The 55,888-nt window shown below is 71.9% G+C and carries 58 protein-coding genes and 1 tRNA gene (2 of these 59 cut by a window edge); 38 read left to right on the top strand and 21 right to left on the bottom strand.

What is annotated here, in order from left to right:
* The 4 genes from HUO13_RS01905 to HUO13_RS01890 all read left to right on the top strand — a co-directional run.
* Positions 1-1,201 carry the 3' portion of an exo-beta-N-acetylmuramidase NamZ family protein gene (locus tag HUO13_RS01905; protein WP_211899793.1) on the top strand. Its footprint begins 38 nt before the window's first position, so 1,201 of the gene's 1,239 nt are visible here — the last part of the coding sequence; its start codon lies beyond the left edge, outside the window; the stop codon is at positions 1,199-1,201.
* 8 nt (positions 1,202-1,209) lie between these two features.
* On the top strand, positions 1,210-2,949 hold the full coding sequence (locus tag HUO13_RS01900; RefSeq protein ID WP_211899792.1) for a serine hydrolase domain-containing protein: 1,740 nt from the start codon (positions 1,210-1,212) through the stop codon (positions 2,947-2,949).
* Between the two features lie 56 nt (positions 2,950-3,005).
* Positions 3,006-3,542, top strand: coding sequence for a DinB family protein (locus HUO13_RS01895; RefSeq protein ID WP_211899791.1), 537 nt, complete (start codon positions 3,006-3,008; stop codon positions 3,540-3,542).
* Positions 3,543-3,732: 190 nt separating this feature from the next.
* Positions 3,733-4,125 (top strand): PPOX class F420-dependent oxidoreductase, encoded by a 393-nt coding sequence (locus HUO13_RS01890; RefSeq protein WP_211899790.1) that lies wholly within the window; start codon positions 3,733-3,735, stop codon positions 4,123-4,125.
* A gap of 45 nt (positions 4,126-4,170) precedes the next feature.
* On the opposite strand, the gene HUO13_RS01885 is transcribed toward HUO13_RS01890, so the two are convergent.
* Entirely contained in the window at positions 4,171-4,680 is a 510-nt protein-coding gene (locus HUO13_RS01885) for a pyridoxamine 5'-phosphate oxidase family protein (RefSeq protein ID WP_211899789.1), read from the bottom strand.
* A gap of 69 nt (positions 4,681-4,749) precedes the next feature.
* Between HUO13_RS01885 and HUO13_RS01880 the strand changes: the two genes are divergently transcribed.
* Together HUO13_RS01880 and HUO13_RS01875 are read left to right on the top strand one after the other, a co-directional pair.
* On the top strand, positions 4,750-5,253 hold the full coding sequence (locus HUO13_RS01880) for an SRPBCC family protein (RefSeq protein ID WP_211899788.1): 504 nt from the start codon (positions 4,750-4,752) through the stop codon (positions 5,251-5,253).
* A 44-nt stretch (positions 5,254-5,297) separates the two neighbouring features.
* Positions 5,298-5,717 carry a YybH family protein gene (locus HUO13_RS01875; protein WP_211899787.1) on the top strand — a complete coding sequence of 140 codons (420 nt, stop codon included), beginning with the start codon at positions 5,298-5,300 and terminating at the stop codon, positions 5,715-5,717.
* Positions 5,718-5,812: 95 nt separating this feature from the next.
* On the opposite strand, the gene HUO13_RS01870 is transcribed toward HUO13_RS01875, so the two are convergent.
* On the bottom strand, positions 5,813-7,597 hold the full coding sequence (locus tag HUO13_RS01870) for a hypothetical protein (protein WP_211899786.1): 1,785 nt from the start codon (positions 7,595-7,597) through the stop codon (positions 5,813-5,815).
* Positions 7,594-9,258, bottom strand: a complete 1,665-nt coding sequence (locus tag HUO13_RS01865; RefSeq protein WP_211899785.1) for a hypothetical protein — start codon at positions 9,256-9,258, stop codon at positions 7,594-7,596. Before HUO13_RS01865 ends, HUO13_RS01870 begins: the two co-directional genes overlap by 4 nt.
* A gap of 138 nt (positions 9,259-9,396) precedes the next feature.
* Between HUO13_RS01865 and HUO13_RS01860 the strand changes: the two genes are divergently transcribed.
* From HUO13_RS01860 to HUO13_RS01830, 7 genes are all read left to right on the top strand, one after another.
* Positions 9,397-10,323 carry a MurR/RpiR family transcriptional regulator gene (locus HUO13_RS01860; RefSeq protein ID WP_211899784.1) on the top strand — a complete coding sequence of 309 codons (927 nt, stop codon included), beginning with the start codon at positions 9,397-9,399 and terminating at the stop codon, positions 10,321-10,323.
* Positions 10,320-11,237, top strand: coding sequence for an N-acetylmuramic acid 6-phosphate etherase (murQ, locus tag HUO13_RS01855; RefSeq protein WP_211899783.1), 918 nt, complete (start codon positions 10,320-10,322; stop codon positions 11,235-11,237). The genes HUO13_RS01860 and murQ overlap by 4 nt, the downstream gene beginning before the upstream one ends.
* 43 nt (positions 11,238-11,280) lie before the next feature.
* The gene (locus tag HUO13_RS01850) at positions 11,281-12,126 is read left to right on the top strand and encodes an alpha/beta fold hydrolase (RefSeq protein WP_211899782.1); all 846 of its coding nucleotides are present in this window, start codon (positions 11,281-11,283) and stop codon (positions 12,124-12,126) included.
* 237 nt (positions 12,127-12,363) lie between these two features.
* Positions 12,364-13,152 carry an ESX secretion-associated protein EspG gene (locus HUO13_RS01845; RefSeq protein ID WP_211899781.1) on the top strand — a complete coding sequence of 263 codons (789 nt, stop codon included), beginning with the start codon at positions 12,364-12,366 and terminating at the stop codon, positions 13,150-13,152.
* Between the two features lie 145 nt (positions 13,153-13,297).
* A complete protein-coding gene (locus HUO13_RS01840) occupies positions 13,298-13,624 on the top strand; it encodes a hypothetical protein (protein ID WP_211899780.1) in 327 nt (108 codons plus the stop codon).
* 6 nt (positions 13,625-13,630) lie between these two features.
* Entirely contained in the window at positions 13,631-14,983 is a 1,353-nt protein-coding gene (locus HUO13_RS01835; protein ID WP_211899779.1) for a hypothetical protein, read from the top strand.
* A 32-nt stretch (positions 14,984-15,015) separates the two neighbouring features.
* The gene (locus HUO13_RS01830; protein ID WP_211899778.1) at positions 15,016-15,339 is read left to right on the top strand and encodes a hypothetical protein; all 324 of its coding nucleotides are present in this window, start codon (positions 15,016-15,018) and stop codon (positions 15,337-15,339) included.
* A gap of 20 nt (positions 15,340-15,359) precedes the next feature.
* On the opposite strand, the gene HUO13_RS01825 is transcribed toward HUO13_RS01830, so the two are convergent.
* From HUO13_RS01825 to HUO13_RS01810, 4 genes are all read right to left on the bottom strand, one after another.
* On the bottom strand, positions 15,360-15,893 hold the full coding sequence (locus tag HUO13_RS01825; RefSeq protein WP_211899777.1) for a cysteine dioxygenase family protein: 534 nt from the start codon (positions 15,891-15,893) through the stop codon (positions 15,360-15,362).
* 87 nt (positions 15,894-15,980) lie between these two features.
* Complete coding sequence (locus HUO13_RS01820) at positions 15,981-16,889, bottom strand: LysR family transcriptional regulator (protein ID WP_211899776.1); 909 nt, start codon at positions 16,887-16,889, stop codon at positions 15,981-15,983.
* A 58-nt stretch (positions 16,890-16,947) separates the two neighbouring features.
* On the bottom strand, positions 16,948-17,433 hold the full coding sequence (locus tag HUO13_RS01815; protein WP_211899775.1) for a GNAT family N-acetyltransferase: 486 nt from the start codon (positions 17,431-17,433) through the stop codon (positions 16,948-16,950).
* A gap of 47 nt (positions 17,434-17,480) precedes the next feature.
* Positions 17,481-18,356: a LysR substrate-binding domain-containing protein gene (locus tag HUO13_RS01810; protein ID WP_211899774.1), complete on the bottom strand. Its 876-nt coding sequence runs from the start codon at positions 18,354-18,356 to the stop codon at positions 17,481-17,483.
* 155 nt (positions 18,357-18,511) lie between these two features.
* Here HUO13_RS01810 and HUO13_RS01805 point away from each other — a divergent pair, with 155 nt between their 5' ends.
* The 6 genes from HUO13_RS01805 to HUO13_RS01780 all read left to right on the top strand — a co-directional run bounded on the left by HUO13_RS01805 (position 18,512) and on the right by HUO13_RS01780 (position 24,908).
* Positions 18,512-19,837 (top strand): MFS transporter, encoded by a 1,326-nt coding sequence (locus HUO13_RS01805; protein ID WP_249124390.1) that lies wholly within the window; start codon positions 18,512-18,514, stop codon positions 19,835-19,837.
* A 39-nt stretch (positions 19,838-19,876) separates the two neighbouring features.
* On the top strand, positions 19,877-20,806 hold the full coding sequence (kdgD, locus tag HUO13_RS01800; RefSeq protein ID WP_211899773.1) for a 5-dehydro-4-deoxyglucarate dehydratase: 930 nt from the start codon (positions 19,877-19,879) through the stop codon (positions 20,804-20,806).
* Between the two features lies 1 nt (position 20,807).
* Positions 20,808-22,385, top strand: coding sequence for an aldehyde dehydrogenase (NADP(+)) (locus tag HUO13_RS01795; protein WP_211899772.1), 1,578 nt, complete (start codon positions 20,808-20,810; stop codon positions 22,383-22,385).
* A gap of 22 nt (positions 22,386-22,407) precedes the next feature.
* A complete protein-coding gene (gene gudD, locus HUO13_RS01790) occupies positions 22,408-23,754 on the top strand; it encodes a glucarate dehydratase (RefSeq protein ID WP_211899771.1) in 1,347 nt (448 codons plus the stop codon).
* 206 nt (positions 23,755-23,960) lie between these two features.
* Positions 23,961-24,410 carry a helix-turn-helix transcriptional regulator gene (locus HUO13_RS01785; protein WP_211899770.1) on the top strand — a complete coding sequence of 150 codons (450 nt, stop codon included), beginning with the start codon at positions 23,961-23,963 and terminating at the stop codon, positions 24,408-24,410.
* A gap of 36 nt (positions 24,411-24,446) precedes the next feature.
* Entirely contained in the window at positions 24,447-24,908 is a 462-nt protein-coding gene (locus HUO13_RS01780; protein WP_211899769.1) for a VOC family protein, read from the top strand.
* 7 nt (positions 24,909-24,915) lie between these two features.
* Here HUO13_RS01780 and HUO13_RS01775 read toward each other — a convergent pair whose 3' ends face one another.
* Positions 24,916-25,851, bottom strand: a complete 936-nt coding sequence (locus HUO13_RS01775) for a nucleoside hydrolase (protein WP_211899768.1) — start codon at positions 25,849-25,851, stop codon at positions 24,916-24,918.
* Positions 25,852-25,963: 112 nt separating this feature from the next.
* Positions 25,964-26,761, bottom strand: coding sequence for an oxidoreductase (locus HUO13_RS01770; protein WP_211899767.1), 798 nt, complete (start codon positions 26,759-26,761; stop codon positions 25,964-25,966).
* A gap of 176 nt (positions 26,762-26,937) precedes the next feature.
* Between HUO13_RS01770 and acs the strand changes: the two genes are divergently transcribed.
* The 3 genes from acs to HUO13_RS01755 all read left to right on the top strand — a co-directional run bounded on the left by acs (position 26,938) and on the right by HUO13_RS01755 (position 30,935).
* A complete protein-coding gene (gene acs, locus HUO13_RS01765; protein WP_211899766.1) occupies positions 26,938-28,920 on the top strand; it encodes an acetate--CoA ligase in 1,983 nt (660 codons plus the stop codon).
* A gap of 185 nt (positions 28,921-29,105) precedes the next feature.
* Positions 29,106-30,344 (top strand): Na+/H+ antiporter NhaA, encoded by a 1,239-nt coding sequence (gene nhaA / locus HUO13_RS01760; RefSeq protein ID WP_211899765.1) that lies wholly within the window; start codon positions 29,106-29,108, stop codon positions 30,342-30,344.
* A gap of 78 nt (positions 30,345-30,422) precedes the next feature.
* A complete protein-coding gene (locus HUO13_RS01755; RefSeq protein WP_211899764.1) occupies positions 30,423-30,935 on the top strand; it encodes a phage holin family protein in 513 nt (170 codons plus the stop codon).
* Between the two features lie 24 nt (positions 30,936-30,959).
* Here the strand turns inward: HUO13_RS01755 and HUO13_RS01750 are convergent, their stop codons facing one another.
* From HUO13_RS01750 to nth, 4 genes are all read right to left on the bottom strand, one after another.
* Positions 30,960-32,141: a MarP family serine protease gene (locus tag HUO13_RS01750; RefSeq protein ID WP_211899763.1), complete on the bottom strand. Its 1,182-nt coding sequence runs from the start codon at positions 32,139-32,141 to the stop codon at positions 30,960-30,962.
* A 100-nt stretch (positions 32,142-32,241) separates the two neighbouring features.
* A complete protein-coding gene (locus HUO13_RS01745) occupies positions 32,242-32,952 on the bottom strand; it encodes an NUDIX hydrolase (RefSeq protein WP_211899762.1) in 711 nt (236 codons plus the stop codon).
* Positions 32,949-33,593, bottom strand: a complete 645-nt coding sequence (locus HUO13_RS01740; protein ID WP_211899761.1) for a TlpA family protein disulfide reductase — start codon at positions 33,591-33,593, stop codon at positions 32,949-32,951. Before HUO13_RS01740 ends, HUO13_RS01745 begins: the two co-directional genes overlap by 4 nt.
* A complete protein-coding gene (gene nth / locus HUO13_RS01735) occupies positions 33,590-34,432 on the bottom strand; it encodes an endonuclease III (protein WP_432757817.1) in 843 nt (280 codons plus the stop codon). The genes HUO13_RS01740 and nth overlap by 4 nt, the downstream gene beginning before the upstream one ends.
* A 112-nt stretch (positions 34,433-34,544) precedes the next feature.
* Between nth and HUO13_RS01730 the strand changes: the two genes are divergently transcribed.
* The 5 genes from HUO13_RS01730 (at position 34,545) to HUO13_RS01710 (ending at position 40,059) form a co-directional block, all read left to right on the top strand.
* Positions 34,545-34,799, top strand: a complete 255-nt coding sequence (locus HUO13_RS01730; protein ID WP_029621632.1) for a hypothetical protein — start codon at positions 34,545-34,547, stop codon at positions 34,797-34,799.
* Positions 34,800-34,890: 91 nt separating this feature from the next.
* Positions 34,891-35,565, top strand: coding sequence for a Crp/Fnr family transcriptional regulator (locus HUO13_RS01725; protein WP_009946915.1), 675 nt, complete (start codon positions 34,891-34,893; stop codon positions 35,563-35,565).
* Between the two features lie 782 nt (positions 35,566-36,347).
* Positions 36,348-37,595, top strand: a complete 1,248-nt coding sequence (locus HUO13_RS01720) for an MFS transporter (protein ID WP_249124389.1) — start codon at positions 36,348-36,350, stop codon at positions 37,593-37,595.
* Between the two features lie 291 nt (positions 37,596-37,886).
* Entirely contained in the window at positions 37,887-38,981 is a 1,095-nt protein-coding gene (gene dnaN, locus HUO13_RS01715) for a DNA polymerase III subunit beta (RefSeq protein ID WP_211899759.1), read from the top strand.
* Between the two features lie 253 nt (positions 38,982-39,234).
* Positions 39,235-40,059: an MOSC domain-containing protein gene (locus tag HUO13_RS01710; RefSeq protein WP_211899758.1), complete on the top strand. Its 825-nt coding sequence runs from the start codon at positions 39,235-39,237 to the stop codon at positions 40,057-40,059.
* A 9-nt stretch (positions 40,060-40,068) separates the two neighbouring features.
* On the opposite strand, the gene HUO13_RS01705 is transcribed toward HUO13_RS01710, so the two are convergent.
* Positions 40,069-40,896 carry an MBL fold metallo-hydrolase gene (locus HUO13_RS01705; RefSeq protein ID WP_211899757.1) on the bottom strand — a complete coding sequence of 276 codons (828 nt, stop codon included), beginning with the start codon at positions 40,894-40,896 and terminating at the stop codon, positions 40,069-40,071.
* Positions 40,896-41,729, bottom strand: a complete 834-nt coding sequence (locus tag HUO13_RS01700; RefSeq protein ID WP_249124388.1) for an NUDIX hydrolase — start codon at positions 41,727-41,729, stop codon at positions 40,896-40,898. Before HUO13_RS01700 ends, HUO13_RS01705 begins: the two co-directional genes overlap by 1 nt.
* Positions 41,730-41,849: 120 nt before the next feature.
* Here HUO13_RS01700 and HUO13_RS01695 point away from each other — a divergent pair, with 120 nt between their 5' ends.
* Entirely contained in the window at positions 41,850-42,728 is an 879-nt protein-coding gene (locus HUO13_RS01695) for a Gfo/Idh/MocA family protein (protein ID WP_211899755.1), read from the top strand.
* Positions 42,729-42,775: 47 nt separating this feature from the next.
* Here HUO13_RS01695 and HUO13_RS01690 read toward each other — a convergent pair whose 3' ends face one another.
* The 4 genes from HUO13_RS01690 to HUO13_RS01675 all read right to left on the bottom strand — a co-directional run bounded on the left by HUO13_RS01690 (position 42,776) and on the right by HUO13_RS01675 (position 45,600).
* On the bottom strand, positions 42,776-43,930 hold the full coding sequence (locus HUO13_RS01690; RefSeq protein ID WP_211899754.1) for a hypothetical protein: 1,155 nt from the start codon (positions 43,928-43,930) through the stop codon (positions 42,776-42,778).
* A 74-nt stretch (positions 43,931-44,004) separates the two neighbouring features.
* A complete protein-coding gene (locus HUO13_RS01685; RefSeq protein ID WP_249124387.1) occupies positions 44,005-44,580 on the bottom strand; it encodes a hypothetical protein in 576 nt (191 codons plus the stop codon).
* 395 nt (positions 44,581-44,975) lie between these two features.
* Positions 44,976-45,434, bottom strand: a complete 459-nt coding sequence (locus tag HUO13_RS01680) for a RidA family protein (protein ID WP_211899752.1) — start codon at positions 45,432-45,434, stop codon at positions 44,976-44,978.
* Between the two features lies 1 nt (position 45,435).
* Positions 45,436-45,600, bottom strand: a complete 165-nt coding sequence (locus tag HUO13_RS01675; RefSeq protein WP_085982015.1) for a DUF4177 domain-containing protein — start codon at positions 45,598-45,600, stop codon at positions 45,436-45,438.
* A 93-nt stretch (positions 45,601-45,693) separates the two neighbouring features.
* Here HUO13_RS01675 and HUO13_RS01670 point away from each other — a divergent pair, with 93 nt between their 5' ends.
* The 3 genes from HUO13_RS01670 to HUO13_RS01660 are packed head-to-tail and all read left to right on the top strand — an operon-like array spanning position 45,694 to position 48,139.
* The gene (locus HUO13_RS01670) at positions 45,694-45,945 is read left to right on the top strand and encodes a hypothetical protein (RefSeq protein WP_211899751.1); all 252 of its coding nucleotides are present in this window, start codon (positions 45,694-45,696) and stop codon (positions 45,943-45,945) included.
* A gap of 56 nt (positions 45,946-46,001) precedes the next feature.
* Positions 46,002-47,003, top strand: a complete 1,002-nt coding sequence (locus HUO13_RS01665; RefSeq protein WP_211899750.1) for an ArsA-related P-loop ATPase — start codon at positions 46,002-46,004, stop codon at positions 47,001-47,003.
* Positions 47,000-48,139, top strand: a complete 1,140-nt coding sequence (locus HUO13_RS01660) for an ArsA family ATPase (protein WP_211899749.1) — start codon at positions 47,000-47,002, stop codon at positions 48,137-48,139. The genes HUO13_RS01665 and HUO13_RS01660 overlap by 4 nt, the downstream gene beginning before the upstream one ends.
* A 118-nt stretch (positions 48,140-48,257) precedes the next feature.
* Here the strand turns inward: HUO13_RS01660 and HUO13_RS01655 are convergent, their stop codons facing one another.
* Complete coding sequence (locus tag HUO13_RS01655) at positions 48,258-48,557, bottom strand: WhiB family transcriptional regulator (protein ID WP_211899748.1); 300 nt, start codon at positions 48,555-48,557, stop codon at positions 48,258-48,260.
* 322 nt (positions 48,558-48,879) lie between these two features.
* Here HUO13_RS01655 and HUO13_RS01650 point away from each other — a divergent pair, with 322 nt between their 5' ends.
* A complete protein-coding gene (locus tag HUO13_RS01650) occupies positions 48,880-51,276 on the top strand; it encodes a transglycosylase domain-containing protein (RefSeq protein ID WP_249125022.1) in 2,397 nt (798 codons plus the stop codon).
* 118 nt (positions 51,277-51,394) lie between these two features.
* Positions 51,395-52,174: a siderophore-interacting protein gene (locus tag HUO13_RS01645; protein ID WP_211902590.1), complete on the top strand. Its 780-nt coding sequence runs from the start codon at positions 51,395-51,397 to the stop codon at positions 52,172-52,174.
* 66 nt (positions 52,175-52,240) lie between these two features.
* Here HUO13_RS01645 and HUO13_RS01640 read toward each other — a convergent pair whose 3' ends face one another.
* Positions 52,241-52,711, bottom strand: a complete 471-nt coding sequence (locus HUO13_RS01640; protein ID WP_211899747.1) for a GatB/YqeY domain-containing protein — start codon at positions 52,709-52,711, stop codon at positions 52,241-52,243.
* Between the two features lie 85 nt (positions 52,712-52,796).
* Between HUO13_RS01640 and HUO13_RS01635 the strand changes: the two genes are divergently transcribed.
* The 5 genes from HUO13_RS01635 to HUO13_RS01615 all read left to right on the top strand — a co-directional run.
* Positions 52,797-53,759 (top strand): metallophosphoesterase, encoded by a 963-nt coding sequence (locus HUO13_RS01635; RefSeq protein WP_211899746.1) that lies wholly within the window; start codon positions 52,797-52,799, stop codon positions 53,757-53,759.
* Positions 53,760-53,809: 50 nt separating this feature from the next.
* Positions 53,810-53,883 (top strand) — tRNA-Pro (locus HUO13_RS01630).
* 148 nt (positions 53,884-54,031) lie between these two features.
* Positions 54,032-54,205 (top strand): DUF1737 domain-containing protein, encoded by a 174-nt coding sequence (locus HUO13_RS01625; protein ID WP_211899745.1) that lies wholly within the window; start codon positions 54,032-54,034, stop codon positions 54,203-54,205.
* A 119-nt stretch (positions 54,206-54,324) separates the two neighbouring features.
* Positions 54,325-55,140 (top strand): class I SAM-dependent methyltransferase, encoded by an 816-nt coding sequence (locus HUO13_RS01620; RefSeq protein WP_211899744.1) that lies wholly within the window; start codon positions 54,325-54,327, stop codon positions 55,138-55,140.
* 69 nt (positions 55,141-55,209) lie between these two features.
* Positions 55,210-55,888: the 5' end (the start) of a S9 family peptidase gene (locus HUO13_RS01615; RefSeq protein WP_211899743.1), read on the top strand. Its footprint extends 1,151 nt past the window's final position; 679 of the gene's 1,830 nt are visible here — the first part of the coding sequence; the start codon lies at positions 55,210-55,212; its stop codon lies off the right edge, out of view.

The raw sequence follows: 55,888 nt of genomic DNA, 5'->3' as shown, positions 1-55,888 counted from the left end.
GGCGTCGATGCTCGGGCTCACCACCGGCGCCGCCTGCGCCGCGCCGCCGACCCCGGCCCCGAACCGCTCCGGGGTGCTGACCGGTGCCGACGTGCTGGCAGCCGACGGCTGGCGGCCGATCACCGGCCGCCGCATCGGCGTGGTGACCAACCCGACCGGCGTGCTGGGCTCGATGCAGCACGTCGTCGACGCCATGCACACCGGCGGTGACGTCGAAATCGTCGCGGTGTTCGGGCCCGAGCACGGATTCCGCGGCACGTCGCAGGCGGGCGGGTCCGAGGGCGACTACGCCGACCCCCGCACCGGCCTGCCGGTGTACGACGCCTACGGCGCCGACGCCGACAAGCTGGCCGGGATGTTCCGCAAGGCCGGGGTCGAGCAGGTGGTGTTCGACATCGCAGACGTCGGGGCGCGCTTCTACACCTACATCTGGACGATGTACGTCGCGATGGAGGCGGCCGCGAAGGTCGGGGCGTCGTTCCTGGTCCTCGACCGGCCGAACCCGATCGGCGGGACGCAGGTCGCCGGTCCGCAGCTGGACCCGCGCTTCGCGTCGGGGGTCGGTCTGCTGCCGATCGTGCTCCAGCACGGCATGACCGTCGGCGAGCTGGCCAGGATGTTCGCCAGGGAGCACCTGCCCGGAACGCCGGAGCCCGAGGTCGTGAAGGTGCAGCGCTGGCACGGCCGCGGTCCGGATACGGGTCTGCCGTGGATTCCGCCGAGCCCGAACATGCCGACTCCCGACACGGCCGCGGTCTACCCGGGTACCGGTCTGTTCGAGGGCACGACGTGGTCCGAGGGGCGCGGGACGACGCGGCCGTTCGAGATCATCGGCGCCCCCGGGGTGGACTGGCGGTGGGCCGACGAGCTCAACGCCGCGCGCATCCCGGGCGTGGGGTTCCGCGAGACCTACTTCGTGCCGACGTTCTCCAAGCACACCGGGGTGACGTGCGGAGGCGTGCAGGTCTACCGATACGGCGAGATCGACTCGATCCTCGTCGCGGTCACCATGATCGTCACCGCCAGGAAGCTGTACCCGTTCGCCTGGCGCGAGGACGGGATGATCGACAAGTTGTTCGGATCCGACCGGTTGCGCACGATGGTGGACGCGGGTGCGGACGTCGGCGAGATCGTCGGGTCGTGGCAGGACGAGCTGGCGGACTTCCGCCGCCGGCGCGAGGCTTATCTGCTCTACAGCTGAGGTGGCGGATGGGGAAGACGGTACTGGCGATCGCGGTGTTGTCGGTCGCCGCGCTGACCGCGGGGTCGGCCTCGGCTTCCCCGGTTGGTGGTGGGCGCTTCGACCGGCCGTGGGACGGGTTCGCCCCGGCGAGCACCGAGCTGCGTGACGGCGACCCCTCGGACGCGGGACTGCGCTCCAAGCCCATCGACCAGGCGGTCCGCCAGATCGAGGCGTGGACCGAGACCGTGCCCGGGCGGGAGCACCCGATGTACGCGGGCGCGGTCGGCCTGGTGGTGCACAACGGTGTCGTGGTGAGCCGGTCGCAGGCCGGGTACGAGGTGCGCTACGCCGACGGGCAGGGCACCGAGCTGCCGGCCGACCAGTGGGAGCCGGTGGACCGCGACACGATCTTCGACGTCGCCTCGATCTCGAAGCTGTTCACCTCCATCGCGGTGTTGCAGCAGGTGGAGGCGGGTGCGGTCGACCTGGACTCGCCGGTGGCCGGCTACCTGCCGGAGTTCGGCGCCAACGGCAAGCAGACCATCACCGTCCGCCAGCTGCTCACCCACACCTCGGGACTGCCCGCCGAGGTCAAGCTGTGGACGCTGCCGCCCCAGGACCGCGTTCCGACGGTCATGGCGCTCGAGCCCAAGAGCCCGCCCGGGACCGCCTACACCTACTCCGACCCGAACATGATCACGCTCGGCGTGCTGGTCGAGCGGGTCACCGGTGAGCGGCTGGACGAGGTGGTGGACGAGAGGATCACCGAACCACTCGGCATGCGCGACACCGGCTACAACCCGGACCAAGGCGAGCTGCGCCGGATCGCCGCGACCGAGTTCCAGGCCGATCCGCCGCGCGGGATGGTGCGCGGCCAGGCTCACGACGAGAACGCGTGGTCGCTCGGCGGCGTGGCCGGCCAGGCCGGGGTGTTCTCCACCGCCGGCGACCTGGCGATCCTCGGTCAGACCCTGCTCAACGGGGGTGCCTACGCCGGTGAGCGCATCCTCGGCGAGCACAGCGTCGAGCAGATGCTCACCAACTTCAACAGCGCGTTCCCGGGCAACTCGCACGGCCTCGGCTTCGAGCTGGACCAGCGCTGGTACATGGCAGGGCTCAGCGGCCCGCACACCGCGGGGCACACCGGCTACACCGGGACGTCGCTGGTGATCGACCCCGCTTCGCGCTCGATCGTCGTCCTGCTGACCAACCGGGTGCACCCGTCGCGGTCCTGGGGCTCCAACAACCCCGCGCGCCAGGCGCTCGCGCAGGGCCTCGCCGAGGCCATGTCGGTCCGCCCGGTGCGAGGGTCGAAGTCGTGGTTCGCCCCGCCGCAGGGCCCGGCGACGCTGACGACCGACTCGCTGGGCCCGGTGACCGGGGCCGCCCAGGTGACCTTCGACGCGTTCGTCGACACCCAGCTGGACGGCGACGGCGTGGACGCGCTGTCGGTGGAGGCCAGCGGCGACGAGGGCGCGACGTGGCAGCCGGTGCCGCTCAGTGCCACCGGTCCGGGAGCGCCCGAAGGCCCTCAGCAGTCGCTGGCGGGGGCGGGCCATCGGTCGTGGTGGCGAGTGCAGGGCTCGGTGCCGGAGTCGTCCAAGCCGCTGCGGCTGCGCTGGCGCTACGCGCCGGACGACCAGTACGTGGGGCGCGGGGTCAACATCGACGGCATCTCGGTGGCAGACCGCGCCGGCGTGCTGCTCGACGGCGAGCGCGACGACGAGCGGCTGACGCCCGAGGGCTGGCTCCAGACACCGCGCTAGACCGTCGGTGGGCCGGGAGATGATGGCGGCACCACCACGACCGAAAGAGGTTTCCGATGCCGACCCTGGTCCGCGCCGCGGCCGACGACCGCGACGCGTTGGTCGTTTTCCTGGAAGAACAACGCGCGTCGCTGCGCCGTGCCGTGCACGGCCTCGACGACGAGCAGGCCGCCGCTCGTCCGGTGCCGAGCAGCGACCTGTGCCTGGGCGGCCTGGTCAAGCACGTCGCCAACGCCGAGCGCAACTGGGTGGACATCGTCGCCGGCCGCCCGTCCCCCGCGCGGGACTGGAGCACCGAGTTCGGCATGGCCCCGGAGGAGACGCTGGCCGACCTGCTGACCAGGTACCGGAAGATCTCCGACGAGACCGCGGCCGTGTTCGCCGGCATCTCCGACCTGGACCGTGCGCTGGACATCGGCCCGCTCAGCGCCCTGATCCCCGACGGCACCGAGCGGACGCCGCGATGGGTGCTCTCGCACCTGATCCAGGAGACCGCGCGGCACGCCGGGCACGCCGACATCCTGCGCGAAGCGCTGGACGGCTCCACGGCGGCGGACCTGGTGGAGGCCACCGGCACGCCGTTCTTCACCTGACCCCGCGCAGGCCGGGCACCTGAACTGCAGCGGGCTGTGCAGCGCGTCGCCCAGCACGACCGTGTCGTCGGGCACGGGTGCGATTGGCGAGTCGGTCAAGCATCCAGGGACCCTCGACTCCATCCTGCGCAAAGCGCTGCGAGCCCGTTGAATCGGTGACGACGTGCCGCACCGACGGAGAGGAAGCAACATGGCGGTGATTCCGCGAGACCGCGAGGACATCCTCAACAAGCGGGCGTTCGCCCACGTGGCCACGATCGGACCGAGCGGCGAACCGCAGTCCAGTCCGGTGTGGGTCGGCTGGGACGGCACCCACATCAAGTTCAGCCAGACCAGGACGCGGCAGAAGTACCGCAACCTGCAGCGGGACGCCAGGATCTCGATGTCCTTGCACGACCCCGACCAGCCCTACCGCTACCTGGAGGTGCGCGGCGAGGTCGTCCGGGTCGAGGACGACCCGGACAACGCGTTCATCAACAGCATGGCCAAGAAGTACCTCGACGAGGACACCTACCCCTGGGCCCAGCCCGGCGAGGAGCGCATCGTCCTCTACGTCGAGCCGCGGCACTGCACCAAGCAGTGAGGTGACGCGCCGCCCCGGCCGCGGGTCCGGGGCGGCGGTGACCTGTCAGAAGGTCCAGCGGGTCTGGCTGTACTCGCCCTTGCGGAACCCGAACGCCGTCGCCGGCGCCACCTCGAACACCAGCGCCTCGCCGCCGGCCGTGTGCTGAAAAGCGCCGTCGCGCACGTCGAAGTGCCATTCGGCGCCGTACTTCGACTCGTACGCGTCGGCGAGACGGCACAGCCGGGCGTCGTCGACGACCCGCACCGCGTCGCCTTCGACCACCACGTCGAGCCCCTCCCACAGGGAGTTGCGCCCCGTCGTGAGCACGCAGTGGGCGTTGCGCTCCAGGTTGCGCGCCTTGCGCTCCTCCGGACCGGTGCAGAAGTGCAGCGCGGCCTCCAGCCACACCGCCAGCAGCGGCGTGACGTGCGGACGGCCGTCGGGCCGCACCGTCGACAACCAGTACAGCTCCGCGTCCTCCAGGATCTCCCGTGCCCGCGCCCAACTCGTCGGCGTCGCCCCCTCGGCGCTGTAGCGGGCGTCGAGCAGGGTCGTGGGTTCCTCTACCGCCATCGCTGCCTCCCTGGCATGCTTGTTAAAAGCAAGCTTGCTCTTCTTAATTGCAACCAACAAGGGGGAGCAGTGGATCCCGCACCCTTCCGCACCGACGTGAGCCTGCACCGCAACGGCACCGGTCACCCGACGCTGCGCTTCGAACGCCGCTACCGCCACTCGAAGGAGCAGGTGTGGCGGGCGCTCACCGAGGAAGCCGAGCTCGCCGCCTGGTTCCCCTGCGCCGCGCGCATCGAGGCGACGCCGGGCGGCACCGCGACGTTCACGTTCCCGGGCGCCCCACCCCAGACCGGCGAGGTGCTGGTGGCGGAGCCGCCGCGCGCGCTGGTGTTCACCTGGCACGGCGAAACGCTGCGGTGGCGGCTGGCCGACGTGCCGGGCGGATGCCTGCTGCGGCTGGACATCGAGAACCAGGACCCCGCCCACGCCGCCCAGTCGGCCGCCGGATACGACCTGTGCCTCGGCCAGCTCGCCACGCTCCTCGCCGCGGGGTCGGTCCGGCGCGTCGAGATGCCCCCGCCGCAGGAGGTCGTCCAGCACTACGCGGAGGCGTTCTCAGCGCCCGATGCCTGATTCGTCTGCGCCGCAACGGTTTCGGTCGATAAGCTGACGGAGTCATGACGACTGATCATGACGACCGCACCGTCCCTTCGCGCACCGTCCCTTCACGCACCGGCGATCCCGCCCAGCACGCGGCGGCTTACGTCGCGGCTTTCAACAGCGGCGACCGCGAGGCGCTCGACCAGGTCTACGAAGACGCGGCCGTGCTCGTCCCGGTGCCTGGCCATCCCGTGACCGGCGCGCAACGGGCCGCCGCCGGCGCACACCTGCTCGGACTCGGGCTCCCCATCCAGGCCACGACCCGGCACGTCTACGTGGCCGGCGACGTCGCGCTGCTCATCGTCGACTGGTCGATCCGCGGCACCGCGGCGGACGGCACCGAGGTCGACATGGCGGGCACCGCAACCGACGTCGCCCGCAGGGGCGCGGACGGCCGGTGGCGCTACGTCATCGACAACCCGCACGGGACCGCGTAGCGGTCACCCGTCCGGCGGGGGGCCTCCCGCGCTCCGGCGCAGGAGGCCCTCGGGCCACGCTGACCAGGCCACAGCGTGCGGACAACCTGCTCGGGCTAGTTGCTCTCGGGGCTGGGGAGGTGGGGGCCGAGGTAGCCGATGTGGATGTCGCCGGTCGGGCCGCGGGTGTCGTCGAAGTAGTGCAGCCGCGGGGCGACCCCACCGCCCCGGTCGATCTTGACGTGGGCGCCGAAGAACTCCCAGCCCGAGCGGTGCACCTCCGGCGGCACCGCGAAGGTGCGGGCGTTGCGGAAGCGCGGCGTGTTGGCCACCATCTCGCTCTCGCCCGAGGCCACCAGGCTCGGGCTGATTCCGCGCGAGCCGCCGAACTCCCGCACGTAGTAGGAGAACCCGCGCAGCCAGGCTTCGCCTCCGTCGCCCGCGCGGCGGCGCAGGGCGTAGGCGGAGAGCAGTTCGAGCACGTCCCAGGTACGGCGCCGCCACAGCGCCGACCGCAGGTGGCCGTCCAGCTCGACCGCCACCGCGGTCTGCGGCCCGAACCGCAGCCCGGCGAGCTCCCGCTCCGCCGCCGCCAGCAGCTCGCCGAAGCCGGTGAAGCTCGGCGCGCTCCGCGCCGCCTGCGCTCCACCGCCGCCTGCCGGCTCCGCCGGCTCGGCGCCGCGCGCCGCCCCGCCTCCGGCGGCGGGCCGCGCCCTGGACCGCTGCGCGACGACTTCGTCGTCGACGCGGTCCAGCTCCTCGGCGTAGAGCTCCGCTTCGAGTTCGGCCTCGCGCGCTTCGCGCCACCCCGCCGCGACCGAACCCGCCCGCAGCGCGGCCTCCGCGCTGTCGCGCTCCTGCCGCAGCCGCAGCGCGAGTTCGGCCAGCCGCCGTCTCGACCGCCGGGCGAGGGCGGCCTGGGCGGTCAGGGCGTCCAGGGTGCCGCGGCGGTGGGCCACCGACTCGGCGGCGCTGTCGGCCTCGTCCCGGGCGGCCCTGGCCTCCTCGGTGACGGCGTCGAGGCGCCTGCGCAGGACGCGCTTGCCGCTGTCGTCGGGGGCCGGGAGCCAGCGGACGCTGCCGCCGCGCGTGGCGGGCACGATCCGCACGTCGTTCATGGGGTCGTCCAGCAGCGCCGACCACTCCCGCGCGGTGGCCCGGATCTTGCCGCCACCGCGCCACGAGCTCACCCGGATCACGGTGTCGGCGATGCGCCGCCACGCGCCTGGGCGGTCGAGCCGGGACACCTCGACGGTGATGTCCTCCTCGTGGCCGACCCACCACGGCGGCACGTAGAGGCGGACAGCGCGGTGCGGGATGCGCCGGTCGGCGGGCAGCAGGTCGTTGACGCGCTCGCGGACCGCGTCGTCCACCGGCAGCAGCCCGCACATGCCCTTGGTCGCGTTGCGGAACCGCCGCATCTCCTGGCTCGGCCGGGTGCCCGGTTCGCCGTGGTAGACCAGCACGGGCGAGTCGCGCATGTCGCGGCTGAAGGTGTGTTCGAGGAACCCGACCTCCCGCAGGCCGAACAGCGGGTTCTGCTCGGTGAGCGAGTAGGCCGAGCTCGGGTCCTTCAGGCCGTGGTCGAGCAGGCCCATGCGTTCGACCGGGTTGCGCTGGTCGCGGATCGACCACGGTCGCCTGGCTTCGGCGTGGACCCAGAAGGTGACCTCGCCGTCGTCGGTGGCGCTCTCGCGCACGCCGAGCATCGCCCGCACGGCCGACGAGCCGTGGCCCCACGACATCCGCCAGCGGCGGCCGGAGCCCTCGCGGCCGCCGTCGATGAGCCTGAGCGCACCGGACTCGTGCAGCGCGACGAGCGTCCGCTCGTGTTCGAGCAGCGACGGCGAGGCGTGGCCCGCGGCGCAGAAGGACGTCGGCGGGAGCGGTTCGGGAGTCACAGAGCGGGCCCCACGTATCCGACGTGCACGACGTCGCCGTCCACGCGGTAGTGCAGCACGTGGTGTCCACTGTGGTCGAGCAGGACGTGGTGGGCGAAGGGCCGCCAGTCGCCGTCGGCGGTCCGGAAGGTCAGCGCGGCGCTGGGGTCGGCCGTGCTGCCCAGCAGCAGCGGGGACACACCCGCATCGCGCAGGTGCCGCGCGACGTCGCCCTCGGCGGAGCCGAGCAGGCGCAGCACCCGGCGGCACCGACGGCGGCGCACGTCGTCGAGGCGCTCGATCTCGTCCTCGACACCGTGTGCGAGCAGCACGGTCGAGGCAGGCCGCGCGGGAGAGACCGGGCGGGCAGTGTGCTCGTCGAGGTCACCCCGGACAACGTCCCCGATGTCGTGACCAGGGCTTTCCGCGTAGTCGTCAAGAGCCGCGGCCGGGGCATCGGCCGGGCGGCGCAGGTCCGCGAGCGTTTCCTCGCGCCGGTGCAGTTCCGCCGACCGGGCTCGTACGAGGCGCTGCGCGGCCTTCGTGCGGCGCAGGGCGGCACCGAGCGACGTCCGGTCGAGTTCCGCTCGCGCCGCCTCGCGCTCCGCGCGCAGCCGCAGCACACCGCGCGCCAGAGTCGTGCGCGACCGCGTTAGCGCGCGTAGCTCTTCCCGATGGCGTTCGATGCCGCTCTCCAGTTCGGCGAGATCGCTTTCGCGGCGAGTCCGCGCGCTGCGCAGCTCCGCGACGCTGTCGCCGACGCCCTGGATGCGCTGGCGCAGCTGCGCCTTGTCGCCCCCATCCCGGCCCGCGTACCAACGCGCGCCGCCGCTGCCGGAGGGGTCGGCCACCCGTTCGTCGTTCCACGCGCCGTCGAACAACGCGCGCCACCACTCGTCGTCCACGGGCATCGGCCCCTCCGGGCGCCAGCGGGCCGCGCGCAACGCCGCGTCGGCAAGCTCCCGCCACGCCGCGTCGCCGTCGAGCTCGCCTGCGGACACGCAGATGTCCGGCTGGTGCGGCTCCCACCAGCTCGGGAGGACCAGACGGGCGCCGCGTTCGGGAATCCGGCGTTCCGCGGGCAGTTCGGCCGCGAGCCTGCCGGCGGCGTCGTCGTCCAGGCCGACCATTCCGACCGCGCCGAGCGTCGCGCCGCGGAAGGTGCGCGCCCGATGCGCGTCTGCCGCGCGGCCGTGGCGGAACAGCACCGGCATCCGGGTGACGCGGTCGCGGATGACCGCCAGCGGCTGCTGCAGCGCGTCGTCCCCGCTGAACAGCGAAGATCCGGTGGCGGCCAGCGCGTTCGCGGGGTCGACGAGCACCTGCTGCCCGAGTCCGGGGCGGATCAACGGCGACGGCGCGTCCCATCCCCAGCCGAGTTCGCAGTGCGCGCCGAACCAGACCTTCGCCGCGTCGTCGTGGCCGGGGATGTCGATGGTGGCGAGCACGGCGTGGACCGTCGCACCGTTGCGCGACCAGCTCATCCGCCAGCGCCGCAGCGGCGGCCCGGCGTCGCCAAGCTCACCGCGGTCGTGCAGGCGCAGCGCACCCGCTTCGTGCTGCTGGAGCAGGAACTCCTCGTGCTCCAGCACCTGCTTCGGGGACCAGCCCGCGGCGCAGAACAACTCCGGCGGCACCGGTGCGGGCTCGCGCTCGGTGCTCGCCTCCCCCGTCGGACTCATCATTTCGAGCGTAGCCGCAGAAGTGTGCAACCCTGGTATGGCTGCGCTCCGTCTTTGACGAGGGTTGAGACGCAGCCGTTACCATCGCCCGATGGAAGCGCATTGACCTGCACATATACCGGTTAGTAAGTTTCCCACATGGTCACCGACGACACCCTTCCCGAATCCGGCGAAGCCAGCCCGCTGATCCGGATCCGCTCGCTGCTCCCGGGCCTGGCCCGCGCCGAGCAGCGAGTGGCCAACATCGTGCTGGCCGACCCGGCGTCGGTCGCCCGCCGCAGCATCACCGAGGTGGCCGAGGCCGCGGGCACGAGCGAGACCACGGTCACCCGCTTCTGCAAGGCGATCGGGGTGGGCGGCTACCCCGACCTGCGCATCGCGCTGGCCGCCGACACCGCCCGCACCTCCAGCCGGGACCGCGACCTCGGCAGCGACATCGGGCCGGAGGACGACGTCCGCAAGATCATCGAGAAGGTGTCCTACGCCGACGCCAAGGCCGTCGAGGAGACCGCCGACCAGCTCGACGCCGAGACGCTGCGCAGCCTCGTCGACGCCGTCGCCCGGGCGCGGCGCATCGACGTCTACGGCGTGGGCGCCAGCGCGTTCGTCGCGCTCGACCTCCAGCAGAAGCTGCACCGCATCGGGCTGACCTGCTTCGCGTGGTCGGACACCCACAACGCGCTCACCTCGGCGGCCGTGCTGCGCGAGGGCGACGTAGCGATCGGGATCTCGCACACCGGTGCGACCACCGAGACCGTCGAGGCGCTGCAGGAAGCGGGCAAGCGCGGGGCCACCACCGCCGCGCTGACCAACTTCGCCCGCTCGCCCATCACCGAGGTGGCCGACCACGTGCTGACCACCGCCGTGCGGGAGACGACCTACCGCTCCGGCGCGATGGCCAGCCGGATCGGACAGCTCACCGTGATCGACTGCCTGTTCATCGGGGTCGCCCAGCGCCACCTCGACCAGACCAGGGCAGCGCTGGAAGCCACCTACGAAGCGGTCGGCGCACATCGCCTCGGCGCCCGCCCTGACCGTCGCCGGCAGAAGGAGGATGGTCGATGAGGGACACCGAGCACGCGGTGCGAGTCGAATCCCCGACCGAGCGGTCCAACCCCAGGACCAAGGACATCGACCTGCTGCCCACGCTCGACATCCTGCACCTGCTGAACTCCGAGGACCGCACGGTCCCGGCGGCCGTGGGCCGGGCGCTGCCGGAGCTGGCGCGCGCGGTCGACATGGCCGTCAGCGCGCTGCGCGGCGGCGGGCGCGTGCACTACGTCGGCGCGGGCACCTCCGGGCGGCTGGCGGTCCTCGACGCAGCCGAGCTCATCCCCACGTTCAACGTGCCGCCGAACTGGTTCGTCGCGCACCAGGCGGGCGGCACGGGCGCTTTCCAGCGGGCCGTCGAGAACGCCGAGGACAACGCCGACGCGGGCGCCGCGACGATCGAGGCCGAGGCCACCGGCGCCGACTTCGTGCTCGGCCTGGCGGCCTCGGGCCGCACCCCGTTCGTCATGGGCGCGCTCGACGCGGCGCGGCGGATGGGCGCGGGCACCGGCCTGGTCTCGGCCAACCCCGAGTCCGCCGCGAACTCCCCGGCCGAGGTGGTGATCGCCGTCGACACCGGCCCGGAGCCGATCACCGGCTCGACCAGGATGAAGGCGGGAACCGCGCAGAAGCTGGTGCTCACGTCGTTCTCGACGTCGGTGATGATCCGGCTCGGCCGCACCTACTCCAACCTGATGGTGAGCATGCTCGCCACGAACGCGAAGCTGCGCGGGCGCACGATCACCATCCTGCGGGAGGCAACCAACGCCCCGGAAGCCGACTGCGAGGCGGCGCTGACCGCCGCCGACGGCGACCTCAAGACGGCGCTGGTGCACCTGCTGACCGACGTCGACGTCGAGCGGGCCTCGGCGGCGCTCGCGGTCTCCGACGGTCACGTGCGCGAGGCGATCAGGTCGCTCAACGCGTGAAAAACCCGGCTCGCGGGCCGGTCCGGCGGTGGATGATGTCCCGGTGAGTCACACCTTCGTGCTTGTGCACGGTTCCAACTGCAACTCGTTCAGCTGGGCCCCGATGCAGCGGGAGCTGGCGCTGCTCGGACATCGCAGCCTCGCCGTCGACCTGCCCGGCCACGGCTTCGCGGCGGGCTGGCACCCGTCCTACCAGGCACCGCAGGATCCGGCCGCGCTGGCGAGCGCGGCGTCGGGACAGGCAGGCCGGACGGTGGCCGAGTGCGTCGAGCACGTCGTCGAGGTCGTGCGCCGGGCGGCGGCGCACGGGCCGGTGACGCTGGTCGGGCACAGCCGCGGCGGACTGACGCTCACCGGTGTCGGCAACGCCGTCCCGGAGCTCCTCGACCGGCTGGTCTACGTCTCGGCCTGGTGCTGCGTGGACAGCACGGTGGCGGGGTACGTGGCGTCGCCGGAGAACGCCGACAGCGTGCTCGGCGAAGCCGCGGGCGTGATGGTCGGCGACATCGCCGCGCTCGGCGCCATCCGGATGAACTGGCGCACCGCGGACGCGGGGCTCCTGGCGACGCTGAAGACGGCGATGCTCGCCGAGGGCACCGACGAGGAGTTCCTGGCGTTCCTCAACACCATGGAACCCGATGAATCACTCGACGCGGGCGGCACCGGCGTCCAGGCCGACGCCGCGACCTGGGGCCGGGTCCCGCGCAGCTACATCAGGCTCACGCGGGACCGGTCGCTCCCCGTCGCGCTCCAGGACCGCTTCATCGCCGAAGCCGACGCGCTGACCCCCGCCAACCCGTTCGACGTGCACTCGGTCGAGGGCAGCCACGTCGGTTTCCTCGTGCACCCGCGGGAGGTGGCGGGCATCCTCGCCAAGCTCGCGGCGTAGTCGTGGGACCGGGTCTCGCTCGGCGGGACCCCGGAACCCTGCCTGTGGGCCTTCCGGGTGATTTGCGTGAAGGATTCACAAAAGCGCTCCCGCGCGGCGCGGGCACGCTTGTAACCTCGCCGGGCGGTGATCAACAGGGGGTCGATCACCGCTGGTCGCGGCGGCCGGAACGGCCACTGTGGACATCGGTTCGCCGTCGCGCCGACAGGGGGTTTTCGTTCACACCTGGGGGGAAGTGTGTCCGAGCGATGGCGCCTGCCACCGCTGTGGTTCGAACTGTGCTGGGAGATCGGCGGATTCGGCGACTGCCCGGTCCCGATCGGCGGCCGGACCGGCGAGTGGACGCCGCAGGAGCGGGTGGTGCTCCGGCAGCGCGCGCTGACCGGGATGCGGGCCGCCGGTCTGCTCTCGGGGGAGGCGCTGGCGCCCGCCCTGGCGCAGGCACTCACGCAGATCGCCAGGCCGTGCCTGTGGATCGACGGCGCGTGGATGGCCGTGGCGGGCCGCCCACCCGCCAGGCTGCTGTCGGTCGCCGCGGGAAGCGGATCGGTCCTGATGGTGAGCGGCGGGGCCGATGCGGAGGAGGTCGACATCTCCGTGCATCCGCGCACCTCGATCTCGGCTGCCGCGACAATGGGCATCCCGCCGGTGCCACCCGGGCTGCGGGAGTTCGTGTCCGTCCCGGCGAGCGCTTTCGGGCCGTGGGAGGAGGAGGCCGAGGGCGCGGGCGGGGTGGGCGGCGGGCCAGGCGACGGCGGTCTCGGCTCGGAGCCGACGTTGGCGGAGATGATCGACGCGCCGCACTTCCGCGACGGCCAGTTCACCGCCAACCTGCGCGCCCGGAGCGGCCGAAAGCACCGCTCGCAACCGCTGAACTGGTTCGACGCCTTCCAGCCCGACGGCCGCTACCGCCTGCGGCACGGACCCGGCGGCCGCAACGAGCTCGGGCTAACACCGCTGAGCCCCGCCGACATCACCCACGCCCTCGACCGCCGCATCGCCGCCGTCGTCCGGGTGGGGGGTTAGGCCCCCATGCCAGCGGCTGGATTGGCCTGGTTCCAACGGAGCTTCCACGAGGACCTGTTTCGCCGCCCGTTCGCCGCCGAGCAAGTGCTGCTTCACGTGGATCGCGCGTAAATCCCACCACCCCGAAGAGGAAGGACATTGACTTATGACCGGATTCAGCGTGGATCCTGAGTCGATCAACGGAAACAGTCATGTGCTGGTAGAAATTGCAGGACTGCTGGATGCAGGCCGCCTCGACCCCGACGCGGGAACCGAGGCAAGGGCTCCGCGGGCACATCGCGAAGTCGGCGACATGGTAATAGAATTCGGCCGGTTCGCCGACGATCAATACCGGGATCTTACTGCCCTTCTCGGCGCGCTTGCCACTCGCCTGCAGGCAGTTGGCGAGGAACACGTCAGTATCGATTCGTCGATTTCGGACGACTTGGCCAATTTCCTCCAAAACTCCTTCCTGCCCCCGAACGACAGGTGAACCGAAATGACCTACCACAAGGACATCCAGTTTATCGAAGACGGCCAACCTGAGCTCATCGAGGCAAATGCTCATGAATTCGGAAGAATTGCCGACCTGCTCGACTCCGTTCAACCCACCTACTCCAGAGTCAAGGAGGAAACCAAGTGGCAGGGGGCCGGCCGAGACCAGTACGATGCCAGGCTCGATGAAGCAAAACGATTGGGTGAATCTCTCGCAATCGGCTTCAACGAAGCAGCAAATGCGCTCAACGAGTACTGGTCCGAGCTGAAGAGGGCCGCAGAACTCGTCAAGGAGGGGAAAACCACCGAGGAGAAACTGGACGAACTGGTCAGCTCCGTCGCAAGCGCCTACACAGAGGAAGCGAAGGCCGCAGAACCCCTTCGAAAGCGGGAGGATCTCCGAGAAACAACCGGACTCATGGACTGGCTGGCTGAACTGTTCGTTGACGCAGAATCGATCCGAGCAGACGCCGAACGGTACTACACCGAAACCAGAAAGAAGTTCGACGACGCCAAGAACGCAGAAGAAAACGCCCGACGCTCCTGCACAGCAGGTCTACGTTCGGCGCTCGAGGAGATGCCCGACATGCGCGCCGACTCCGCGGCAGCAGCCGAAATAATCAGGGGCGTCGATGGAATCGCCAGAGAGCGCAACGAGGCGTCAGACGACCCGAATGCCAGACTTCCAGGGTCCGGAGAAAAGATGGAAAGCCAACCAGGCGATGCAATGGGCGCACTCGAATCCATCCGACAGGAAGCAGCAGCACTTCCGGGCGGCAATGTGACCATCTCGCCCATCGGAAGCACGTCCGACAGCTACAGAAACGAGTGGATACAGGACAACAGGGAAGTGATCAAGGCCGCAGCCGAACGCGCGGGGCTGCCAGTTGACGTGGTTGCGGGTATGGCCTGGCAGGAGGTCGCCGGAGATCCGTACTGGATCGACCGGGAAGCTTTCGGGTACCGAAACGCAGAAGAGAAGGACAACCCGCAACTGGACCCCAACGACGACGGGCGCTCCAATTCGACCTCCATGGGTCCGATCTCAATCCAGGTCCGCCGGGCGGCGGAAACCCTCGGGTTCAACCCGGATACAATGAGCGATACCGAAAGAATGGCTGTCGTCGAGTCACTGCAGGATCCGAAACAAAATGTGTTCATCGCAGCCCAGCACATAGCAGACCTGAAAGCACAGACCGAATTCGCAGACGTCCCCGCCGATCAGATGAGCCAGGAACAAATGCAGGAGCTCGCAGCACGTTACAACGGCGGACCGTACTGGAGGAGCGAAGACGCACAGGGGTACGGTCGGGCTTTCACGGCGCGACTCCCGCAGGCACGGGAAGCAATGGGTTGATCACACCCGTCATCACATTGGAGTAGTTGGCGATGAGCAACACCGATCAAGACAGAGCTGTCTCTTCAGGTTCCTGGACCGGGGTGGCAACTTCGATAGTCACGAATCTTATACCGCTTCCTTTCCTGTACTTCGCCTACGCGTTGCCACCTGATGGCCCCTGGGACCACGATGCGATCGACGTCGATCGCATGGCTTCATGGGCGGCCATCTGGGCGTCGTTGATCATCGCGGTGCCGCAGGTCGTACTGGTGATGGTCCGCCAGCTTCGATGGCCCTGGCTGCTGGTACCGCTCCTGCTCCTCGTGCTCGCGGCCGGGCGCTACGCCTGGGTGCGGGCGGCATTCGGACACTGAGGGGTTAGGCCCCCGAGGTGTCAGGCCCCGGCCACCGCCGCCCGGACGGGCAGGTCGTAGGTGCGGCGGACGCTGGTGCCGAGGGTGCCGATGTCGGCGCCGTAGACGTGCAGGGAGATGGCCTTGGTGGCGCAGGCATTGCGCACCAGGTGGATGTCGCCGGGCGGGGCGAAGCCGCAGACGTCGCCCGCGGGGTTGGTCACCTGCTGGGTCGGCACCAGCGAGCTGCCCTCGTGCACGGCGAAGCGCTGCTCGTGCTCGACGCCCTCGTAGACGCCGGTGACGCACCAGGCGACGTGGTCGTGCACAGGGGTGCGCTGGCCGGGCAGCCAGACCAGCGCGACGACGGAGAACGAGCCGTCGGGTTCGACGTGCAGGACGTGCTGCGTGTAGCTGCCGGGATCGCCGGTGCGCTGGTCCTCGCGCAGGAGGTCCGGCACCGCCAGGAACGGCCGCAGTGCCTCGGCGACCAGTTCCGCCGTCCGCTCCGCGGACTCCTCGCGCCGGACGACGTCGCGGATGGCTTGCACCAGGTGGGTCTGCTGCGGGCTCATGGCCACTACCGTGCCCAGCACCGTCACGGGGGTCGACCACCGGAATGTTGGCCACCCCCAACGCCCCGGTTATGGCTCACGCCCCGGTCACGGCTCGCGGCGCATCTGCTCGCCCACACGGCGGAAGGTGTCCAGCATGAGCGCCGTCGCCGGGATGCGGCGGTGGTCGCGCAGCATGTAGGCCGAGATGCTGCGGTGGTGCACGCGCCGCACCCGCCGCCCGACGATCCGCGGGTGCTTCAGGAACGACAGCACGAGCCGCGGCATCAGCGCGATCCCGGTCCCCGCCGCGACCAGGCTCTGCACCGCCAGGTTGTCGTCGGTGGTGAAGGCGATGTCGGGTTCGAAACCCGCCGCCGCGCACGCCCGCACGAAGTGGTCGCGGCAGCGCGGGCATCCCGCGATCCAGCGCTCCCCGCGCAGCTCGGCCAGGTCCAGCGACCGGCGCCGCGACAGCCGGTGCCCAGTGGGCAGCACCGCGACCACCGGGTCCTCCAGCACCTCGATGCCGATGACGTCGTCGCAGGGCCGTTCGTCGAAACCCGGGTAGGTGAAGGCCAGCGCGATGTCGCACTCGCCGCGCCGCAGGGTCTCCAGCGAACCCGGCGGCTCGTCCTCGACCAGCCGGATCCGCAGCCCGGGGTGCGCGCGGGTGGCCGACGCGGTCGCGGCGGGCACGATCGTCGCGCTGGCGCTGGGGAACGCGCAGATCCGGATCGTCCCGGCACGCAGGTCGGCGATGGCCGAGATCTGGTTCTGCGCCGCCGCCAGGTCGGCCATCACGGACTCGGCGTGGCGCGCCAGGACCTCGCCCGCCTCGGTCAGCCGCATCGCGCGGCCGACGCGGACGAACAGCGGCGTGCCGACACCGCGCTCCAGCGCCCGCATCTGCCTGCTCACCGCGGGCTGGCTGTAGCCGAGACTGCGGGCCGCGCCGGAGTAGGAACCGGTCGCCACGACCTCGTGGAACATCCTGATGTAGCGCGGATCGACCATCCCGGAAATCTCCCACAGAAACGCGTTCACACGTCCCTGTGAAGATTCCCAGCGGTCGCTACACCAGGGTGAGCAGAAGGTGCGGGCGGGACCACGTGATGCTGCCGCGCGGCGGCACCTCGCCCACGCGGCGGGCGCCACGGGCACGGTAGAACTCCTCCGCCGGCGGGTGCGAGACGATGTGGACCGCGCGGAGCCCGCGCCGGGCCGCCTGCGCGCGCATGTCGTCGAACAGCAGCCTGCCCAGGCCGCGCCCCTGCTGGCCGTCGCCGACGAAGAGGTAGTCGAGCTCGCCCTCACCGGGCTCTCCGCGACCGGGCGTGAGCATCGCGTAGAAGCCGCGCACCGCGCCGTCGCCGCCCCTGGCCACCCGCACCAGGTTGGCCTCGAGGTAGCCGGTCGTGATCGTGTCACCGGCGACCATCGCCTGGTACTCGCCCGCGTAGGCGGCGCTGGAGCGCACCAGGGCGGTGAGCTGGTCGGCGTCGTCGTGGCGGGCGTCGTCCACGACGACCGGTGCTTCCTCGCTAGGCAGTTCGGTCATGCCCGACAGTCAACCTCACCGGTCCGCCGCCACGCGTGGGAGCGCGGTCAGAGCAGGGCGAGCAGGGCGTGCAAAGCCGGGTTGTCGTTGGCCCGCCGCCACATCAGGTGCAGCTCGACTGGTTCCGGGTCGGGCAGGTCGACCTCCCGGAACTCCACGCCCTCCACCCGCAGGCGTGCGGCGGTCGAGGGCACCAGCGCGATCCCCAGCCCGACCTGCACCAGGGCGAGGACCGTGTGGACCTGGCTGACGTGCTGGACGTAGTGCGGGCGCACCCCGGCCGCGCGGAAGACGCTGATGAGCAGGTCGTAGAAGTAGGTCGCGTCGGTCGGCGAGTAGGTCACCACGTCCGCGCCGTCGAGCCGGGCGAGCTCCAGCGGTCCATCGCCGCGGGCCAGCGGGTGCTCCTGCGGCACGGCGGCCAGCAGGGGCTCGGAACGGATCCGCCGCGACTGGAGTCCCGGTCCCGCGGCCGTCGGCCGGGCCAGCCCGAGGTCCAGGGCTCCCGAGGACAGCTGCTCCACCTGGTCGCGGGTGACCAGTTCCCGCAGCACGACGTCGACGTGCGGCAGCCGGTCGCGGGCCGTGCCGAGCAGGCCGCCGAGCACACCGTAGGCCGAGGTGGCGGTGAAGCCGATCCGCACGATGCCCGCCTGGCCGCTGTTGGTGCGCCGCACCGAGAGGGTCGCGTTCTCGGCCTCGTGCAACAGCCGCCGGGCGTCGGCCAGGAACGCCCGCCCGGCCGGGGTGAGGCGGACCGCGCGGCCCGCGCGGTCGAACAGCCGCACCTTGAGCTCCTTCTCCAGTTGCTGGATCTGGCGGCTCAGCGGCGGCTGGGTCATCCGGAGGCGCTGCGCGGCGCGGCCGAAGTGCAGTTCCTCGGCCACCGCGACGAATCCGGCGAGCTGGTTCAGCGTGAACATCGATGCCGTTCGGGTATCAGTGCATGCCTTATCGGAGTTGGACGCGCATTGAAGACCAACCCTAGTGTCGTTCGCAACCGGCGCCAGTGACCAGCACCACGTGGCCGCGATCCGGCCACCTCGCCCCGGCCCTCACAGCTTCGAAAGAGTGACCGATGACGTTCACCTCCGAGAGACCGGACGCGCTGGCGGGCGCGATCGGCAAGATCTTCCGGCGGGTCGTCCCGCTGTTCGTCGTCATGCTGGTCTGCAACCAGCTCAACCGCTCCAACATCGGCTACGCCGAGACCTACCTGGAGGCCGACGTCGGCATCGGCGCCACGGCCTACGGCTTCGGCGCCGGCCTGTTCTTCGTCGCCTACGCGCTGTTCGAGCTGCCCAGCAACGTGATGATGGAGAAGTTCGGCGCCCGCGTCTGGCTCACCAGGATCATGGTGAGCTGGGGGCTGGTGTCGGCCGCGATGGCCTTCGTCAACAGCCCCGAGATGTTCTACGTGCTGCGCTTCCTGCTCGGCGCCGCCGAAGCCGGGTTCTTCCCGGCGGTGATCTTCTACTTCACCCGCTGGCTGCCCGACTCCCACCGCGGCCGGGCGACCGCGCTGTTCGTCGCCGGTTCGTCCATCGCCGCGGCGATCTCCGGGCCGCTGTCGGGACCGCTGCTGTCGATGCACGGGTTCCTCGGCGTGCGGGGCTGGCAGTGGCTGTTCGGCCTGGAAGGCGCGCTCTCGGTGGTGGTGGGCGTCGTCGCCTACTTCTTCCTGGACTCCAGGATCCGCGACGCGAAGTGGCTGACCGACGACGAGAAGACCGCGCTGATCTCGCGGATCGACGAGGAGGACGCCTCCAAGACCACCGAGGCCCCGGGCGGGTCGCGCTGGCGGCTGCTGCTCGACGGCAAGCTGCTGCTGTTCTGCTGGATCTACTTCGCCATCCAGCTCTCCATCTACGCCAACACCTTCTGGCTGCCCTCGATCGTGCGCCGCATCGAGGGCACCGACGACATCACCGTGGGCCTGCTGTCGTCGCTGCCGTGGATCTGCGCGGTGGTCGCGATGTATGTGTCCGGGCGAGCCGGGGACCGCGCGGGCGACCGCCGTCCGCTGCTGGTGATCGCGCTCGTCACCGCCGCCGTGGGGACGTGGCTGGCCGCGGTCGCCTCGCCGTTGCCCGCGCTGGCCTTCCTGTGCGTGGCCGCGATGGGCTTCAAGAGCGCCAGCCCGCTGTTCTGGTCGATCCCGCAGCGCAGCCTGAGCCCGCTGGTCGTCGCCCCGGCCATCGCCGTGATCAACTCGCTGGGGAACCTGGGCGGGTTCGTCGCCCCGTTCGGGTTCGGCTTCATCAAGGAGCAGACCGGCGAGGTCACCTACGGCCTGTACGCCCTGGCGCTGGCCTCCCTGCTGGCCGCCGCCTCGGTGCTGCTGATCCGGCAGCGGCGGGCCGGCACCCCTGTCGTCGGCGAAACCGCCGATCAAGCGCGATGACCCCCGAACAAGCGCGATGAACGAGGAGAAACCACTCTGATGTCCAGCTATCCGCCCCACGAGGTCGCCCAGCGGCTGGCGTCCGGGTTGCTGTCCTTCCCGGCCACCCACTTCCGGGACGACCTGACCTTCGACGAACCCGCCTACCGCGAGCACATCGGGTGGCTCGGCCAGTTCGGCGCGACCGGGCTGTTCGCGGCCGGGGGCACCGGCGAGTTCTTCTCGCTCACCCCGGCCGAGGTCGAGTCCGTCGTGTCCGCCGCCGTGCGGGAGGTGCCCGACGGGCTCCCGGTGATCGCGCCCGCCGGGTACGGCACCGCGATGGCCGTCGAGCTGGCGCGGGCCGCCGAGCGCGCCGGAGCGCACGGCATCCTGCTGCTGCCGCCGTACCTGACCGAAGCCGACCAGGAGGGGCTGGCCGCGCACGTCCGCGCGGTGTGCGCGGCGACCGGGCTCGGCGTGATCCTCTACAGCCGCGCCAACGCGGTCTACACCGAGACCACCGTCGCGCGGCTGGCCGAGGACTGCCCGAACCTCGTCGGGTTCAAGGACGGCGTGGGCGACATCGAGCGGATGACGCGGCTGTACGCGAAGCTGGGCGACCGGCTCACCTACGTCGGCGGCCTGCCCACCGCGGAGACCTTCGCCCTGCCCTACCTGGAGCTGGGCGTGACCACCTACTCCTCGGCGATGTTCAACTTCGTCCCGCAGTTCGCGCTCGACTTCTACGCCGCGGTACGCCGCCGCGACCACGCCGAGGTCCACCGGCGGCTGAACGACTTCGTGCTGCCCTACTGCGACATCCGCAACCGGCGCGCCGGGTACGCGGTGAGCATCGTCAAGGCCGGGCTGAAGGTCGTGGGCCGCCCCGCCGGGCCGGTCCGCAGCCCGCTGGTCGACCTTGACGAGGCCGAGATCGCCATGCTCGCCGACATCGTCAAGTCGATGCCGACCACCGGGGAGGTCTGAGATGCCCACCAGGAACATGCTGATCGCGGGTACGCCGGTCTTCGGCGGCGGCAAGCGGGTGCGTGCCGTGGACCCGAGCACCGGCGCGGAGCTGGAGCCGGAGTTCGGGCACGGCGGCGCAGCGGAGGTCGAACGGGCCTGCGCGGCGGCGCACGAGGCGTTCGCCGTCTACCGCGAGACCAGCGGCGAGCAGCGGGCGCGGCTGCTGGAGGCCATCGCCGACGGGATCGAGGCGATCGGCTCCGCGCTGGTCGACCGGGCGCACGCCGAGACCGGGCTGCCGACGGCCCGGCTGACCGGCGAGCGGGCGCGCACGACCGGGCAGTTGCGGCTGTTCGCCGAGGTCGCGCGGGAAGGAAGCTGGGCGGGCGCGCGCATCGACCCGGCGCGGCCGGACCGCACTCCCCTGCCACGCGCCGACATCCGGCAGCGCAAGATCGCGCTCGGACCGGTCGCGGTGTTCGGGGCGAGCAACTTCCCGCTGGCGTTCTCGGTCGCCGGCGGGGACACCGCCTCCGCCCTGGCCGCCGGATGCCCGGTGGTGGTCAAGGCGCACGACGCGCATCCGGGCACGTCGGAGCTGGTCGGCCGGGCCGTCGCCGAGGCCGTCGCCGCCTGCGGTCTTCCCGCCGGGACCTTCTCGCTGCTCTTCGGCTCCGGACCCGAGCTGGGCACGGCACTGGTGACCGACCCCCACGTCCAGGCGGTCGGCTTCACCGGCTCGCGCTCCGGCGGGCTCGCGCTGGCCGCCGCCGCGGCGGCCAGGCCGCGGCCGATCCCGGTGTACGCGGAGATGAGCAGCGTCAACCCGGTGTTCGTGCTCCCGGGGGCGCTGGCCGAACGCGCGGGGCAGCTCGGCTCGGACTTCGCCGGCTCGCTGACGCTGGGCTCGGGGCAGTTCTGCACCAACCCGGGCCTGGTCATCGCCGTCGACTCTCCCGATCTCGACGCCTTCGTGGAATCCGCCGCCGAAGCCGTGGCGCAGACCGAACCGACGACGATGCTCACGCCGGACATCGCGAGCGCCTATGACGAGGGCGTGTCCGCGCTGGCGGCGCAGGACCCGGTGTCCGTGCTGGCCCGCGGTCGCGAGTCCGCCAAGCCCAACGCTTGCCGCGCGGCCCTGCTGTCGACCAGCGCCGAGAGCTTCCTCGGCAGCGGTGCTCTCCAGCAGGAGGTCTTCGGCTCGTGCTCGCTGGTGGTCCGGTGCGCCGGCGCCGCGCAGGTGCTCGCCGTGGCCGAAGCGCTGGAGGGCCAGCTCACGGCCACCGTGCACGCGACCGCGCAGGACCACGAGCAGGCCGCCGACCTGCTGCCCGTCCTGGAGCAGCGCGCGGGACGCATCCTGTTCAACGGCTGGCCGACCGGCGTCGAGGTCGGCCACGCGATGGTCCACGGCGGCCCCTTTCCGTCCACTTCGGACTCCCGGACCACGTCGGTGGGCACGCTGGCCATCGAGCGGTTCCTGCGCCCGGTCGCCTACCAGGACGTTCCCGCGGCGCTGCTGCCGCGCGCGGTCGCCGACGGCAACCCGGACGGCATCTGGCGCCGCGTCGACGGCGAGCTCGGCAAGCACTGACCCCACCCGGAGGAACGCCAGCATGAACACCACGACCACCCGGCAGAGCCCGGTTGTGACCGGCATGCGCGTGGTGCCCGTCGCCGGACGGGACAGCATGTTGCTCAACCTCAGCGGAGCGCACGCCCCGCACTTCACCCGCAACCTGCTGATCCTCACCGACTCGGCGGGCAACACCGGCGTCGGCGAGGTACCCGGTGGCGAGGGCATCCGCGCAACCCTCACCGACGCCACCGACCTGGTGGTGGGCGCACCGATCGGCCGGTACCACTCGGTGCTGAACCGCGTGCACCGGCGCTTCGCCGACCGCGACTCCGGCGGCCGGGGCGCGCAGACCTTCGACCTGCGCGTCGCGATCCACGCCGTCACCGCCGTCGAGGCCGCCTTGCTCGACCTGCTCGGCAAGCACCTCGGCGTGCCGGTGGCCGAGCTGCTCGGCGACGGGCAGCAGCGCGAGTCGGTGCCGGTGCTCGGATACCTCTTCTTCGTCGGCGACCGGAACCGGACCGACCTCGGCTACCGCTCGGGGACCGGCGAGTCCGACGACTGGCTGCGGCTGCGCGACGAGGAGGCGCTCACGCCCGAGGCCGTCGTGCGGCTGGCCGAGGCCGCGCAGGCGCGCTACGGCTTCCACGACTTCAAGCTCAAGGGCGGGGTGCTGCCGGGCCGGGAGGAGGCCGAGGTCGTCACCGCGCTCGCCGAGCGGTTCCCGGAGGCGCGGATCACCCTCGACCCCAACGGCGGCTGGCTGCTGGTCGACGCGATCGAGCTGGGCCGCGACCTGCGCGGGGTGCTCGCCTACGCCGAGGACCCGTGCGGACCGGAGGGCGGCTACTCCGGGCGCGAGACGATGGCGGAGTTCAGGCGGGCGACCGGGCTGCCCACGGCGACGAACATGATCGCGACCGACTGGCGCCAGCTCGGGCACGCCGTGCGCACCGACGCCGTCGACATCCCGCTCGCCGACCCGCACTTCTGGACGATGGGCGGCTCGGTGCGGGTGGCCCAGCTCTGCGACGCGTGGGGGCTGACCTGGGGCTCGCACTCCAACAACCACTTCGACGTGTCGCTGGCGATGTTCACCCACGTCGCCGCCGCGGCGCCGGGCGACATCACCGCGATCGACACGCACTGGATCTGGCAGGACGGGCAGCGGCTGACCCGCGAGCCGTTCCGGATCGGCGACGGGCGCATCGAGGTGCCGACGGCTCCCGGGCTCGGGGTGGAGCTGGACATGGAGCAGGTCGAGGCCGCGCACGCGCTCTACCTCAGCGAGGGGCTCGGCGCGCGGGACGACGCCGTGGCGATGCGCTACCTCGTGCCGGGCTGGACCTTCGACAGCAAGCGCCCGGCCCTCGACCGGCCCTGAGGTAGGTCGAGCGCCGGGCGCGGTCCGGGGTGCGGGCGGGCCGTGCCGACAGCGGCGCGGGTCGGCGGAACCCCGTGGCACGAGCCGTCCGGTCCTCGGTCGCGGGGAACCCCGTGGCGCGAGCCGCCTGGTACTCGATCGCGGGGTCGCCGGAACCCGTGGCGCGATCCGTTCCGGTCGTCGGGGGCGCGTGCGAGCATCCGGGCATGACCCGCACCGCCCCCGACCTCGACCACCTGCGAAGCCTCCGCCAGGCCAAGGACCTCATGGACCGGGAGTGGGCGCAGCCGCTGGACGTGGACGCGGTGGCGGCCCGCGCCGGGTACTCCCGCAACCACTTCGTGCGGTCCTTCCGCGCCGCCTACGGGCAGACGCCGGGCCGCTACCTCAGCGGTCGCCGGATCGAACGCGCCCAGGACCTGCTGCGCAACGCGAACCTGACGGTCACCGAGATCTGCTTCCTCGTCGGGTTCAGCAGCCTCGGCAGCTTCTGCACCCGCTTCAAGGAGCAGGTCGGCGTCACCCCCGCCGAGTTCCGCAGGGCCAGCCCGCCCGCGGTGGTCCCGGGCTGCTTCGCGCTGATGCACGCCGGCGGGTTCAACCCGCGGCGCAAGTCGGTGTTTTCGGAGAAGCCCGGCGGCGGTGCGCGCTCCTAGCGTTGCGGGTGCCAACCACCGAACAAGGAGCAGCGCATGATCACCGGACTGTCGATCGCCACGGTGTGGGTCCTCGACCAGGAGTCGGCCAAGCGGTTCTACACCGAGAAGCTCGGCTTCGAGCTGCGCACCGACAGCGCGATGGGCGACTTCCGCTGGGTCACGGTCGGGGCCAAGGACCAGCCCGGCCTCGAGATCACCCTCATGGAACCGGCGGCGCCGTCGCTGGACCCCGAGTCCGCCGAGCAGGTCAGGTCGCTGCTGGCCAAGGGGGTGCTCGGCGCCGGGGTGCTGTCCACCGACGACTGCCACGCGACCTACCGCGAGCTGTCCGCCCGGGGAGTGGAGTTCGTGCAGGAACCGACCAACCGCCCGTACGGGATCGAGGCGCTGCTGCGCGACGACTCGGGCAACTGGTTCAGCCTGACCCAGCGCCACGAGCAGATGGACCCCACCGCCGAGTGGGACCCGTGCGTCGAAGGCGGTTCGCGCGGCTGAGCCCCGCTCAGCCCGCCGGGTGCAGGAGCTGTTCGGCGACGCGGCGGTAGGCGTCGTCGAACAGGTCCCAGAACGCCGGGACGTCGAGCTCGGTGGCCACGTCGGCGTTGGGCGTTCCGCCGAAGTCGGTCACCGTCATGCCCGCGGTGAACGTGCCGTGCACCTCGACGTCCACCCGCGCGGGCGTTGTGCGGAGCAGCGCCGGGTTCGCCACGTAGGCGACCGCGCAGGCGTCGTGGATGGCCGGGCCGCGGCCGTGCGAACCGTCGTGCTCGCCGTAGAAGTCCAGGCAAGGCGTGAGCAGCTCCGCCTCCAGCCTGCCCAGCCCGGCGAAGCGGCTGCGCACCTCGGCGGTCGCCCGAGCCTGGTGGGTGAGGTCGAGGCCGATCATCACGGTCCGCCACGCTCCGCCGAAGGCCACCGCGGCGGCTTCCGGGTCGGCGTGGACGTTGAACTCGGCGGCGGGCGTGGTGTTGCCGCGGGTGTAGGAACCGCCCATGATCACGAACTCGGCGGCCCAGTCGGCGATCCGCGGCTCCTTGCGCAGGGCCAGCGCGATGTTGGTCAGCGGCCCGACCGCGGCCAGGCTGATCTCGCCCGGCGCGGCGGCCAGGGTGTCGATGATGAAGTCCGCCGCGTGCGCGTCGACCAGCGCCGAACGCGCCTCCGGCAGCACGGCGCCGCCGAGCCCGGTCGCGCCGTGCACGTCGGCGGCGGTCTTCGGCTCGCGCACCAGCGGCCGGCCCGCGCCGCGGGCCACCGGCACGTCCATGCCGTAGAAGTCCACCAGCCGCAGGGCGTTGTCCGTGGTGTGCTCCAGCTCCACGTTGCCGCCGACGGTGGTCAGCCCGACCAGCTCCAGGTCCGGGATGCCGTGCGCGAGGCCGATGGCCAGCGCGTCGTCGATACCGGGGTCGCAGTCGAGCAGGAGCTTCTTGGTCACGTCATTCCTCGTTCGTACGCCTGCGGCGGGCAGCCGGCGGGTGTTGCTTCACGTTCCTGCGGTGGTTGAGCGCTGGAACCCTTCATCCGACCTTCGGTCGTTCAAGACGCCATCACCCGTCTCGAACAGCATCGGCGATGGACTTGGCCTCCCGCGCGCCCGCCTCGAGGGCGCGGCAGCAGTAGCGGAGCCATTCACCGACGCCTTCGGGGTCGCCGTTCCCGAAGGCGTCCGCCGCCGCCGAGTACTCGCCCTGCCTGCGGAAGTACGCGACCTCCGGCACCACGAGGCCCTTCGGGTCCAGGCCGCTGCCGATCACGGTGAGCCGTGCCGCGGCCCGCGCGATCACGCCGTCGGCGACGCCGAAGGGCGACAGCGCGAGCAGCTCGCCGTGCACGACGGCGGCCAGCACCGGCCCGGGGACCAGGCCCTGGGACTTGCCGCTGGAGTCGGCGACGATCCGGGCGAGCAGGTCCAGCCGCTCGGACACCTCGCGATCGGCGCGGGGACGGCCCAGCGACTCCTTGTCCTCGACCAGATCGGCCGCGGCGAGCACGTGCAGCCGGGCAAGCGCCTGCAGCGGGGCCCGCTGCCATGTCGGCAGCAGAGGCCCCATGCCCTCGGCGATGCGCAGGGCACCAGCCAGCAGGGGGTCGCTCACCTCACCCGTTTCGGGAATTTCGGTCGCTCCGCCTGCGACGGCCGCGCTTGCCCGCGCGGCTCGCACCGACGCCTCGGCGGCCGTCGTGGGCCAGCCGCGCCGGTTCGCCGGGTGCCGGTGGACCTCGTCGATCGCCGCGCGAGCAGAGGTCACCGCCTCGGCGACGCCGTCAAGCTCCAGCAACGGGAGCAACGATTCCTGGGCGTTCACGCTTAGAAACGCTACCGGCCGGGTATCAACCCACCGCATGGGCCGACCAGGACATGTGCCAAAGTGACCGAGCAGGCGCGCAGCGTAGTGCGTCGAATCCGCACAGTGAACAACAATTGGTCTAAACCAAGCGGGCCTCCCCCTGTTGGAGCGCCCAGGATCGCATTACGGTTCACACAGCACATGCGCCCCATCAGCCAGGGAGGTTCCCCGCAATGAGCGAGCCCGACGGGCAGAGCAACACCTTGGACAACCTGCTCACCGAGAGCAGGACATTCCCGCCGTCCGAGGAGTTCGCCGCCCAAGCCAATGCGACGTCGGAGCTCTACGCCCAGGCCGACGCCGACCGCGAGGCGTTCTGGGCCGACCAGGCCCGCCACCTGCACTGGGACACCGAGTGGGAGCAGGTGCTGGACTGGTCCGGCGCCCCGTTCGCCAAGTGGTTCGTCGGCGGCAAGCTCAACGTCGCCTACAACTGTGTGGACCGCCACGTCGAGGCCGGCAACGGCGACCGGGTCGCCATCCACTGGGAGGGCGAACCGGGCGACTCCCGCGCCATCACCTACGCCGAACTGGCACGCGAGGTGGCCCGCACGGCCAACGCGCTGGCCTCGCTCGGTGTCGGCGCGGGCGACCGGGTCGCGATCTACCTGCCGATGCTGCCCGAAGCGGTCTACTCGATGCTGGCCTGCGCCCGGCTGGGCGCCCTGCACAGCGTCGTGTTCGGCGGGTTCTCCTCCGAAGCGCTGCGCACCCGCATCAACGACGCCGAGGCCAAGGTCGTCATCACCGCCGACGGCCAGTACCGCCGCGGCAAGGCCATGCCCCTCAAGACCAACGTCGACGAGGCCGTGGCCGCCACCCCCAGCGTCGAACACGTCCTCGTGGTCCAGCGCACCAAGACCGACGTCGAGTGGAACACCGACCGCGACAAGTGGTGGCACGAGACCGTCGAAGGCCAGCCCGAGGCCCACACCCCGGAGTTCTTCGACGCCGAGCACCCGCTGTTCATCCTCTACACCTCCGGCACCACCGGACGCCCCAAGGGCATCCTGCACACCTCCGGCGGCTACCTCACCCAGGCCGCCTACACCCACCGCACCGTCTTCGACCTCAAACCCGACACCGACGTCTACTGGTGCACCGCCGACATCGGCTGGGTCACCGGCCACACCTACATCGTCTACGGGCCACTGGCCAACGGCGCCTCCCAGGTCATCTACGAAGGCACCCCCAACACCCCGCACGAAGGCCGCCACTGGGAAATCGTGGCCAAGTACGGCGTCACGCTCTACTACACCGCGCCCACCACCATCCGCACCTTCATGAAATGGGGCGCCGAGATCCCCGCCCGCTACGACCTGTCCTCACTGCGGGTCCTCGGCAGCGTCGGTGAACCGATCAACCCCGAGGCCTGGATGTGGTACCGCGAACACATCGGCGGCAACCACGCCCCCATCGTCGACACCTGGTGGCAAACCGAAACCGGCGCGATCATGATCTCGCCGCTGCCCGGCGTCACCGCCACCAAACCCGGCTCCGCCCAGGTCCCACTGCCCGGCATCTCCGCCAAGGTCGTCAACGAGCAGGGCGAGCAGGTCGGCCCCGGCGGCGGCGGACTGCTCGTGCTCGACCAACCCTGGCCCGCGATGCTGCGCGGCATCTGGGGCGACGACGACCGCTACCGCGAAACCTACTGGTCCAAATTCGCCGACAAGGGCTACTACTTCGCCGGCGACGGCGCCAAATACGACGACGACGGCGACCTCTGGCTACTCGGCCGCGTCGACGACGTCATGAACGTCTCCGGCCACCGGATCTCGACCACCGAGGTCGAATCCGCCCTGGTCTCCCACCCCACCGTGGCCGAGGCCGCCGTGGTCGGCGCCAGCGACCCCACCACCGGCCAGGGCATCGTGGCCTTCGTCATCCTGCGCGGCGGCGCCGACGACGAAGCCTCCGGCGAAGCCGCCATCAAGGCCCTGCGCGACCACGTCGCCCACGAAATCGGCCCCATCGCCAAACCCCGCCAGATCATGGTCGTGCCCGAACTCCCCAAAACCCGCTCCGGCAAGATCATGCGACGGCTCCTGCGCGACGTCGCCGAAAACCGCGAAATCGGCGACGTCTCCACCCTCGCCGACTCCTCCGTGATGGATCTCATCTCGGCCGGACTGGGCAAGTCCACCGAGGACTGAGTCCTCTCGGCAAGGGCGCCCTCCCAGCATCCGGGAGGGCGCCCTTGTCATTCACACAGGCCCGCTACCTGCGAAAACGAGCTTGAAGATCGTTTGCGGCGTGAAGAATCTGTTAGGGTCGTTGCGGGTGTGCCGGGAAGTCTGGTCGGCGAACAGTTCGTGCTGTCCGCACCCAGGAGGCCCCGGTGTCCAAGTCCGCCCGCAACCGCACTCGCAGGAACGACGACGGGCAAGACGGGTCGGCCCGGACCTTCGACTTCGCCGCGTACCTGCGCACCGAGACCGTCGGCGGCATGGTGCTGCTCGCCGCCACCGCCCTGGCCCTGGTGCTGGCCAACTCACCGGCCGAGCCCTTCTACAGCGGCGTCCGCGACTTCGCCATCGGTCCGCACTTCCTGCACCTGGACCTCACCATCGGCGAGTGGGCCAAGGACGGCCTGCTCGCGATCTTCTTCTTCGTCGCCGGGCTGGAGCTCAAGCGCGAGCTGGTCGTCGGCGAGCTCGCCGACCGCAAGACCGCGACCCTGCCGGTGGTCGCCGCGCTGGGCGGCATGATCGTGCCCGCCGGGCTGGCGTTCGCCATCGGCTACGGCGCTCCGGGCGCGCACGCGGCGTGGGCGATCCCGGTCGCCACCGACATCGCCTTCGCCCTCGGCGTGCTGTCGCTGACGGGGTCGTGGATGCCCACCGCCGCGCGGGTGTTCCTGCTCAGCCTCGCCGTGGTCGACGACCTCGGCGCCATCGTCGTGATCGCGGTGCTGTTCACCTCCGGCCTCAGCGTGCTGGCACTGCTCGCAGCGGCCGCGCTCTGCGCGGTCTACTGGTACGCGCAGAAGCGCCGGATCACCACGCCGTTCCTGTACGTCCCGCTGGCCGTCGCGACGTGGATCGCCGTGCACAGCAGCGGCATCCACGCCACCATCGCCGGGGTCGCGCTGGGCCTGCTGACCCGGGTGCACCGCGACCCGCACGAGACGGCCTCTCCCGCGATGCGTCTGGAGCACCGCCTCCAGCCCTGGTCGGCAGGGCTGATCGTTCCCGTGTTCGCGCTGTTCGCCGCGGGTGTCCCGGTCGACGGGGAGGCGCTGGCCGCGATGACCCACGACCGGGTCGCCATCGCCGTGGTCGTCGGGCTCGTGGTCGGCAAGCTCGTCGGCATCTTCGGCAGCTCCTACCTGGCGGTGAAGATCGGCATCGGTGCCAAGCCCGCCGGGGTGAGCTGGCGGGACCTCAGCGCACTGGCCATGCTCGGCGGCGTCGGCTTCACCGTGAGCCTGCTCATCGCCGAGCTGTCGCTGGAGGGAGCCGCGGCCGAGCGGGCCAAGGCCGCGGTGCTGATCGCCTCCGCTGTCGCATCGCTGCTCGCGGCGGTGATGATGCTGCGCAGGGGCCGCAAGGTGCGCAACGGCGACGCCTCGGCCTGACGGGGCCGCCTGCGGCGATGTCACTCGCGGGTAACACACCGCGAGTCGATCGGTACCCGCCTGATCGAGCGTGGCACGATGAGGTACGTGAACAGCGCCGCGAAGAACCCCAATGGCAGCCGTGACGGTGCGGGCTGGTCGGCCGTCACCTCCATCCCGCTGTCCGAGGAGGGCACCGGTCCCGACAACGGCCAGTCCGTCGGTGCGCTGGTCCGCGACGCCACGACGCATCTGTCCACGCTGGTCCGCTCCGAGATGGAGCTGGCCAAGGCCGAGCTCGCCGGCGAGGTGAAGAAGGGCGTCAAGGGCAGCGTCTACTTCATCCTGGCGCTCAGCGTCCTCGGCTTCAGCATGTTCTTCCTGTTCTTCACCCTCGCGGAGGGCCTCGCCCAGCTCGGCCTGTGGCGGTGGGCGTCCTTCGGCATCGTGTTCCTGTTCATGCTGCTGGTGGCGGGCCTTTTCGCACTGCTCGGCTACCGGCGGGTGCGCAAGATCCGGGCACCGAAGCGGACCATAGAGAGCCTGAAGGACACCGCGCAGCTCACCCGCCGCAACGGCGAGGACAAGGCAGTGGAGAAGACCTCCGCCTGACCGCGGTGGTCGCGGGGCTCGCGCTCAGCCCGTGCAGTCCCCTGTGGAGACCGGCGTGTGCAGGCTCGGGGCGGCCGCCACCTCGTCGGCGACCTCGTCGGCGGTGAGCACGAACCCGGTCTCCGGGTCGTCAACGGCGGCGCCGAACACGACACCCGCCACGTCGCCCCGCGTGTCGATCAGCGGACCGCCCGAGTTGCCGCTCTGCACCTTGCCCCGCACCGTGTACACCTCGCGGACCACGGTCGTCGAGTCGTAGATGTCCGGTCCGCGCAGCCGGATGCGCTCGCGGATGCGGCCCGGTGACGCCGTGTACGGGCCGTCCAGCGGGTAGCCGAGCGCGATCACGCTGTCGCCCGGGTGGGCGCCCTGCTTGAACGTCATCGCGTCGGCGTCGAGGTCCGGCACCGACAGCACGGCCAGGTCGGTGTTCGGGTCGAACAGCACGACCTCGGCGTCGAACTCGCCGCGGCCGATCTCGATCGCGACCTTGTCGGTGCCCGCGACGACGTGCGCGTTGGTCATCACCCGGTGCGGGGCGATGACGAACCCGGTGCCCTCCAGCGCCCGCGCGCACGAAACCGCACGCCCACGCACCTTCACCACGCTCGTCCGGGCGTCGCGCACGGCCTCGCTGGAGGCCAGGGCGGGGTCCGGTGGGTCGATCGCGGCGACCGGCGTCTCCGAGAACGGCTCCAGCGCCTCCGGGAAACCGCTCATGCCGAGCATCTCGCGCAGCTCCGACGGCAGCTGCTTGGCCGCGTCGGGCATCACCGAGTCCACCGTGCGCAGAACCGTCGATCTGGTGACCGCCGATGCCAGGCCGGGCAGCGCCGAAGCCGACGTGAACGGCAGGGCCACCAGCCAGGCGACCACGAACACCGCCACGCACTGCAGCACCGCGCCGAGCACGTTGTCGACGCCGGTGAGCTTGCTCGAGGTGATCCGGTCGCGCAGCTCGCGGCCCGCCCACATGCCGAAGGTCTCGCCGAAGGCGACCAGCAGCACCACGATGCCCACGCCGAAGGCGATCCGGGCCGACGGGCTGTCCAGCCGCTCCAGCAGCAGCGGCGCGAGCTTGAGCCCGACGACCGCACCGGCGATGACACCGAGAAACGAGAACAGGGCGGTGATCAGCCCGCTGCGCGCACCCGACGCCGCGGCCAGCAGCGCCAGCAGCACGACGAGCAGATCGACCCAGTTCACCCGTTCACCTCATTCCCGCAGGCGATGCTGTCCGATCATGGCAGCCCGCACCACCCCCGCAAGCCTCGCATCCGCCCGGGCGGCGAGTGCCGCCACCGGTTCAGTGCGTGCCGAAGCCCACGTCGTCGGCCTCCTCCGCGGCCCTCCAGGCAGCCCCCAGTTCACGCACGTCGTCGCGGTTCCAGCCGCGCGCCCAGCCGGCCAGGTCGAGCACCCCGGCCAGCAGCCCGCCGGTGAAGCCCCACACCAGCATCCCCGGGACCAGGAACGCCGGCCCGAGCTGCCGCTCGGCGTAGCGGACCCGGATGCGGTTGGCCGAGTCGGTCAGCCACGAGACGGGCACCCGCGCCACCGCGGCGGTCTCGGCCGGGTCCACCGGTGCGACCGGCGACGGCGTCCGCCAGTGCGCCAGGACCGGGGTCACCCGGAAGCCGCTGTGCGCGACGTGCAGCTCCGGCAGCACCGCGACCGGCCGCACGCCGCCGGACAGGACCCCGACCTCCTCGGCGGCCTCCCGCAGCGCCGCGCCGACCGGACCGTCGTCGCCCGGGTCGAGGGCGCCGCCCGGGAACGCGACCTGGCCGGGGTGGGAGTTCAGGCTGTCGGCGCGGCGCAGCAAGAGCACGTCCGGTCCGGACACGCCCTCGCCGAAGAGCACCAGCACGGCCGCCGGGCGGGCGTCGGCGGGCGGGTCGGTGCGCGGCCAGCCGAGGCGCCCGCCGTCGAGGTCGGCGGTGCGCTTGACCAGCGCCCGCAGCCACTCGGGCACGTCGTCGGGGTCCACCAGGGGCCCGACTCCCGGTCCGGTCATCCGGCACCTCCCGCGGTGCGCTGGACCGCGGCGCGCACCTCGTCGGCCGACTCGAACGCGACCGGCGGGTCCACCCGGCGGACCTCGCCGGACGCGGTCACGACGTAGCTCATGGGAAGCACGGCGGGCACGTTGAGCGCCGCCCGGACGCGGTTGTCGGGATCGTGCACGTTCGGATAGCGCACACCGAGCTCTCGCAGCAGGGCGAGGCCGTCGTCCTCGTCGCTCTGCACCTGCACTCCCACGACCGGCACGGCGCCGGGCTGGCGCGAGTACTCCTGGAGCGCGGGCAGCTCGGTCCGGCACGGCTGGCACCACGTCGCCCAGACGTTCACCAGCGTCGTGCGCCCTCCGACCATGGCGGCGAGGTCGGCGGGCGTGCCGTCGGCGAGGCAGGTGCCGGTCGCGCCGGAGGGACCCGTCGGCGGGCCCGACGGGCAGGGCTCCAGGGCCGCTGACGCCCGCAGCGCGGGGTCGGCGCCGCGCTGCGCCGCGACCTGCGCCGGCGCGGGCGCTCCGCCTGGCTCGGCGGGCTGCTCCGCGCCGCGCGGCCACAGCGCGACGATGCCGAGCACCGCGAGCACCACGACCACGACGGTCCAGCGGATCTCGTTCCGGTACTCCCGCAGCCGACCGCTCACGCGTGCGGCTCCGTCTCGGCCACCTTCTCGACGGTCCTGTCCGGGATCTCGTCGACGATCCCGGCCAGCGCGAGCAGGTGGGGGGCCTCGTGCCCGCGGACCAGCTTCGCGGCCTCGAGGTGGTCGGTCGGGCCGTCGCCGTAGGAGGGGCAGTCGGCGGCCAGCAGGCAGGCCCCGCAGGCGGGCTTGCGGGCGTGGCAGACGCGGCGCCCGTGGAAGATCACGTAGTGCGACAGCATGGTCCATTCCTTGCGCGGAATGAGCTCGCCGATCGCGTGTTCGACCTTGACCGGGTCCTCCTCGGCCGTCCACCGCCAGCGCCGGACCAGCCTGCCGAAGTGGGTGTCGACCGTGATGCCGGGCACGTCGAAGGCGTTGCCGAGGATGACGTTGGCCGTCTTGCGGCCGATGCCGGGCAGCTTGACCAGCTCGTCGAGGCGGGCCGGAACCTCGCCGCCGTGGCGCTCCACGAGCTGGGCGCCCAGCCCCATCAGCGAGGCGGCCTTGTTCCGGTAGAAGCCGGTCGAGCGGATCATCTCCTCCAGCTCGGCGCGGTCCGCGCCGGCGTAGGACTCGGCCGCCGGATAGCGCTTGAACAGGGCCGGAGTGACCTCGTTGACCCGCTTGTCGGTGCACTGGGCGGACAGGATCGTGGCCACCGCCAGCTCCAGCGGGGTGTTGAAGTCCAGCTCGCAGTGGGCGTCGGGATAGGCTTCGGCCAACGCGCGGAGCATCCGGCGGGCACGCCGGACGAGTCCCAGCCGGGTCTCCCCCGACCGGGCCTTGGCAGCCTTCTTGACAGCGGCGTCACGGGGCTTGTTCCGAGCTTGGTCCGGCACTCCACCAGAGTACGGATGCCACCCAGGAGGACGGTGCTCGCATGGCCTCGCGCGCGCAGAACATACCCCCGGTTACATCGGCCCCGAAGGCATGAGCGAGGATTTCACCATCATGACTGCCTGGTTCGTGATCGTAGTACCGCTTGTGATCATGTTCTTCACGCTCTTCATGGAGCGCGTGGAGGCACGGCTCCGCCACGTCGCGGTACAGGAGAACGAGGTGGAGGAGCTGCTGGAGAACGCCCGGCCCGACGAGGTCAGGGCGCTGTTCCGGCAGGGAATTGGACGTGCGCTGGAGCTGTTCCAGCTACGCAGGGTGGGACGCGCCGGTAAGCTGCGGACTCGCCGTTCCCGCGACCAGTCTTAGACTTACTGGTAGTGATCGGCGGCACACCGGACCGGTCGCGTGCGGGTCCGGTTCGCAAGACAGCCGCCGCGTCTCAACATGGAGGGACGAGGTGGACGAGACTCTGGCCCGGGCCGGTATCTTCCAAGGCGTTGAGCCGGCCGCGGCGGAAGCACTGACCCAATCGTTGGAACCTTCGGAGTTCCCGCGAGGACACGTGATCTTCGCCGAGGGCGAGCCGGGCGACCGGCTTTACATCATCCAATCCGGCAAGGTCAAGCTCGGACGCAAGTCCCCGGACGGCAGGGAGAACCTGCTGGCGATCATGGGGCCGTCGGACATGTTCGGCGAGCTGTCCATCTTCGACCCGGGGCCGAGGACGTCGACCGCGACAACCGTGACCGAGGTCCGGGCGCTGACCATGGACCGCACGGCGCTGCGGCAGTGGATCGGCACCCGCCCCGAGATCGCGGAGCAGTTGCTTCGGGTCGTGGCCCGCAGGCTGCGCCGGACCAACGGCATGCTGGCCGACCTGATCTTCACCGACGTGCCTGGCCGCGTCGCCAAGGCGCTGCTGCAGCTCGCGCAGCGCTTCGGCAGCCAGGAGGCGGGCCTGCTGCGGGTCACCCACGACCTGACGCAGGAGGAGATCGCCCAGTACGTCGGCGCCTCGCGGGAGACCGTGAACAAGGCGCTGGCCGACTTCGCCCACCGCGGCTGGTTGCGGCTGGAGGGCAAGAGCGTGCTGATCCTCGATCCGGAGCGGCTGGCCCGACGCGCCCGCTGACGACCGGCGAGGCCGCCGGTCGCGACGCGCGCCGATAGACGGGCCCGGGGCGGACCCCGGGCTCTTCAGTCGGCGCGCGTTTTTGCGCGCGCGGGAAACCGGCCCGCGGAAGGCCCGGGAAGATCACCGAGCAGGTGGCACCCACGCGTGTGCTGGGCGGCAAGAGGGCAGGGTGGCCGCCTGAGCGCCTGGCACACGGACGTCCGGCCCGAGCCACCGACCAGGCGTCCGAGAGCCACCAACCAGGTGTCCGGCCCGAGCCGCCGACCGGTCGGCCGATACCCGAAGGCACCGGGGTCAAGCGCCTGATGGCGCTGCGGGCTGGCGCGACCTAGGGCTGGATGCGTGCCCGCCTGTGGGACTCGCGCGAAGGGTGCACTCGGGGAACAGGCCGCCACATGCGTCCCGGGCCGAGACGTGCGAGAGGGCTGGGCGCCACCCCCGACGTGACGTTCCAGCCCTCTCGCTGCGCGTGGCTAATCCCCCGACGACCAACCACGCTCCCCCGTCCTCCGATGCGTCGGCCCCGAACCTGGCACCGAAGGAAGTCTGTTGTGGGCGGTTCCCGCCGCCCTCGCTCAAAGGACGTCGCGGCAGGCCCGCAGGTTGCTCGGCTCACCCGGACCGCTTGCTCGCGGGTCGAGTAATCCGTTGCCCTGGTACGAGTGTGCATGCATCCGGCCGTTCGCGCCTCGGGTAGAAAGTCCCGTCCTGCTGTCCGGTGAGCCGGATTACCCCATAAAGAGTTGGTACGTCAGTACCATTCTTCGGATACTGGTGTGGTGTCCAACTCCGTCTCCCCGCGTGACTACCGCGCCGCGCTCACCGCCCCCGGGGCCGTCGCCCCGGTGCTGACGTCCCTGCTCGCCCGTCTGCCGATCGCCATGGTCGGTCTCTCGCTGATGCTCTACGTCCAGCGCGAGACCGGCAGCTTCGCCGCCGCGGGGCTGGTGTCGGCCGGGGCGCTGGTCGGCGTGGCCTGCGGTTCGGTGGTCCAGGGCCGAGTGATGGACCGGATCGGGCCGACGCTGCCCCTCTACGTCATGTCCGTCGTGTTCGCCGCCGTGGTCGCCGCCGAGATCGCCGTCATCGAGGCGCACGCCCCGATCGGCGTCCTGGTGCCGCTGGCCTTCGCCGTCGGCCTCTGCGAGCCGATGACCGGCCCCGCCTCGCGTGCGCTGTGGAACGTGCTGCTGCCGCCCGGGCCCGCCCGGGACGCCGCGTTCTCCTACGAGGCCATCAGCATGGAGGTCTTTTTCATCCTCGGCCCCGGCCTGGCCGGGCTGATGGTCGCGATGCCGTGGCCGGGCACCGGCGTGGTGGCCGGAGCGGCGTGCATGATCGCGGGCAGCGTCGGGTTCGCGTCGACGCGGGCGGCACGCTCGCAGCGGCCGGAACGGCGGGAACGGGCCGGGCACGGCGGCGGCAACATGCTCGGCGCGCTGGCGAGCCCGGGCATGCGCACCGTCGCGCTGGCCGCCCTCGGCTTCGGCGCCCTGATCGGTTTCATCGAGGTCGGCGTGCCCGCCGCCGCGGAGCTGGCAGGGCACCCGACGGCGGGCGGGCTGCTGCTGAGCCTGCTCTCGGTCAGCTCGGTGCTGGTCGGCGTGCTGTACGGGATGCGGCCATGGCCGCGGCCGATGCACCTGCGGCTGCCCGCACTGCTGTTCGGCTTCGCCGCGTTGATCACGCTGCTTGCCGTGCCGACCACGCTGTGGGGCCTGGCGCTGGCGCTGCTGCTGGCGGGCAGCCTGATCACCCCGCAGTCCACGGCGCACTCGGTGTCGCTGGAGATCGCCGCACCGGCGGGAACCGCGACCGAGGCGTTCGGCTGGGTGGTCACCTCGGTGACCCTGGGCGCGGCCTTCGGCCAGTCGGTGAGCGGGCAGATCGTCGAGACCGCCGGGCCGCCCGCCGCCTTCCTGGCGGCCAGCGCCGTCGGCGTGCTGGCCGCGCTCGCGCTCTGGCTGCGCCGCGGCACCCTGCAGCCGGAGCCCGCGACCGCATCGCCGCAGCTCGCCGGCGTCTGAGCGCAGGGGCGGCGGCTCGGACCGAGCCGCCGCCCAACCGCGCGGCTAGAGCGCGACCACCCCGTCCCGTGCAGGCGTCGACTTCAGCCTCCGGTGGTCCCCGCCATTCCGTCCAGGTCTGCCTTGACGGCGTCGATCACGATCCGGCTCGCGGTCCGCACGTAGCCGGGAATCTCGTGTGCGCTCATCTCGGTAACCCTCGATGGGCCGCAAGCGCCCTGTCCACCTCTGCCGCCGGGCGGCCGTTTCGCGGGCGGATGGGTGTCGGTGCGGGCCGCTAGCTTGCGCGCCATGGATCTCGACGTCACCGCGCCCACGCGGGCGCTGGCCGCGGCTGCGGCCGACCTGGTGCGGCTGCTGCCCGGCAGGCTGCTCGACCCGGTGCTCGCCGGGATGGTCCTCACCGCCACCCCCGAGGGCCTGGAGCTGGCCGGCACCGACCGCGAGCGCGGCATCCGGCTGAGCCGCCGGGCCCGGACCCACACCGAGGGCCGGGTACTGGTCCCGGCCCGGCCGCTCGCCGAGACGCTGCGCAACCTCGACTCCGTCGAGGTCCGCCTCGTCGTCGAGGGCGCGAAGCTGGCGCTTCGCACGCCGAACGCGCGCTTCGCGCTGCCGCTGCTCGACCTCGCCGCGCACCCCGGCGTCCGCGCGGCTCCGCCGCGCGCCGGGGCGCTGGACGCCGCGCTGCTGCCCGCGGTCGCGGTCGTCGCTGCCGCGACCTCCCGCGACGACGCGCTTCCGGTGTTCACCGGCGTGCACGTCAAGCAGCGCGGTGACCGCCTGGTCCTGGTCGGGACGGACCGGTTCCGGATGGCGGTGGCGACGCTGCCGTGGCGTCCCGGCACCGGCGACCTGGACGTGCTGGTGCCGTCCGGTCTGCTCACCGAGGTCGCCAAGCAGGCGTCGGGCGACGAGGTGGTGCTGCGCGCCGACGCCGACCGGGTCGGGTTGAGCTGGGCGGACGCCGAGGTGTCGACGACGCTGCTCGACGCGCCGTTCCCGGACGAGTCGCGCCACCTGCTCCCGGAGGTCGACTGCGCGGTCGAGGTCCGGGCCGACGAGGTGGCAGGTGCCGTGCGCCGGGTGTCGCCGTACGCGGGCGCGCACGGAGCCGTGCTGCTCGACGTCGGGGACGCCGAGGTCCGGGTGCGGGCCGCGGACCCGCAGTTCGGGGACGCGCAGGAGGCGGTGAAGGCGACGGTCACCGGCGACCGCTTCAGCCCCGCCTTCCAACCCCGCTACCTCGCCGACGCGTTGCAGGCGTTCGCGGGCCGGACGGTCCGGCTGGGGCTGCGGTCCGGGCTACGCAGGTCGACGGTGATCAGCGACGTGGACGCTCCCGAAGCGGATCTGCGCTACGTGCTGATGCCCAAGCGGAGCTAGCTTCTGTTTCACAAGCGGCGGAGCCGCTTGCGGTGTGGGGCTCAGCCCGACCACCCGCGGGTTCTCAGCCGTCTTCTCGCGAGGACAGCTTCGACGCCGCGCGGACATACGTCAGTCGGAGATCCCGCAGCGAGAAGGCGGCTGAGGTTCCGCCCGGCGACCCACTGCGCGAGCCACATCTGGAACACGTCCGAGCGGCGATCGGGGGTTAATCCTTCGCTTGGCCTGCGATGCGGCCCCTAGGCTCGGAACCGTGGCCAGAATCGCAGAGCTGATCTGCTACCCGATCAAGGGCTGTGCCGGGACGTCGCTGCTCGACACGTTCATGACGCCGGCGGGCCTGGCGCACGACCGCAGTTTCATGGTGGTCGACGAGCGAGGCGTGTTCCGGACCCAACGACGCGATCCGCGGCTGGCGTTGATCCGGCCGGACATCAGCGCCGACGGGAAGCGGCTCACCCTGCGCGGGCCGGGTGTGGAAGCGGTGTCCATCGAGGTCGACTCGTCCGGTCCCCGGCGCGACGTGGACCTGTTCGGTGCCACCTACAAGGGCATTGACCAGGGCGACGTGGTCGCCGAGTGGCTTTCCGAGGTGTTCGCGGCGCCCCGCAGGCTGGTGCGCGTGCCACCCGAGCACGACCGGGTCACCGACGGCGACGTGCCCGGCACGTCCGGGTACGCCGACAGCTCGGCGGTGCACGTCCTCTCGCTGGCGTCGCTCGACGAGCTCAACCAGCGGCTTGCCGAGCGCGGCGCCCCGCCGCACCCCATGAACCGCTTCCGGCCGAACGTAGTGGTCTCGGGCTGGGAAGAGCCGCACACCGAGGATCGCCTCCGGCGGGTCGTCCTCGGCGGGGCCGAACTCGGCTTCACCAAGCTCGCAATCCGCTGCGCGGTGACCACGGTCGACCAGGAGACGGGCCTTCGCACCGGGCCGGAGCCGCTGCGCACGCTCGCCGAGTACCGGCGCACCGAAGGCGGTATCGCGTTCGGTGCGAAGTTCGCGGTCCTGGAGACGGGCAAGCTCTCGGTCGGGGACGAGGTCGTGGTGACGGCTTGGGCTGAACGCATCAGGTGAATCGGCGTTTCACGCCGATGGCCCTTGCGGGCCACTCGAAGCCCCATCGGGGGCTTCAAGCTCACGCAGGTACGTGAGCTGGGCCTGGACGCTCCACTCCGCCGCGGGCCACACCGCCGGGTCGACGTCGGCGTAGACGATCTCCACGACCCGCCGGGCCGTGATGCCGGGTCCGTGCTCGCGCAGGACGGTGCGGATCTGGCCGAGCCGCTGGCTGCGGTGCGCCAGGTAGGCCCGGCTGATCGCCCTGATGTCGGGCAGCTCGGGGCCGTGGCCGGGCAGCACCCTGGTGCCCTCCGGCAGGTCGCCGAGCAGGCGCAGCGACTCCAGGTACGAGCCGAGGTGCCCGTCGGGGTGCGCGACGACCGTCGTGCCCTTGCCCAGCACGGTGTCGCCGGTGAACACCGCCGGCTCGGCGGGGTCGTCGACGGTGAGGCACACCGAGTCGGCCGTGTGCCCCGGCGTGGCCAGGACGCGCAGCCGCACGCCGGAGGCTTCGACCGTCTCCCCGTCGGTGAGCGGCTCGGCACCGGCGCACAGCGCCGGGTCCAGAGCCCTGACCGGCGCGCCGGTCAGCTCCGCGAAGTCCCGGGCGCCCGCGGTGTGGTCGGGGTGGTGGTGGGTCAGCAGGACCACAGACACCGGGCGCTCGGCGGCCAGCTCGAGGTGGTCGCGGTCGGCGGGGCCGGGGTCGATGACGATGCGGTCCGCCGCGTCCGGCGACCCGACCAGCCAGGTGTTGGTGCCGTCGAGGGTCATCACGTCCGGGTTGCGCGCCAGCAGCACGGACGCGTACGCGGTCACCGGCCGGACGGAACCGTATGCGGGATGCTCCATCACTGCCCTTCCCCGTCGTGGCCGGGATCGCCCGGCATCAGCACGTGCCACCTGCCGTCGCGGCGGGCCAGCTTCGGCACCACCTTCGTCAGGACGCGCTCGGTCGACAGCGCCTCGGCCACGCTGCCGCACTCGGCGATCTCGGTCAACGTGACCCACGTCGGCGGCAGCAGTCCGCACCGGCCCTGCCGCCAGTCGTCGAGGGCGGCCCGCGGGGTCCGCCAGTACGCCTCGGACGCCTCCGGGGTCGCGGCGTCGGCGCGCTGGCCGTCCGGCAGCGCCGCGACGAAGAACCTGGTGTCGTAGCGGCGCGGCTCGGCCTCCGGCGTGACCCAGTTCGACCACGGCCGCAGCAGGTCCGAGCGCAGCACCAGGCCCGCGCCCGCGAGGAACCCGGCCAGCGAGAGCTCCCGCGACACCAGCGCCGCGCGCACGTCGGCGTAGGCGGCGGTGTCGCTGACGACCGTTCCCGGGTCGGCGCCCGCGAGGAGCACGCCGGACTCCTCGAACGTCTCGCGCACGGCCGCGCACACCAACGCGCGGGCCAGTTCCTCGGTGCACCCGAGCTGCTTGGCCCACCACTGCGGGGAGGGGCCGTTCCACGCCACCGAGGTGTCGGCGTCGCGGGGGTCGACACCGCCGCCCGGGAACACCGTCATGCCTCCCGCGAACGGCATGCCCTTCACCCGGCGCTGGAGGAAGACCTCCGGTCCGGCGGACCCGTCGCGCAACAGCAGGACGGTCGCGGCGTCCTTCGGCGTGACGGGCGGGTCGGGCGGGGCCTCCGGCACGAAACCCTCGGGCAGCGCCAGCTCGTCGGGAAGTTGCACCATGCCGCTCACCCTAAGCCGGGACGACACCGAAACGCCGCGATCCGAGCCCCGAGATCACCGGCATCGTCGCCGGTACCCCCGTCCGCAGGGGCCCCGTTGCGGCGAAGGCACGATGTCGGCATGAGCGAAACGCTGCGGGTCGGAGTAGTCGGAGCAGGCCCCTGGGCCGGCCGGGTGCACGCGCCAGGGCTGGAAGCGCACCCGGGCACGCGGTTGGCGGCGGTTTGGGCGAGACGCCGGGAGGCGGCCGAGGAACTGGCCGGTCCGCACGACGCCATCGTCGCGACCGGGTACGACGAGCTGCTCGCGTCGGTCGACGCGGTCGCGTTCGCCGTGCCGCCCGACGTGCAGGCCGAGCTGGCCCCGGTGGCGGCCCGCGCGGGCAAGCACCTGATCCTGGAGAAGCCGCTGGCGACCGACCTGGCGGGCGCGCAGGCGGTGGCCGACGCGGCGGAGGAGAGCGGGGTCGCCGCGGTGATGATGCTGACGCGCCGGTTCGCGCCGGAGGTGCGGTCGTGGCTGGCGGGGCTCGACGGCGTCCGGGGCGGCGCGGGGCGCTGGTTGGCCGGGGCGCTGCTCTCTGGCGACTACGCCACATCGCGGTGGCGGCAGGAGGAAGGCGCGCTGGTCGACGCGGGACCGCACGCGATCGACCTGCTCGACGCCGCGCTCGGGCGCATCGAGCAGGTGCACTACGCCAGCCGCGACGCCGCCAACGACCTGTGGCACGTGGTCTTCGGCCACGAGGGCGGTGCCACCAGCACGCTCACGCTGTCGCTGCGCGTCCCGGTCCAGCCCGCGCTGGTGGACATCAGCGTCTACGGCGAGAACGGGCACACGCAGCTCTCCGGTCGGCGGACCGCCGCCCAGGAGTGCTACGCGGTGCTGCTGGACGAGTTCCTGGAGCTGGTCCGCGACGGGCGGACCGAGCACGTCTGCGACGTGCGGCGCGGCCTGCACCTCCAGCGCGTGCTGGCCGACGTGCAGGCGGCCGTGTAGCGCGACGGCTGCCCCGCGCGCGGTGCGAGGGGCAGCCGTCGGGCCGTTCAGGGACGCTGCTGGTTGTAGCTCTGGTTGCTCACCGGAGAGGGGTGGGCGCCGATCGGCGGGAAGCCGCCGGTGCCGCCCGGCATGGTCGAGTTCCAGGTCTCCGGCTGCCGCTGGCCCTGGCCACCCTTGGCCGGGCCGGACCGGTCCTGCTCGCGCTGGGCCAGTTCCTCGTGCAGCTTGCGCAGCAGGTTGCGCTCCCGGTCGGTGAGCTTGGCGTCGACCGCGGCGGGAACCCGCATGTTGCCCTGGCTGTCGGCCTTGGCCTGGTTCTCGGGAGCGTTCTGGTGCTGCTGTGGCACGGACTCGGCAGGTGCCGCGGTCTGCGCCGGAGCGGGCTCGGAGACCGCCTGGGGGGTCACGGGTTCCGGCTCGGGCTGCGGCTCAGGGGCCGGGCGCTCGACCGGTCGTTCCACGGGGCGCTCCGCCCTGGGCGCGGGTGCCGGCTCGGCCGGTAAGTCATGCCCTCCGGCGGGCTCACCACCGGAGCTGACGCGCGGGGCGCGGGCGCGGCTCATGCCGTTCTGCTGCGCGACCGCGGCAGGCGGCATGTCCAGGTGCACCCGGTGCGCGGCGGCCAGCGCGTTGCGGTGGTACTCCGGCAGGTCGGCACCGCTGCTGAACACCTCGACCGAACAGCCGACGCCGGCCCTGCGCAGCGCCTCCAGCAGCTGGTAGCCCGCAGCCGCGACCGAGCCGTCCGACCCGACCTCGGCCAGCAGCACCCGCCTCGGCACCGCGCCGTAGGTGACGCCGGCCGGGGTGACGCGCCAGGAGCACCAGAGCGCGCGGACGCCCGCGAGCCGGGAGGTCACCGGGGCGAGCGCGGCGACGACCTCGTCGTCGGACTGGTCCTGGTCGCTGAACCGGTGCTCCTCGTCCGGGACGTTGTCGAGCACGTGCAGCCGGTCGGCGAGCCGCTGCTGCGAGCGGGCCTCGTCGAGCACCCGGCGCAGCTGGTACTGCTCGGTGGTGGTCACCGGGATGCGCCCGGCCACCAGGCAGCCGGCCAGGAACTCGGCCGCCGCGTCGAGCTGTCCGGTGCCGAGCAGCTCGCGGGCCGAGTTGACCGCGTCGTCGTCCACACGTCCGGTCATGGCGAGCAGGAGGTTGTGCAACCGGTCAACCGGACCGGCGCCCTCAGCCACGTCCACGTCTGCCTCCTAGATGAAGCCTTGCTTTGGACCTTTGCGACCGCTCGGCCGCCCCGGTGGGCGGGCACGCCGAGTCAGCCACGGTGACCTGCGAGTTCGTCCGCCCCTTCGCAGACCAGGGCCGACTCGGCGAGTGCGGCCCGGTGGTAGGCGGTGGGCTCGGCCTCCGGCGGCAGGACCTCGACGCAGGGCTCCGGCTCGCCGAGCGCCCGCAGGATCCGCTGGATCTCGCCGGCGAGGCCGACGACGTCGGCCGACGCGGTCACCAGCAGCACCCGCTTCGGGGGCAGGCCGTCACCGCGCCGCCAGGAGCTGCGCACCTCGCGGACGCCCTGCCTGCCGCGCAGCGTGGCGCCGAGGACGAGGATCGCCGGGTCGCCGCTGTCGTCGGTGGGCGAGGTCGCGGCGAAGGTGTGGGCGGGCCTGGTCTGCTTGGCCGGGAGGATGGCGTTGACGAGGGCGGGGTCGGCGCCGAGGGGGAACAGCGCGTCGCGCAGCAGGCGGAAGTCGCCGTCGCCGAGCGGAATCCGTTCGCGCACCAGCGTGCCCGGCAGCATCCGCGCCAGGACGTCGGCGGCTCCCCCGGCGAGCCAGTCGCGGTAGCGCCAGAGGTGCCGGTCGGGCAGCCGACCGGCGAGTCGAAGCAGCAATTCGTGGCACAGAAGGTCGGTTTCTCGCACCGCCACGTCGGCCCCTCCCAGGCTCTGTACTTCTCCGGCGCGGTCGCCCGCCACCGCCGTCACAGTCCCCGTTGACCCGTTCGGGTGAACTATGCCTCACCGCCCCGGATAGGCAAGGCTCCCCGCTCAGACCGTACGGATACTCACAGGAACCGACACCCCCATTCGATGGACACTCATTAAGGTCCATCCGAAATGAAGATGACCGCAGCGTACTTGTCCTGATCCGCGGCCGCGGGGCCTGTCGGGAAACTCGGCGGGCCCGCGACCGGCGAAGATCAACTGCAAGATCGCTCGCGGAACGCAGAACGCGGCGCCACCCAGGACGAATCCGGCGGTGGCACCGCGCCCGTGGCGATGTCGTTTCACTCGACCTCGACGATCAACTCCACTTCGACCGGCGCTCCGATCGGAAGCTCGGCCACGCCGACCGCCGAGCGCGCGTGCTGGCCCGCCTCGCCGAAGATCTCGCCGAACAGCTCCGACGCACCGTTGATCACGCCCGGCTGCCCGGTGAAGCCCTCCGCCGAAGCGACGAATCCGACGACCTTCACTATCCGGACGACCGAGTCGATCCCGACCAGCGCGTCGACCGCCGCCAGCGCGTTGAGCGCGCAGGTGCGGGCGTGCTGCTTGGCCTCGTCGGCGCTGATCTCCGCGCCGACCTTGCCCGCCGCCGCGAGCTTGCCCTCGACGATCGGCACCTGCCCGGAGGTGTAGACGTACGAGCCGGTGCGCACCGCGGGAACGTACGCCGCGACCGGCGCCGCGACCCCGGGGAGCTGGATGCCGGCCTCTGCCAGTCGATCAGTCCAGCGTCCCATCTCAGTCGCCCTTCGGCCGCTTCATGTAGGCCACCATCTGCTCGCCGGTCGGCCCGGGCAGGACGGCGACGAGCTCCCACCCGTCCTCGCCCCACTGGTCGAGGATCTGCTTGGTCGCGTGGCTCAACAGCGGCACGGTGGAGTATTCCCACTTAGTCATGCCGATCAGCGTAGATGCCCGGCGGCACCCCGCCACCGGCCCGGCCGATCGTGCCGCGGCGCCCACCCGCCGGTGCCCGACGCGCTAGCTTCGACACCCGTGGAGACGTGGCGGATCGTGGCGACGGCACTGATCACGGCGGTCGGCGGCTTCATGGTCCTCGGGATCATGAGCACCGTCCGGGCCCGGCGCGACCGCGCCCCCGGCGAGGTCGGCAGGGTTGCCCTGCGCGGCGGCCTGGCGGTCGCGGTCGTCGCGGCGCTGGCCGCGACGGTGCTGCCGCCCGAGGTGTGCTGGGGCCTGGTCGCCGCGGGCGTGCTGATCACAGTGGGCGTGATGATCACCGGCTGAGCGGCGCCACCCACGTTCGGCAGACATGCCGGCCGCCGCGGACCTACGCTGATCGTGTGACCGACTGGGACGGGGAACTGAATCACGCCCGGCTGCACGTGGTCAGCGGCAAGGGTGGCACCGGCAAGACGACGGTCGCCGCGGCGCTGGCGCTGGCGCTGGCCACCGGAGGTCGCAAGGTGCTGCTGGTCGAGGTCGAGGGCAGGCAGGGCATCGCCCAGCTCTTCGACACCGCGCCGCTGCCCTACTCCGAGGAGTCGATCGCCGCCGCGCCCGGCGGCGGCGAGCTGCGGGCGCTGGCCATCGACGCCGAGCCGGCCCTGCTTGAGTACCTGTCGATGTTCTACAACCTCGGCTTCGCGGGACGGACGCTGCGCAAGATGGGGGCGATCGAGTTCGCCACCACTCTCGCGCCGGGCCTGCGCGACGTGCTGTTCACCGGCAAGATCAAGGAGTGCGTCGGCCGCACCGACGAGCGCGGCCGCTACGTCTACGACCACGTCGTCGTCGACGCCCCGCCGACCGGCCGGGTGGTGAAGTTCCTCGACGTCACCAGGGCGATGGCGGACCTGGCCAAGGTCGGCCCGATCCGCGGCCACAGCGACGGCGTCGTCCGGCTGCTGCACTCCAGCGACACCGTCGTCCACCTGGTCACGCTGCTGGAGGACCTGCCGGTGCGGGAGACGCTGGAGGCCGTGGCCGAGCTCGACGCCGCCGACCTGCGTCCCGGCGCGGTGCTGTTCAACCGGGTCCGCCCCGGGCGGCTGCCCGCGCGGTCGGCGACCGCGGCGGCCGGCGGGCGCGTCGACACCGCCCGGCTGCGCAGCGGCCTGGACGCCGCCGGGCTCCGGGCCGACGAGGAGCTGGTCGACGCGCTCGCGCACCAGGCCGTGGAGCACGCGATCCGCGCGCGGGAAGAGCAGGCAGCGCGGGAGCAGGTGGCCGAGCTCGACCTGCCGTCGGTGTCGCTGCCCGACCTCATCGCGGGCATCGACGTCGCCGAGCTCTACGAGCTGGCCGAACTGCTCAACGATCACGGCGTCGGGAGCACGCGATGAACCAACCGCACCGGCCGGACCCCGTCGACGTCGACGCCCTGCTGGACGATCCCGCGACCAGGGTGGTGGTGTGCTGCGGCTCCGGCGGGGTCGGCAAGACCACAACCGCGGCGGCGCTGGCGGTGCGCGCGGCCGAACGCGGCCGCAAGACCGTGGTGCTCACCATCGACCCGGCACGAAGGCTCGCCCAGGCGCTGGGCCTGCGGGAGCTCGGCAACCAGCCAAAGCAGGTGGTGCTGGAGGGGTTCGAGCCCGCGGGCGACCTGAACGCGATGATGCTGGACATGCGCCGCACCTTCGACGACATGGTGCGCGCCCACGCCGGTCCGGAACGCACCGAGCAGATCCTGAGCAACCCCTTCTACCAGACGATCTCCACCTCGTTCTCCGGAACGCAGGAGTACATGGCGATGGAGAAGCTGGGCCAGCTCGCCGCGTCGGGCAGCTGGGACCTGATCGTCGTGGACACCCCGCCGAGCCGCTCCGCCCTGGACTTCCTGGACGCGCCGCAGCGGCTGTCGACGGTGCTGGACGGGCGGCTGATCAAGATGCTGTCGAGCCCGGCCCGCGCGGGCGGCAAGGGCCTGCGCCGGATCGCGGCGGCGAGCTTCGGGATGTTCTCCAAGGCCGTCTCCACGATCATCGGCGGCCAGCTGCTCAACGACGCGGCCGCGTTCGTGCAGGCGTTCGAGTCGACCTTCGGCGGTTTCCGCGAGCGCGCCGACCGCACCTACCGGCTGCTGCGCTCGCCGGGCACGGCGTTCCTGGTGATCGCCGCTCCGGAACCGGACGCGCTGCGGGAGGCGGCGTACTTCGTCGAGCGGCTCGCCGGGGACGGCATGCCGCTGGCCGGGCTGGTCGCCAACCGCACCCACCCCGTGGTCGCCGACCTGCCCGGGCCGCGGGCGGTCTCCGCGGCCGAGGAGCTGGAGACCGCCGGGGCCTCGCCGCTGGCCGCGGCCGTGCTGCGGATCCACGCCGACCGGGTCGCGGTCGCCGAGCGGGAGAAGCGGATGCTCGCCAGGTTCACCCGGGCCCACCCGGAGGTCCCGCTGGTCGGCGTGCCCGCGCTGCCGTCGGACGTGCACGACCTGGAAGGGCTGCGTGAAATCGGCAAGTTGCTGGCCGGCGGATAACGGGTGGAGAAATGGAGAACCGCGCGGATGGACTGGTCCATCCGCACGGTCACCCCAATGGAGGCTTGACCGGGAAAACCGTGAATAACGGGAAATACCGGTCCGCCTCGGTGAGCGGTCAGCTCACCTGGTACTCCTCGAAATCGGCGTAGTTCTGGCGGGCGGCTTCGAGCAATTCCCGCCAGTTGCGGACGTCGGGACGCCTGCGCAGCAGCGCGCGCCGCTCCCGCTCGGTCATTCCACCCCAGACCCCGAATTCGATCTTGTTGTCGAGCGCCTCACCGAGGCACTCCGTGCGGACCGGGCACCCGAAGCAGACCATGCGTGCCTTGCGCTGCTCGGCGCCCCGTACGAACAACTGGTCCGGATTCTCGTCGCGGCAAGCTGCCTGAATCCGCCAGTCCCCCTGCTCGAACATAGAGTTCCCCCAGCTCCTCACTGGATCGTCGGCGACCGTATTTCGTCCGGAGCCCCCCGGCACCGGATGTCGGGGCCCGCGCGGAGCGCGTGCCACAACAGTGCTGTCGCTGGACGTGGACGAACTGTAGAGCCCGGCGGTTCCACAACCAATCAATGGTTGTCGCTCCGTTATCTTTGAAACTCATCACATCGGGCGGATATCCCGCGTGACGCTGAGTCACGACCCGGCCTCGCCTTACGCTGAGCGGGTGCGAGTCCGGGATGGCGTGCTGAAGCTTTTCGGCCTGTGTGTGCTGGCCGGCGTGCTTGTGGCCGGCCTGATGTTTCCGGTGGCGGGATCACTCGGAGTGGTCTCGAACCGCGCGAGCGACGCTGTCAACAACATCTCCGCGGAGCTCATGAGCCAGGATCCGCCCCTGGTGACCACGGTCACAGACCGGGCGGGAGCCCCCATCGCCTACCTCTTCGACCAGAACCGCACCCCCGCGGCACCCGACGAGATCGCCGACACGATGAAGGCCGCGATCATCGCGATCGAGGACCGCCGGTTCTACGACCACCGCGGCGTGGACTGGGCGGGCACCGTGCGAGCCGCGCTGACCAACCAGATGTCCGGCGAGATCGCCCAGGGCGGTTCGACGCTGACCCAGCAGTACGTGAAGAACTACCAGGTCCACGTGGTCGCCGCGGGAGACCCGGTCAAGCAGGCCAAGGCCATCGAGCAGACCCCGGCGCGCAAGCTGCGCGAGATCCGCATCGCCCTGCAGCTCGAACGCCGGCTCGGCAAGGAGCAGCTGCTGGCCCGCTACCTCAACGTGGTGCCCTTCGGGAACCAGGCCTACGGCGTGGCCGCGGCGGCCCGCACCTACTTCAACACCACGCCGGACCAGCTGACCATCGCCCAGGCCGCGCTGCTGGCGGGCATGGTCAACAGCCCGAGTGCGCTGAACCCGGAGAACAACCCCGCCGAGGCGCTGGGCCGCCGCAACCTGGTGATCGACGCGATGCTGGCGCAGCACCGCATCACCCCGGAGGCCGCCGAGGAGGCCCGCACCTCGCCACTCGGGCTGGCCCGGCCGCTGAAGGGCATCCCCAACGGCTGCATCGGAGCCGGGCCGTCCGACGGGTTCTTCTGCCAGTACGTGATCGACTACCTCGGCCGCTCCGGTTTCACCGAGGACCAGCTCAAGCGCGGCGGCTACACCATCCGCACCACGCTCGACCACAAGGCGACCGCGGCGGCCAAGGCCGCCGCCGAGCGGCACGTGCCGAAGAAGACCAAGGGCATCGCCAACGTCATGAGCGTGGTGGAGCCGGGCAAGGAGAAGCACCGGGTGCGGGCGCTGGTCGCCAACCGCGACTTCGGCCTCGACGGCACCAAGGGCGAGACCGCCTACGCGCTGCCCAGCGGCATCGCCAAGTTCGGCGCCGGGTCGGTGTACAAGGTCTTCACCGCCGCCGCGGCACTGGAACGCGGCATGGGAATCCAGACCGTCATCCCCTCGCCACCGAACTACACCTCGCGGGTCTACAAGAACGGCACCGCGCCCTACACCGTCGGCAACGCCGAAGGCGTGACACCCGGTCCGCGCACCCTGCAGAAGGCGCTGGCGACCTCGCCGAACACCGCGTTCGTCGCGTTGCAGGAGCGGGTCGGGCTGGCCGAGACCGTCGACATGGCGGCCCGGCTCGGCATGCGCCAGACGCTGCTGGCCGCCGACAAGGCGGGCGACCCGGTGCCCGAGGGCGGCACGGTGCAGACCCAGGGCGAGTGGATGAAGCAGGCCAACATCGGCGCGTTCACCCTCGGCTTCGCCCCGACCAGCCCGCTGGAGCTGAGCAACGTGGCGGCCACCATCATCAGCGGCGGCACCTGGTGCCCGCCGACGCCGATCGAGCAGATCCTGGACCGCCACGGCAACCCCGTCTCCATCACCGAGGACTCCTGCGAGCAGGCCGTCGACGAGGCCCTGGCCAACGCGCTGGCGGTCGGCATGAGCCTGGACGACAAGCCGGGCGGCACCGCCGCGGCGGCGGCCAGCGGTGCGGGGTGGACGCGGCCGATGCTCGGCAAGACCGGTACCACCGAGGCCCACCAGTCGGCCAGCTTCCTGGGGGCGACACCGCAGTTCGCGGGGGCGGTGCTCACCTTCAGCGACGGCACCTCGCCGCAGGGCATCTGCGACAGCACGCCGCCCACCCTGTGCGGGGCCAACGGCGGCAACATCTACGGCGGCAAGGTGCCCGCGCGCACCTGGTACGACGCGATGAACGGCGTGCACGAGGGTCTGCCCGTCGTCCCGCTGCCGCCGACGGCCAAGCGCTACGAGACCGGCGGCAGCGAGGCGCAGGTGCCCAACGTCGTCGGCCACACCGCGGAGCGGGCGACCGAGATCCTGCGGAAGGCCGGTTACCGGGTGCAGGAGAAGTCGGTCAACAGCCAGCGCAAGCAGGGCACCGTGACCAGCCAGACCCCGCGCGGGTTCGCGCTGCCGGGGGAGCTGGTGACGATCTCGATCAGCACCGGGTACGTGCCGCCGCCGTCGGTGGAGACACCGCCCCCGCTGCCGCCTCCCGGACGGGGAGAGCCCGGTCGTTCGGGGGAGCCGGGCTTCCCCGAGCAGCCGGGGCAACCGGGGCGGCCCGGCGAGCAGTGGCTACCGGGCCTGCCCGGTCTGCCGGGAGGACGCCCCGGCGAGCCCGGAGCACCGGGGTAGCCGGGCATACCGCTTGATCGCGAGCGGCCGGGCCGTGGACCGCACTGGTCCACGGCCCGGCCGCTTCTGCGTACCGGGCCGCTGAGCGGGGCACTTACACTCGGCGGACGTGACGAGCATGCACACGAGCACGCGGCGGGCGCGGTCCCGGTACCGGCTGCTGGACGTCCGGGCGACCGAGCGGATCACTCCCCGGATGGTGCGCGTCACCCTCGGCGGCGATGAGCTCGCCGACTTCGTCAGCAGCGGCAGCGACCAGCGCATCAAGCTCTGCCTGCCCCAGCCGGGGCAGCCGACACCGCTGGGCCGCGACCGCGCCGAGGTCTTCGCGCTGCCCAGGGAGCAGCAGCCCAAGCAGCGCACCTACACCGTGCGCTGGTTCAGCGCGCAACGGCTGGAGCTGGCGATCGACTTCGTCGTGCACGACCACGAGGGCCCCGGCAGCACGTGGGCCTCGCGGGTGCGGCCGGGCGAGCAGATCGTGGCGGTCGGGCCCAGCCCGTCCTACGAGCCGAACCCGGAGGCCGACCGGCTGGTGCTCGCCGGGGACGAGACGGCGCTGCCCGCCATGGCCGCGATCCTGGAGGAGCTGCCCGCGGAGGCGAGGGTCCGGGTGTTCGCCGAGGTTGCCGACGCCGCGGAGCGCCAGGACATCGCGTCGGCGGCCGACGTGGAGTGGACCTGGCTGCACCGCGACGGCGTCCCGGCGGGCGAGAGCGACCTGCTCGTGGAGGCGGTCCGGTCCGCCGACCTCGGCCCGGTGCCGTACGTGTGGGTCGGCGCGGAGGCCGACGCGGTCCAGGCGCTGCGCGAGCACTGCCAGCGCGCCCTCGGCCTGGACCGCCGCCGGGTGTACGCCCTGGCCTACTGGCGCCGCGGCGGCGCCGCGACCTCGTAGGCGGGGCATCGCGCCTGGCCGAGAACGCCGGGCGGCCCCTGGGGGCACCCGGCGTCGTGCGGTGGGTCAGCCCGCGAGAGCGGACTTCACCAGCGGGGCGACGCGCCCGCCCTCGGCGCGGCCCGCGACCTTGGCGTTGACCGCCTTCATCACCTGGCCCATCTGCTTCATGCCCGGCTTCTCGCCGAGCTCGGCGGTCAGCTCGGCCACGGTGTCCTGCACGAGCTGCGCGAGCTCGGCGTCGTCGAGCTGCTTGGGCAGGTAGCGGCGCAGGATCTCGCCCTCGGCGCGCTCGGCGGCGGCCTGGTCGTCCCGGCCCGCCGCGGCGAAGGCCTCGGCCGACTCGTCGCGCTTCTTGGCCTCCTTGCCCAGGACGCGCAGCACCTCCTCGTCGGTGAGCTCCCGCGCCTGCTTGCCGGAGACCTCCTCGACGTTGACGGCGGCCAGCGCCATCCGCAGGACACCGGTGACGGTGTTGTCGCGTTCCTTCATGGCGGCGGTCAGGTCCGCCCGCAGTTTGCTCTTGAGCTCGGCCATGCGCTGATTATCCCGGTCGCGGCGATGTGTTTTCCCGGCGAGCCCGCACATTCGCCGACGGCCGGTTCGCCGTAGGGTTGGCAGGGTGAACACGCTGGCAAGGATCCTGCTGACCGGCGGCGCGCTGGGCGCCGCGACCTTCGGCTACGCGGCCGGGATCGAGCGGCGGCACTGGACGCTGCGCCACGTCACGCTTCCGGTGCTGGCCGAGGGCGCGCCGCGGATGCGCGTGCTGCACGTCTCCGATCTGCACATGATGCCCAACCAGCACTCGAAGCAGCGCTGGGTGGCCGCGCTGGACGAGCTCGAGCCCGACCTGGTCGTCAACACCGGCGACAACCTGGCCCACCCGCAGGCGGTGCCCGCCGCGCTGCGCGCGCTCGGCCCGCTGCTGGACCGGCCGGGCGTGTTCGTCTTCGGCAGCAACGACTACTACGGCCCGAAGCCGAAGAACTGGGCCCGCTACCTGATGCCCTCGGCCAAGCAGAAGCGCGTCCACGGCGTGCCGCTGCCGTGGCGGGACCTGCGCGCGGCGATGACCGAGCGCGGCTGGGTCGACGTGACCCACCAGCGGCACGGGCTCGACGTCGCGGGCGTTCGAATGCACGTGGCCGGGCTGGACGACCCGCACCTGCACCGAGACAAGTACTCCAAGATCGCCGGCGCGGTCCCGTCGGACACCCACCTCAACCTCGGCGTGACCCACTCGCCGGAGCCGCGCGTGCTCGACGCGTTCGCCGACGACGGCTACGACCTGGTGCTCGCCGGGCACACCCACGGCGGCCAGCTGCGGCTGCCCGGCTACGGCGCCCTGGTGACCAACTGCGAGCTGGACCGATCGCGGGCGCGCGGCGCCTCGACGTGGGGCGAGCACATGCGGCTGCACGTCTCGGCGGGCCTGGGCACCTCGCCCTACGCGCCGGTGCGGTTCGCCTGCCCGCCGGAGGCGACGCTGCTGACGCTGGTCCCCCGGTCGCAGGAACTGCGCGCGACCAGCATGAACACCTTGGGCGGGGCCCCCTTCGGAGCGGGTTCGAACGTCCGCTAGACTTTGCTGCGGCGGTCGGACAGGTACCCGATAAGTCCTCCGCCGGAGATCGGGGTGTGGCGCAGCTTGGGAGCGCGCTTCGTTCGGGTCGAAGAGGTCGTGGGTTCAAATCCCGCCACCCCGACAATCGAGTGGCCTCGGCCGGATTCGTCCGGCCGGGGCCACTCGGCTTTCCGGGGTCTTCTGCCCCTGTCTCGCGGGCGCTTCTCGGTGTGGAAGAACCACCGCACGCTGAGGGCTGCCGGGTGGCGCCGCTGGTTAGGCTGCTCGCCATGGAACGGCTGCGCTACCGCTTCATCACCGGCCCCGACGACGCCGAGTTCTGCCGTCGGATCAGCGCGCTGCTGGGAGAGGGGTACGTGCTCCACGGATCGCCGGCTCTGACCTACGACGGTGAGCGCGTGATCGCCGGACAGGCGCTGATCCTCCCGTCCGACGCGGACTGACCTGTCGGGCTACTCGCCCGCCCCAGCCGGGATGGGGGCACAGCCCGCACTGCGCCCTGCCCAGAACCCGCGCGGAACTCGCGGGCGCTTTTCACCGTGATCTGGGGCACGATGAGGCCATGACCGACGTGCAGGAACGGCTCGAACTCCGCGACCGGATGTACGGCGAGAACGACCTCAGCAAGCTGGAGCTGTTCGCCGGCGGCTACCTCAACTTCGGGTACTGGCGCGACATCGACGCCCGCGGCGGCCTGACCGTCGAGCACCGGGTGGCCAGCCAGGAGGCGATGTACCGGCTCGTCGCCGACGCCGTCGGCATCCGCGACGGGGACCGCGTGCTGGACGTCGGCTGCGGGCGGGGCAAGGGCACCGCGCTGGTCGCCGAGGAGTACCCGGTGCGCGAGATCTACGGCTCGGATCTGCTGGAGGTGCAGGTCGACCGGGCCAAGAACGCCAACGCGGCGGCGATCGCGGCGATGCCCGGCAGGCTGCACTACGTCGCCGGGGCGGCGTCGCGGCTCCCGCTGCCCGAGCGGTCGATGCACAGGGTCTTCTCCGTCGAGGCCGCGCAGCACTTCGAGGACATCCCGGGCTTCGCCGCCGAGGCGCACCGCGTGCTGGCGCCGTCGGGCGTGCTGGCCGTGGCGACGTTCTTCGCGACCGCGGCGGGCCGGGGACCGGCGCTGGCCGACCGGCTGGACACCTTCGCCTCCGGTGTCGACCTGGCCACCGGCGTGGAGGAGTTCCGCGGGACGCTCGCGGCGGCCGGCTTCGCCGGCGTCACCTCCGAGAGCATCGGCGAGCACGTCTTCCCCGGCCTCGACCGCTGGCTGGCCCGCACCTCCTACGCAAGCACCTGGGCGCGTGAATGGCTCGGCTGCTACCGCGACGGACTCGTGGACTATTACCTGATCACCGCCACCCGAGCGGGTTGATATCACCCGACCGTGGCATTAAACGCCCACTCCTCCGGCTGACGCCGGATATCGGGCAGGATCGCAGGGGTGAGCACCTACCCCGCCGCCAAAGTCCCGGAAAAGCTCTTCGAAGACCCCGCCGCCGAGCAGCGCTGGCGAGCCCGGTTCAGCGCGCCGCGGGTGTCGCTGCCCGACTGGGCGCGCGACGCTCCGCAGCGCAGCCTGTACGTGTCCAACGTCAGCGGGACCTGGGAGATCTACGCGTGGGACCGCGAACGCGACACCCACCGCCAGGTCACCGACCGCCCGAACGGCACCTTCCACGGCACGCTGTCGGCCGACGGCGAGCACATCTGGTGGTTCAGCGACACCGACGGCGACGAGTTCGGCAGCTGGGTGGTGCAGCCGTTCGGCTCGGACTCGCACGAGTCCGCCCTTCCCGGCACCCACCCCGGCTACCCGTCCGGGCTGGAGCTGGGTGCCAAGGTGCGCGGCGTGGCCATGTCCACCGACGACGGGGTGACCGTCTGGATCGCCCGCGACGGCGGCGCGCCGGAGGTCATCTACCAGCACGAGCAGGACGGCGGGCTCTCCGCGCTGTCGTGGGACGAGACCGTGCTGGTCATCTCGCACTCCGAGCACGGCGACAGCCGCCACCCCGCGCTGCGGGTGCTGCGCGTCGACGGCTCGGCGGTCGCCGAGAAGTGGGACGGCCCGGGCAAGGGCCTGGAGGCGCTGGACTTCGCGCCGGTCGCCGGTGACCAGC

Source organism: Saccharopolyspora erythraea (assembly GCF_018141105.1).
Lineage (GTDB): Bacteria > Actinomycetota > Actinomycetes > Mycobacteriales > Pseudonocardiaceae > Saccharopolyspora_D > Saccharopolyspora_D erythraea_A.
This window is presented reverse-complemented; position numbering and strand designations above follow the sequence as displayed.

Coding starts and splice junctions, on each gene's coding strand:
- acs (WP_211899766.1), top strand. CDS start 26,938: ATGAGCGAGCCCGACGGGCAGAGCAACACCTTGGACAACCTGCTCACC.
- HUO13_RS01835 (WP_211899779.1), top strand. CDS start 13,631: ATGACCTACCACAAGGACATCCAGTTTATCGAAGACGGCCAACCTGAG.
- dnaN (WP_211899759.1), top strand. CDS start 37,887: ATGGATCTCGACGTCACCGCGCCCACGCGGGCGCTGGCCGCGGCTGCG.
- HUO13_RS01730 (WP_029621632.1), top strand. CDS start 34,545: ATGACTGCCTGGTTCGTGATCGTAGTACCGCTTGTGATCATGTTCTTC.
- HUO13_RS01825 (WP_211899777.1), bottom strand. CDS start 15,893: ATGAGCCCGCAGCAGACCCACCTGGTGCAAGCCATCCGCGACGTCGTC.
- HUO13_RS01625 (WP_211899745.1), top strand. CDS start 54,032: ATGGAACGGCTGCGCTACCGCTTCATCACCGGCCCCGACGACGCCGAG.
- HUO13_RS01875 (WP_211899787.1), top strand. CDS start 5,298: ATGACGACTGATCATGACGACCGCACCGTCCCTTCGCGCACCGTCCCT.
- kdgD (WP_211899773.1), top strand. CDS start 19,877: ATGTCCAGCTATCCGCCCCACGAGGTCGCCCAGCGGCTGGCGTCCGGG.
- HUO13_RS01805 (WP_249124390.1), top strand. CDS start 18,512: ATGACGTTCACCTCCGAGAGACCGGACGCGCTGGCGGGCGCGATCGGC.
- HUO13_RS01890 (WP_211899790.1), top strand. CDS start 3,733: ATGGCGGTGATTCCGCGAGACCGCGAGGACATCCTCAACAAGCGGGCG.
- HUO13_RS01655 (WP_211899748.1), bottom strand. CDS start 48,557: ATGTTCGAGCAGGGGGACTGGCGGATTCAGGCAGCTTGCCGCGACGAG.
- HUO13_RS01885 (WP_211899789.1), bottom strand. CDS start 4,680: ATGGCGGTAGAGGAACCCACGACCCTGCTCGACGCCCGCTACAGCGCC.
- HUO13_RS01795 (WP_211899772.1), top strand. CDS start 20,808: ATGCCCACCAGGAACATGCTGATCGCGGGTACGCCGGTCTTCGGCGGC.
- HUO13_RS01840 (WP_211899780.1), top strand. CDS start 13,298: ATGACCGGATTCAGCGTGGATCCTGAGTCGATCAACGGAAACAGTCAT.
- HUO13_RS01865 (WP_211899785.1), bottom strand. CDS start 9,258: ATGAGTCCGACGGGGGAGGCGAGCACCGAGCGCGAGCCCGCACCGGTG.
- HUO13_RS01895 (WP_211899791.1), top strand. CDS start 3,006: ATGCCGACCCTGGTCCGCGCCGCGGCCGACGACCGCGACGCGTTGGTC.
- HUO13_RS01785 (WP_211899770.1), top strand. CDS start 23,961: ATGACCCGCACCGCCCCCGACCTCGACCACCTGCGAAGCCTCCGCCAG.
- HUO13_RS01755 (WP_211899764.1), top strand. CDS start 30,423: ATGAGGTACGTGAACAGCGCCGCGAAGAACCCCAATGGCAGCCGTGAC.
- HUO13_RS01620 (WP_211899744.1), top strand. CDS start 54,325: ATGACCGACGTGCAGGAACGGCTCGAACTCCGCGACCGGATGTACGGC.
- HUO13_RS01900 (WP_211899792.1), top strand. CDS start 1,210: ATGGGGAAGACGGTACTGGCGATCGCGGTGTTGTCGGTCGCCGCGCTG.
- HUO13_RS01770 (WP_211899767.1), bottom strand. CDS start 26,761: ATGCGGTGGGTTGATACCCGGCCGGTAGCGTTTCTAAGCGTGAACGCC.
- gudD (WP_211899771.1), top strand. CDS start 22,408: ATGAACACCACGACCACCCGGCAGAGCCCGGTTGTGACCGGCATGCGC.
- HUO13_RS01700 (WP_249124388.1), bottom strand. CDS start 41,729: ATGGTGCAACTTCCCGACGAGCTGGCGCTGCCCGAGGGTTTCGTGCCG.
- HUO13_RS01745 (WP_211899762.1), bottom strand. CDS start 32,952: ATGACCGGACCGGGAGTCGGGCCCCTGGTGGACCCCGACGACGTGCCC.
- HUO13_RS01650 (WP_249125022.1), top strand. CDS start 48,880: ATGTTTCCGGTGGCGGGATCACTCGGAGTGGTCTCGAACCGCGCGAGC.
- HUO13_RS01705 (WP_211899757.1), bottom strand. CDS start 40,896: ATGGAGCATCCCGCATACGGTTCCGTCCGGCCGGTGACCGCGTACGCG.
- HUO13_RS01640 (WP_211899747.1), bottom strand. CDS start 52,711: ATGGCCGAGCTCAAGAGCAAACTGCGGGCGGACCTGACCGCCGCCATG.
- HUO13_RS01820 (WP_211899776.1), bottom strand. CDS start 16,889: ATGGTCGATCCGCGCTACATCAGGATGTTCCACGAGGTCGTGGCGACC.
- HUO13_RS01780 (WP_211899769.1), top strand. CDS start 24,447: ATGATCACCGGACTGTCGATCGCCACGGTGTGGGTCCTCGACCAGGAG.
- HUO13_RS01645 (WP_211902590.1), top strand. CDS start 51,395: ATGCACACGAGCACGCGGCGGGCGCGGTCCCGGTACCGGCTGCTGGAC.
- HUO13_RS01815 (WP_211899775.1), bottom strand. CDS start 17,433: ATGACCGAACTGCCTAGCGAGGAAGCACCGGTCGTCGTGGACGACGCC.
- HUO13_RS01695 (WP_211899755.1), top strand. CDS start 41,850: ATGAGCGAAACGCTGCGGGTCGGAGTAGTCGGAGCAGGCCCCTGGGCC.
- HUO13_RS01860 (WP_211899784.1), top strand. CDS start 9,397: ATGGTCACCGACGACACCCTTCCCGAATCCGGCGAAGCCAGCCCGCTG.
- HUO13_RS01810 (WP_211899774.1), bottom strand. CDS start 18,356: ATGTTCACGCTGAACCAGCTCGCCGGATTCGTCGCGGTGGCCGAGGAA.
- HUO13_RS01680 (WP_211899752.1), bottom strand. CDS start 45,434: ATGGGACGCTGGACTGATCGACTGGCAGAGGCCGGCATCCAGCTCCCC.
- murQ (WP_211899783.1), top strand. CDS start 10,320: ATGAGGGACACCGAGCACGCGGTGCGAGTCGAATCCCCGACCGAGCGG.
- HUO13_RS01660 (WP_211899749.1), top strand. CDS start 47,000: ATGAACCAACCGCACCGGCCGGACCCCGTCGACGTCGACGCCCTGCTG.
- HUO13_RS01830 (WP_211899778.1), top strand. CDS start 15,016: ATGAGCAACACCGATCAAGACAGAGCTGTCTCTTCAGGTTCCTGGACC.